The following is a 55856-nucleotide window of genomic DNA, read 5'->3' as shown; positions in this document are numbered from 1 at the left end:
CGTCGTCCGAGGGGTCGGTGAAGCGGTGCATGCCCTCGCCGGTGCGCGAATAACGCATGGTGGCTTCGACGCGCAGCTCGTGCTCGCCCGCGGTGAGGTCCTTCAGGGGCAGCCGGTTCTCGTCCAGCGTCCCGGGGTCGAGGGGCTGTCCGTCGAGGGTGACGGCGCGCAGTTCGACGGGCTTCATCTCGACGAACGTGTCGCCGTCGGACCGGGCCGTGAACCTGATCACGGTGCGGGAGTCGAAGGTCTCGTCCCCGGTGGTCAGGTCGAGGTCGATCGTGTAGCGGTGGACGTCGAGGAGCTCGGCGCGGCTCTGCGCTTCGTCGCGAGTCAGTACGGACATGCGGGCCATGCTGCCCGATGACACTGACATCGCACAGGGGCAGGAGCGGTACGCGGCTTATGTCCGGCCCGTGGTTGTGCGCCGGCACGTGACGGCGCTGATGGGAGCCGCGCGCCGGCGACCGGCCCGCTCCTTGAGCACCTGTTCGAGCGCCGCGTCACCGCCGGTGTCCGGCGGGGCCGGAGCGCTCTTCGAGGCGTCGTACGTGCCCTTCGGGACGGCGCCGGGTCAGTGCGTGTCCGACGGCCGCCCGTTGACGGTGTCCTCCGCGATGGACTCGTGGTGCCTGATCACCTCGGCGATGATGAAGTTCAGGAACTTCTCGGCGAAGGCGGGGTCGAGCTTGGCGTTCTCGGCGAGGGCGCGCAGCCGGGCGATCTGCCGGGCCTCGCGGGCCGGGTCGGCCGGGGGCAGCCGGTGGACCGCCTTGAGGCGGCCGACCTGCTGGGTGGCCTTGAAGCGCTCGGCGAGCATGTGGACGACGGCCGCGTCGATGTTGTCGATGCTGTCGCGCAGCCGGGCGAGCTCCGCGCGGACGGCGGGGTCGACGTCACCGGTACCGGTGTTGCTGGTGGTCATGGGCGTCAACCCTACGGGGGCGGCCCGGCCGATTCCCAAGGGCCGTCGACGGGTTCGGCCGGGCCGTCCTCCCGGAGGCCGTCGTCCGGAAATCCGGCGTTCCCGTCGCCGGGCACGGCGCGGCTCTGCTGGGTGCGGAAGCGCACGGGGGCCGTGCCGACCCGGCGGGTGAACAGGCGGGAGAAGTAGGCCGGATCGTCGTAGCCGACGCGGCGGGCGACGGCGGCGACGGACAGTTCGGTGGTGGCGAGGAGTTCCTGGGCGCGGCCGAGCCGGATGCCGATCAGGTAGTCCTTGGGGCTGCACCCGGCGACCCGGCGGACGGCGGTGCGCAGCTCGGCCGGGGTCATGCCGTGCCGGGCCGCGTGGTCGGCGACGGTCATCCCGGTGCAGGCGTCCCGGGCGAGCGCGTGCAGCACCGGGTCGCCGTCGGGGGCGAGGTCCGCACGCGCGCGACGCAGGGCGACGAGCAGCTCGTGCACGGCGGCGCCGGTCTCGACCTCCAGGAGGGGGTTGCCGCGGCGGGCGGCCCGGGCGATGCGGGCGATGACGTCGCGGGGTCCGGTGGCGTCCGAGAGGGGCACCACGGGCCGCTCGGGCTCGATGTAGCCGAGTTCCGTGTAGGTCGCGGTGTCGGGCCCGGCGAAGGTCACGAAGGCCTCGTCCCAGCCGCTGTCCGGGTCGGGTCCGTAGTGGTGCGGGACGCCGGGTGTGAGCCACACCAGCGCGGGCGCGGTGACGGTGGTGCGGCGCCCGTCGGGCGTGCGGTACCAGCCCCGGCCGGAGCTGATCACCACGGCGACGTGATGTTCGAGCAGGCGCGGGCCGACGGCGGGCACCGCGCCGTACTGGAGGCCGACGCCCCAGCAGACCAGACCGAGCCGGTGGTGGACGGCGCCGGGCGTGAAGAACCGCATCCAGGTGCGGAAGATCGGCGCTCCACCCGGCACTGCGCGCCCCTTCCGTGCGTTGCTTCCGTGCGCTTCTTCCGTGCGCTTCTTCCGTCCAAGTGCTGCTGATCTTTGTCCATGGTTTCGGTGCGCGCCAGCAGGCCATGGTGAGCCTATGAGCGACTTCACGGTGGGCGAAACGGATTTCCTGCTGGACGGCCGGCCGGTACGGCTGCTGTCCGGAGCGCTGCACTACTTCCGGGTGCACGAGGAACAGTGGGGCCACAGGCTGGCGATGCTGCGCGCCATGGGGCTGAACTGTGTGGAGACGTACGTCCCGTGGAACCTGCACGAGCCGCACCCCGGCGCCTTCCGGGACGTCGGGGCCCTCGGCCGCTTCCTGGACGCGGCACGGGCGGCGGGCCTGTGGGCGATCGTGCGGCCGGGACCGTACATCTGCGCGGAGTGGGAGAACGGCGGCCTGCCGCACTGGGTGACGGGCGAGCTGGGCGCGCGGGCACGCACGCGTGACGAGCGCTTCCTCCACCACGTGGACCGCTGGTTCCGCCGGCTGCTGCCCGAGATCACGTCCCGGCAGCTGGACCGGGGCGGTCCGGTGATCATGGTGCAGGTCGAGAACGAGTACGGCAGCTACGGCTCCGACGCCGCCTACCTGGCCCACCTCACCGGCCTGCTGCGGGCCGAGGGTGTCACGGTGCCGCTGTTCACCTCGGACGGCCCCGAGGACCACATGCTCACCGGCGGCTCGGTCCCGGGGCTGCTCGCCACGGTCAACTTCGGCTCCCACGCGCGCGTGGCCTTCGAGACGCTGCGCCGCCACCAGCCGCGCGGCCCGCTGATGTGCATGGAGTTCTGGTGCGGCTGGTTCGACCACTGGGGCGGCGAGCACGTCGTACGGGAGGCCGGGGACGCGGCGGCGGCGCTGCGGGAGATCCTGGAGTGCGGGGCGTCGGTCAACGTCTACATGGCCCACGGCGGCACCAACTTCGCCGGCTGGGCGGGCGCCAACCGGCCCGGCGGCGAACTGCACGAGGGCCCGCTGGAGCCGGACGTGACGTCGTACGACTACGACGCGCCGATCGACGAGTACGGCCGCCCCACGGAGAAGTTCTGGCGCTTCCGCGAGGTGCTCGCCGAACACCACGACGAGCCGTTGCCCGAACCGCCCCCCGCGCCGGCGCCGTTGGCTTCGCCGACGGACGTGGAGCTCACCGCCTGGGCATCGCTGCCCGCCGTCCTGGAGTCCCTCGGCACCCCGGAGCGCGTCCACCCGGTCCCGCCCACCTTCGAGGAGCTGGACATCGCCCGGGGCCTGGTCCGCTACGAGGTGGACGTGCCGGGCCCGCGCGGGCCGTACCCGCTCACCGCGCGGGGTCTGCGGGACCTCGCGGTCGTGTACGTCGACGGCGAGCGGGCCGGGGTCCTCACCGAGGACGAGCCCCAGCTCAAGAAGCCGGTCGCCGGTCCCGCGCGCGTGGAGCTCTGGGTGGAGTCCCTGGGCCGCGTCAACTACGGCCCCCGCTCCGGCGAGCCGAAGGGCATCACCGGCGGCCTCCTGCACGAACGCCAGTTCCTGCACGGGGTACGCGCGCGTGGGCTCGACCTGGACGCGTTCGAGGGGGGCGTCGGTGAGGTGTCCTTCGGCCCGCGCCCGGAAGCAGGCGCGCCGGGCCTGTACCGGGGGACGGTCACGGTGCACGGCGCCGGGGACGCCCGCCTGGAACTCCCCGGCTGGACCCGGGGCTTCGCCTGGATCAACGGCTTCAACCTGGGCCGCTACTGGTCGACGGGCCCACAGGAGTCGCTGTACGTGCCCGGCCCGATCTTGAAGGAGGGCGAGAACGAGGTCTGGGTCCTGGAGCTCCAGGAGACGAACGAGGGCGTCGCAAGAGTGCGCCCCGTCTGACGCGCCCCGTCAGGGGCGCGGGGCTGTATCAATATGCGGCTCCGCCGCGTGCGCGCGATCAGCCCCCACGACCCGCAGACATCGAACAACCTTCCGCCCCCCAATTTCCCCCATCCCCCGCATACTGTGAAAGACAGCTCCAGCGGCGTCTGTGGGGGTAAGGGACGTGGCGAACGGCGGCCCGGTGGAACACGGCTACCCGCATCTGGACACGGTGCGGGCCGCCGTCACGGCGTTGTACCGGCGCCTGTCGTACGACACCGTCCAGACCTTCGCCACCAGCGTGCTCCCCGCCGACGTGGCGTTCGGTGACACCGACGACCTCCACCTCGGCGCCCAGCGCGTCGCCCGCGAGCTGGTCCGGCACTTCCGCCTGCCCGACGCCCGCATGATCGTCGGCTTCAAGGACATGACCCACGCGGCGAACGTCGAACTCACCGCGGGTCCGGAGTACTTCGTCGAGCTGAACGACCGCTTCCGCACCCACCGCAGGGACATCGGCGCGGCCCTCGCCCACGAGGTGACGCACGTGTACCTGCACCGCCTGGACCTGTCCTTCCGGAGCACCCGGGAGAACGAGATCCTCACGGACACGGCGACCACCTACCTCGGGGCCGGCTGGCTGCTCCTGGACGCCTACCGGGAGCACGGCGAGTCGTCGCAGAAGCTCGGCTATCTCACCCCGGAGGAGTTCGGCTACGTGCTGGCCAAGCGCTCCCTCGTCTTCCACGAGGACCCGTCGGTGTGGTTCACCAGCCCGCAGGCCTACACGGCGTACCAGAAGGGCATGGCCCGGGCCCGCCAGGACGAGGAGCAGCCGCCGCTCACCGCGGCCGGCTGGGCGGGCCGCCGCCGTTACGCCCGCGACCGCCGTCACGCCCCCACCGCACCGCCCCCGCAGCCCGGCGTCCCCTACGCCTTCACCCCGGACAGTGGCGGCCTGCTGCGGGTCTCGTTCCCCTGCCCGACCTGCCACCAGCGGATCAGGGTGCCGGTACGCGGCCGGGTCCGGGCCCGCTGCTCGCTGTGCCGGACGGTACTGGAGTGCGACACCTAGGGCCTGTCGCCGGTGACGCCCTGGTCACGCCCCGTAGACCGCTCCCGGTGCGCCCGCGGCGGCGAGCAGTTTCAGCGCCGTCTCGCCCGCCTCCGCCGGGGTCCACCGGGCCCCCTTGTCGGCGGTCGGACCGGGCCGCCACCCCTCCATGACGGTGATCCGGCCGCCCTCCGTCTCGAACACCCGCCCGGTGACTCCGGCGCTCGCGGCGGAGCCCAGCCAGACCACGAGCGGCGAGACGTTCTCGGGAGCCATGGCGTCGAAGCCGGCGTCGGGGGCGGCCATGGTCTCGGCGAAGGCGTGCTCGGTCATCCGGGTGCGGGCGGCCGGGGCGATGGCGTTGACCTGGACGCCGTAGCGGGCGAGTTCGGCCGCCGCGACCAGGGTGAGACCGATGATGCCGGCCTTGGCGGCACTGTAGTTGCCCTGCCCGACGGAGCCCAGCAGGCCCGCTCCGCTGCTGGTGTTGACGATGCGGGCGGCCGGGGTGCGGCCCGCCTTGGCCTCGGCCCGCCAGTGTGCGGCCGCGTGCCGCAGGGGCAGGAAGTGGCCCTTGAGATGCACCCGCATGACCGCGTCCCAGTCGTCCTCGGCGAGGTTGACGAGCATGCGGTCGCGCAGGAAGCCGGCGTTGTTGACGAGGGTGTCGAGGCGGCCGTAGGCGTCCAGGGCCGTCGCCACCAGGGACTCGGCACCGGCGTCCGTCGCGATGTCACCGCCGTGCGCCACCGCCTCACCGCCGGCCGCCCGGATCTCCTCCACCACGGCCCCGGCGGGACCGGCTGGAGCGACTGGACCGGCGAGGGCGTCCGAACCCGGTACGCCGTCGAGGCCGACGCCGAGGTCGTTGACGACGACCCGGGCGCCCTCCGCGGCGAAGGCGAGCGCGTGGGCCCGGCCGAGGCCGCGCCCGGCGCCGGTGACGACGACGACCCGGCCCGCGCAGATTCCGCTCATGTCATTCCTCCTTGCCGGATGGCTTGTTGGTGGTTGCCGCGTCCAGGAACGCCGGCCGTTCCCCGCCCCCGTGCACGAGCAGGCTGGCCCCGCTGATGTAGGCGGCCGCGTCGGAGGCGAGGAAGACGGCGGCGGCGCCGACGTCGGACGGGGCGGCGAGGCGGCCGAGCGGGACGGTGCGGGAGACGGCGTCGACGCCGTCCGGGCCGCCGTAGTGGAGGTGGGCCAGTTCGGTGCGGACCATGCCCACCACGAGGGTGTTGACGCGGACCTCCGGCGCCCACTCCACCGCCATGGACCGGGCGAGGTTCTCCAGCCCCGCCTTGGCCGCGCCGTAGGCGGCGGAGCCCGGCGAGGGGCGGCCGCCGCTGACGCTGCCGATCATCACCACCGCTCCCCGGGCCCGCCGGAGGTGGTCGTACGCGGCGAGGGAGGCGGTCAGCGGGGTGACGAGGTTCAGCTCGATCACCCGGGCGTGCCGCTCGGGGTCCGCGTCGGCGAGCCGCTGGTAGGGGGTGCCGCCCGCGTTGTTGACGAGCACGTCGACCCGGGGCAGGGCGTCGAAGAAGGCGCGCACGGCGGCGGGGTCGCGCAGGTCGAGGGGGGTGAATTCGACGCCGTCGAGGGGTTGTCCGGGCGGTCGGCGGGCACAGGCCAGGACATGGGCGCCGGTCTCGGCGAAGGCCCGGGCGATCCCGGCGCCCACGCCCCTGGTACCGCCGGTGACGACCACGGTCCGGCCGCGCAGCGAGTTGTCCACAGGGCCTCCCGCCGGGTTTTCCACAGGGCCTCCCGCTTGTCCGGAGCGGCTGCTAGCTTCGAAGCCTCACACCTAACAAATGTTTGGTGGAAAGGCAGCTGAGTGCGAAGGTAGCTGATGCGTCCATGGGTGTCTCCACCTCGTGTCCGGAAAAGGGAATCGCGCTCGTCACGGTCGACCACCCGCCGGTGAACGCACTGCCGGTGCGGGGCTGGTTCGCGCTGGCGGACGCGGTGCGTGCGGCGGGCCGCGATCCCCGGACCCGGTGTGTCGTGCTCGCCGCCCAGGGCCGGGGCTTCAACGCGGGCGTGGACATCAAGGAGATACAGGCGGACGGCCACGAGGGGCTGCTCGGCGCCAACCGGGGCTGCGCGGAGGCCTTCGCGGCGGTGTACGAGTGCGAGACCCCGGTGGTGGCCGCGGTGCACGGCTTCTGCCTGGGCGGCGGGATAGGCCTGGTGGGCAACGCGGACGCGATCGTGGCGAGCGAGGACGCCGTCTTCGGGCTGCCGGAGCTGGACCGGGGCGCCCTGGGCGCGGCCACCCACCTGGCCCGCCTGGTCCCACCGCATCTGATGCGGACGCTGTACTACACCTCGCGTACGGCGACCGCGGCCGAGCTGCACGCGCACGGCTCGGTGTGGCGGGTCGTGCCGCGCGGGGATCTGCTCTCCGCGGCACTGGAGCTGGCGCGGGAGATAGCCGCCAAGGACGGCCGGCTGCTGCGCCTCGCCAAGGCCGCCATCAACGGTATCGACCCCGTCGACGTGCGGCGGAGCTACCGCTTCGAACAGGGCTTCACCTTCGAGGCCGCCCTCAGCGGGGTGGCCGACCGGGTCCGTGACACCTTCGGGAAGGAGGGTGCCGGCAGTGACTGACAAGACGATGACCGCCGACGAGGCCGTGTCCCGGCTGGCCAGCGGCATGACCCTGGGCATCGGCGGCTGGGGTTCCCGACGCAAGCCGATGTCCCTGGTCAGAGCAGTGCTCCGGAGCGGTATCGACGATCTCACGCTGGTCTCGTACGGCGGCCCGGACGTCGGGATGCTGGTGGCGGCCGGCCGGGTGCGCAAGCTGGTGACGGCCTTCGTCACCCTCGACTCCGTCCCGCTGGAACCGCACTACCGCGCGGCACGCGAGCGGGGCGCGTTCGAGCTGGCGGAGGTCGACGAGGGCATGTTCATGTGGGGCCTGCACGCGGCCGCGAACCGGCTGCCCTTCCTGCCGGTGCGCGCCGGCATCGGCTCGGACGTCATGCGGGTCAACCCCGGTCTGCGGACGGTCACTTCGCCGTACGACGACGGGGAGACGTTCGTGGCGATGCCCGCCCTGCGCCTGGACGCGGCGCTGGTCCACGTCAACCGCGCCGACCGGCTGGGCAATGGGCAGTACCTGGGCCCGGACCCCTACTTCGACGACCTGTTCTGCGAGGCGGCGGACGCGGCCTACGTCTCCTGCGAACGGATCGTGGACACGGCCGAGCTGACGAAGGAGGCGGCCCCGCAGTCGCTGCTCGTCAAGCGGCTGAACGTGACGGGGGTCGTGGAGGCGCCGGGCGGCGCGCACTTCACGTCCTGCGCACCCGACTACGGGCGGGACGAGGCGTTCCAGCGGCTGTACGCGACGACGCCGTGGGCGGAGTTCGCCGAGCGGTTCCTGACCGGGGACGAGCAGGCGTACCGCTCGGCGGTGCGGAACTGGCAGGAGGGGCAGGGGTGACGGACACACCGCACGCGGAGGTACTGCGCTCCGACTACTGCGTCATCGCCTGCGCCGAGGCCTGGCGCGGCTCCGGTGAGATCCTGGCGAGCCCGATGGGTCTGATCCCCTCCCTGGGCGCCCGGCTGGCCCGGCTGACCTTCGCACCGGACCTGCTGCTGACCGACGGCGAGGCGATGCTGGTCCGCCCGGACGGGACGCCCGAGGGCTGGCTGCCCTACCGGCAGCACCTCGCCCTGGTGTCCGGCGGGCGGCGGCACGTGATGATGGGCGCGAGCCAGCTCGACCGGTACGGCAACCAGAACATCTCGTGCGTCGGCGACTGGGCACGGCCCCGCCGTCAGCTGCTCGGGGTGCGCGGGGCGCCCCTCAACACGCTGAACAACCCGACGAGTTACTGGGTCCCGAAGCACTCCCGGCGGGTGTTCGTGGCGAAGGTCGACATGGTGTGCGGGGTGGGGTACGACCGGGTGGCCCGGCACCCGGGCACGGAACGCTTCCACCGCATCCCCCGGGTCGTCACCGACCTCGGTGTCCTCGACTTCGCGACCCCGGACCACTCGATGCGGCTGGCCGCGCTGCATCCGGGGGTGAGCGTCGACCAGGTGCGGGAGGCGACGGACTTCGAGCTCGCCGTCCCGGACGAGGTGCCGTACACCCGAGAACCGAGCGCGGCGGAGCTGCGGCTGATCCGCGAGGTGCTGGATCCGGCCGGTACGCGGACGAAGGAGGTCGCCGGCTGATGGAGACCGCGCTGACCCGGCTGGTCGGGGTCCGGCACCCGATCGTGCAGACGGGCATGGGCTGGGTGGCGGGGCCCCGCCTGGTCTCGGCCACGGCCAACGCCGGAGCCCTCGGTGTCCTGGCCTCCGCGACGATGACCCTCGATCAGCTGCGCGCCGCGATAGCCGAGGTCCGGTGCCGTACGGACGCCCCGTTCGGGGTGAACCTCCGGGCGGACGCGGCCGACGCCGGCGACCGGGTCCGGCTGATCATCGACGGGGGTGTGCGGGTGGCGTCCTTCGCGCTCGCCCCCTCCCCCGAGCTGATCGCCGAGCTGAAGGCGGCGGGCGTGGTGGTGATCCCGTCCGTCGGGGCGCGGCGGCACGCCGAGAAGGTCGCGGCGTGGGGCGCGGACGCGGTGATCGTGCAGGGCGGGGAGGGCGGCGGGCACACCGGCGAGGTGGCGACGAGCGTGCTGCTGCCGCAGGTGGTGGACGCGGTGCCGATACCGGTGGTGGCCGCCGGGGGGTTCTTCGACGGCCGGGGGCTGGTGGCGGCGCTGGCCTACGGCGCGGCGGGGGTCGCGATGGGCACGCGGTTCCTGCTCACCTCGGACTCGACGGTGCCGGACGCGGTGAAGGCGCGGTATCTGGCGGCGACGGTCAAGGACGTCACCGTCACCAGGGCGGTGGACGGCCTGCCGCACCGGATGCTGCGGACCGATCTGGTGGCCGCGCTGGAGGGGTCGGGCCGGGCCCGGAGGCTGCTGCACGCGATCCGGCGTGCGGCGGGGTTCCGGAAGCTGTCCGGGCTCACCTGGCGGCAGCTGGTCCGGGACGGCCTGGCCCTGCGGCACGGCAAGGAGCTGTCCTGGAGTCAGGTGCTGCTGGCCGCGAACACGCCGATGCTGCTCAGGTCGGCGATGGTGGAAGGCCGTACGGACCTGGGGGTGATGGCCTCCGGGCAGGTCGCCGGGGTGATCGACGACCTGCCGTCGTGCGCGGAGCTGGTGGAGCGGATCATGAAGGAGGCGGAGGAGGTCAGGGCACGGCTCACAGCCGCTCGATGATCGTCACGTTCGCCTGGCCCCCGCCCTCGCACATCGTCTGGAGGCCGAACCGGCCGCCGGTGCGCTCCAGTTCGTGCAGGAGAGTCGTCATCAGCTTGACGCCGGTGGCGCCGAGGGGGTGGCCGAGGGCTATCGCGCCGCCGTTGACGTTGACCCTGGCGGGGTCGGCGCCGGTCTCCTTGAGCCAGGCGAGGACGACCGGGGCGAAGGCCTCGTTGATCTCGACGAGGTCGATCGCGTCGATGGTGAGGCCGGTCTTCTTCAGGGCGTGGGCGGTGGCCGGGATCGGCGCGGAGAGCATCCGGATGGGGTCCTCGCCGCGGACGGAGAGGTGGTGGACGCGGGCCCGGGGGCGCAGTCCGTGTTCGCGGACCGCCCGTTCGGAGGCGAGGAGCATGGCGGCGGCGCCGTCGGAGACCTGGGAGGAGCAGGCGGCGGTGATGGTGCCGCCGTCGAGGACCGGCTTGAGGGCGGCCATCTTCTCCAGCGAGGTGTCCCGGCGCGGGCCCTCGTCCACGGCGACCGGGCCGTAGGGCACGGTCTCCCGTTCGAAGCGGCCCTCGTCGATGGCGCGCAGCGCCCGCCGGTGGGAGTTGAGGGCGAACTCCTCCTGGTCCCGGCGGCTGATGCCCCACTTGGCGGCAATCATCTCGGCGCCGGCGAACTGGTTGACGGGCCGGCTGCCGTACCGGGCCCGCCAGCCCTCGCTGCCCAGGAAGGGGCCCTCGGTCAGCCCCAGGGGCTCGGCGGCCTGGCGGGAGGCGAAGGCGATGGGGATCTGGGACATGTTCTGGACGCCGCCGGCGACCACCAGGTCCTGGGTGCCGGAGAGGACGGCCTGGGCGGCGAAGTGCACGGCCTGCTGCGAGGAGCCGCACTGCCGGTCGACGGTGACACCGGGCACCTCCTCGGGCAGCCCGGCGGCCAGCCAGCAGGTCCTGGCGATGTCACCGGCCTGCGGACCCACCGCGTCGAGGCAGCCGAAGACGACGTCCTCGACGGCGGCCGGGTCCACGCCCGACCGCGCCACCAGGGCGGTCAGCACATGGGCGCCCAGATCGGCCGGGTGGACCCCGCTCAGTCCGCCCTTGCGCCGCCCGACCGGCGTGCGCACCGCTTCGACGATGTAGGCCTCGGCCATGTCAGCAACTCCCTCGGCAGAAAGGGGCTTTCAGGGAATGGGTGAGCTACTCGCGGACGGCGATCCCGTCCAGCACCATCGACAGGTACTGCCGGGCGATCTCCTCCGGGCTGTGCTGTCCGCCGGGCCGGTACCAGGAGGCGGCGACCCACACGGTGTCGCGCACGAACCGGTAGGTGAGGCGGACGTCGAGGTCGGCGCGGAAGACCTGTGCGGCGACCCCGCGCTCCAGCGTCGACAGCCATGCCTTCTCGAACCTGCGCTGCGACTCGGCGAGGAAGCCGAACCGCTCCTGGGCGACCAGCTGCTTGCTCTCCTTCTGGTAGATGGCGACGGCGGCGCGGTGCCGGTCGATCTCCCGGAAGGACTCGGTGACCAGGGCTTCGAGGGTCTCGCGGGGACCGAGTCCGGCGTCCAGGACGGTGTCGTAGCCGTCCCAGAGCTCGTCGAGGAAGGTCCGCAGGATCTCCTCCAGCATCGACTCCTTGGAGTCGAAGTGGTAGTAGAGACTGCCCGCGAGCATGCCCGCGTGGTCCGCGATCTTGCGTACGGTGGTGGCGTTGTAGCCCTGCTCGGCGAAGACCTCGGCGGCTGTCTCGAGGAGTTCGCGGCGCCGGGCGGGGGCCGCGGTCACCGGGGGCTTCTTCTTGGTCGGCACGGGCACATTCTCGTCCTACGGATGCTGGCTGCTGACGGAGAGGACCTCCCCGGTGAGGTAGGAGGAGTAGCCGGACGCCAGGAAGACGATGGCGTTGGCCACCTCCCACGGCTCGGCGTACCGCCCGAAGGCCTCGCGCGCGGTGAGTTCCGCCAGCAGCTCGGCCGACGTCACCTTCACCAGGTGCGGGTGCATGGCGAGGCTCGGTGCCACCGCGTTGACCCGTACCCCGTACTCGGCGGCCTCGATCGCCGCGCACCGGGTCAGCGCCATCACCCCGGCCTTGGCGGCGGCGTAGTGGGCCTGTCCGGCCTGGGCCCGCCAGCCGACGACGGAGGAGTTGTTGACGACCACCCCGCCGTGGCTGCCCTCGCGAAAGTGCCGCAGGGCGGCGCGCGTGCACCGGAAGGTGCCGCCCAGGGTGACGTCGAGCACCCGCGCCCACTGCTCGTCGCTCATGTCGACGAGCGTCGACGTCCCGCCGAGACCGGCGTTGTTGACGACGATGTCCAGCCGTCCGTGCGCCCGCACGGCGGTGTCGAAGAGCCCCTGCACCTGGGCCTCGTCGGTCACGTCGCACGGGACGGCGGTCACGGCGCCCGGATGCTCGCCGGCCAGTTCGGCCTCGTACTCCTTCAGCCGCCGCGCGTGCGCGTCGCTGATCAGTACGCGTGCGCCCTCCTCCAGGAAGCGGCGCGCGGTCGCCCCGCCGATCCCCGCCCCGGCCGCGGCCGTGATGACGGCGGTGCGCCCCTCGAGCAGCCCGTGCCCGGGCAGGTACTCCGGCCTCTCGACGCCTGTCATGGGCTCACGCTAACCTACCAAACACTTGTTAGGGAAGGACGGTGACGGCGACCGTGGACCTGAATCACAGCCCGGCGGACGAGGAGTTCCGCGCCGAGGCCCGCGCCTGGCTCCGGGCGCATGTGCCGCGCCGCCCGCTCCCCTCCCTGGAGACGGCGGAGGGCTTCGCGGCGCACCGCGCCTGGGAGGCCGAACTGGCCGCGGACCGCTGGTCGGTGGTGTCCTGGCCCGAGGAGTACGGCGGCCGGGCCGCGGGGCTGCTGCGGTGGCTGGTCTTCGAGGAGGAGTACTGGGCGGCGGGCGCGCCGGGCCGGGTCGGGCAGAACGGCGTCAGTCTGCTCGCGCCAACCCTGTTCGAGCACGGGACCGAGGAGCAGCGGGCGCGGGTGCTGCCGCCGATGGCCACCGGGGAGGTGGTCTGGGCGCAGGCGTGGTCCGAGCCCGGGGCCGGTTCCGACCTGGCCGCCCTCACCTCCAGGGCGGTGCGGACGGCCGGCGGCTGGCTGCTGACCGGCCAGAAGACCTGGTCGTCCCGGGCGGCCTTCGCCGACCGCGCGTTCGGCCTGTTCCGCAGTGAGCCGCACCCGTCCAAGCCGCATCAGGGGCTCACCTACCTGATGTTCGACCTGCGGGCGCCGGGGGTGACCGTGCGCCCGATCGGCCGCCTCGACGGGAAGCCGGCGTTCGCGGAGCTGTTCCTGGACGAGGTGTTCGTGCCCGACGAGGACGTGATCGGCGAGCCGGGCCAGGGCTGGCGGATCGCGATGTCCACGGCGGGGAACGAGCGGGGGCTGACCCTGCGGTCGCCGGGCCGTTTCCTGGCCGCCGCCGACCGGTTGCGGGACCTCTGGCAGGCCCGGGGCGGCCCGGAGTCCGCCGCGGACCGGGTGGCCGACGCCGTCGTCGGCGCCCGCGCGTATCAGCTGTTCACCTACGCGGCCGCCGCCCGCTTCCTGGACGGCGAGTCGCTCGGCCCCGAGTCCAGCCTGAACAAGGTGTTCTGGTCCGAGCTGGACCTGGCGCTGCACGAGACGGCGCTCGATCTGCTGGGCGCGGAGGGCGAGCTGACGGACACGACGTGGTCGGAGGGCTATGTCTTCTCCCTCGCCGGTCCGATCTACGCCGGCACCAACGAGATCCAGCGCGACATCATCGCCGAGCGGCTGCTCGGTCTGCCGAAGGGACGCCGCTGACATGCGTTTCCTCCTCGACACCGAGCAGCGGGACTTCGCCGACGCCCTGCGGGCGCTGCTGGCCGCAGCGGACACACCCGCGGTGGTGCGGGACTGGAGCCGCGGCGAGCAGGCGAGCGGGCGGGCGCTGTGGGGTCGTATCGGCGAGGCGGGGGTGTTCGGGCTGGCGGTACCGGAGGAGTACGGCGGGATGGGCCGCCTTTCTGTCGAACTCGCCGTCGCCTTCGTCGAGTTGGGGCGGTACGCGGTGCCGGGACCGTTGGCGGAGACGGTGGCGGCTGCGGTGCTGCTCAATGACGGCGAAGGCCTCGCCAAGCGGTTCCTGCCGGGGATCGCGTCGGGTGAGACGGTGGCGACGGTGGCGTTCGAGAAGCACGGGTACGGGTTCGCCCTGGACGGGGACGCGGCCGACGTACGGCTGGCGGCCACGCCGGAGGGGCTGCGGTTGTCCTCCGGTGCCGGGGCGGTACGCCGGTCCCTGGACCCCGCCCGCCGGCTCGCACCGCTCTTTCCGGTCGGCGAGCTGGTCGGCACGGAGCCGCCGTGGGCGGAGGCACTGACCTGGGCCCGGCTGGCCACGGCCGCGCAGGCGCTGGGGGTGGGGCTGGCCCTGCTCGACAGAACGGTGGCCTACGTCAAGCAGCGGACCCAGTTCGGCGTGCCCGTCGGGTCGTTCCAGGCGGTCAGGCATCGGCTGGCCGACGTGAAGATCGCGCTGGAGTTCGCGCGGCCGCTGGTGTTCGGGGCGGCGGTGACGATGACTCCGTCGGATGTGGCCGCGGCGAAGCTCGGCGCGTGCGAGGCGGCGTATGCCGGGGCGCGGGCCGCGCTGCAGTTGCATGGGGCGATCGGATATACGGCGGAGTACGACCTGTCGTTGTGGGTGACCAAGGCGCGTGCGCTGCGGGGTGCTTGGGGGGCTCCGGAGGAGTGCAGAAGGATGGTTCTGGAGCGTCGTTAGCCGCGGGTTGTGTCTGGCTGGTCGCGCAGTTCCCCGCGCCCCTAGAAGCAAACGACGGGGCGCTTCAGTGCTCCTTGTTCGACAGTTCCCGGTACTCCTCCTTCGTCGGCTTCGGGATGTGGGTGTCCGGGCCGAACATCCCCTTCGCCAGGCTCGCCCGTACCCGCTGGGCGACCGTGACCTTGCGCCGTACGCCGTTCGCGTCCTCCAGCGGGCCCAGTTCGTACGGCGGGTTCTGTTCGTGCTGGGTCAGGACGAACAGGCTGCCCTGGCCGAGGGGTTCGTGGACCTCGATGTACTCGCCGTGCGGGAGCAGTTTGATGAGGCCGGTCTCCCTGCCGTGCAGGACCTTGTCGCGGTCCCGGCGTTGCAGGCCGAGGCAGATGCGTTTGGTGGCGATGAAGGCGAGGACGGGGACGACGAAGACCGAGATCCGGACGAACCAGGTGATCGAGTTGATGGAGAGATGGAGATGGGTGGCGACGACGTCGTTGCCGCCGCCGATCAGGAGGACGAAGTAGAGGCTGAGCCAGGCGACGCCGAGGGCGGTGCGGACCGGGACGTTGCGCGGGCGGTCGAGGATGTGGTGCTCGCGTTTGTCGCCGGTGATCCACGCCTCGATGAACGGGTAGATCCCGATGGCCAGCAGGAAGAGCGGGAAGACCGAGAAGGGGATGAAGACGCCCAGTTCCAGGGTGTGGCCCCAGGCGTTGATCTCCCAGCCGGGCATCACGCGGATCAGGCCCTCGGAGAAGCCGAGGTACCAGTCGGGCTGGGCGCCGGTGGTCACCAGGTCGGGGCGGTAGGGGCCGAAGGCCCACACCGGGTTGACGGTGGCGATGCCGCCGATGATCGCGAGGATGCCGAAGACGAGGAAGAAGAAGCCGCCGGCCTTGGCCATGTAGACCGGCAGGAAGGGCATGCCGACGACGCTCTTCTGGTCGCGTCCGGGCCCCGGGTACTGGGTGTGCTTGTGGTAGAAGACCAGGATCAGGTGGGCGACGACCAGGCCCAGCATGATCCCGGGCAGCAGCAGGACGTGGATCGGGAAGAAGCGGGAGATGATGTCGTGGCCGGGGAACTCCCCGCCGAACAGGAACATCGAGATGTACGAGCCGACGATCGGGATCGACAGGATCGCGCCGTCGGCGAACCGGACGCCGGTGCCGGAGAGCAGGTCGTCGGGGAGCGAGTAGCCGGTCAGGCCGGTGAGGATGGCCAGGAACAGCAGCAGCCAGCCGAACAGCCAGTTGACCTCGCGGGGCTTGCGGAAGGCGCCGGTGAAGAACACCCGCATCATGTGGACGAGCATGCCGGCCACGAAGACCAGCGCCGCCCAGTGGTGGATCTGCCGGATCAGCAGGCCGCCGCGCACGTCGAAGCTGATGTGCAGCGTCGACTCGTACGCCTTGGTCATGATGATGCCGTTCAGCGGCTGGTAGGTGCCGTGGTAGACGACCTCGGCGCCGCTGGGCTCGAAGAACAGGGTGAGGTAGATGCCCGTGAGGATCAGGATGAGGAAGCTGTAGAGGCAGATCTCGCCCAGCATGAAGGACCAGTGGTCCGGGAACACCTTGCGCATGTTCGCCTTGGCCAGGGAGTAGATCCCCAGCCGGCCGTCGGCCCAGTCCGCGAGCTTCTCACCCTTGCCGGGCGGTTCCGCTCGATCCGCGGAACTTCCCACCCGTGCCTGTCCGTTCACCGTTCGTGCCGCGTCGTCCATACGTCGCGTCGCCTCCCCGCCGGATCACCCCTCAGGGTGGCATGACAGGACCCCGACAGCCAACGGTGCGACGTAAAGTCGGCCGGGGCGGCCGGGGTCAGCCGGCGCTTACGATGCCCGCCGCCCGCGCCGCCGCCAGCCACTGCGGGAACTCGCCGACGAGACGGTCGTACAGCTCGCCGTCCGGCACCCTCCCCGGGTCCGCACCGGCGTGGAAGAAGCCCGCGTTGTCCACCGCCCGCTTCCCCGGCACCGCCAGTTCGTCGAGCTTGCGCAGGAAGTCGAACTGTTTGCTGTGCGGGTCGCCGAAGCCGACGAACTGCCAGAACAGCGGCAGCCTGGCCGCCTTGCACAGGTAGCGTTCCGCGGCGAGCTTGTTGATCGGGCCGCCGTCGGTCTGGAAGACGACCAGGGCGGGGTCCGTGGCGCCGCTGTCGAGGTAGTGGTCGATCACGGCGTCCATGGCCAGGTGGTAGCTGGTCTTGCCCATGTGCCCGAGCCCGGCCGCGATCTTCTCGATCCGGCCCGTGTGTGCGGCCAGTTCGATGTCGGTGACCGCGTCGATGTCGGTGGAGAAGAAGACGACGGGGACCCGGCCGTCGTCGTCCAGGTGTGCGGAGAGGCCGAGGACCCGGTCGGCGAGTGCCTGCACGCTGCCGTCCGCGTAGTACGGCTTCATCGAGCCGGAGTAGTCGACCACCAGGTAGACGGCGGCCCGCAGCCCGTCGAGGCCGTGCTTGGTGAGGGAGATTCCAGCCGACTTGTAGGAGTCGACCAGCGCGGGCGCGGTCTGCTCCACCTTGCTGAGACTGATCGCGGCCATCCCCGGCTCCCCCTCGACTCGTGGTCAGGAGGCCGAGATTACTTGATCAGCGGACATGCGGCGGCGCCTGCCCAGTCGTCCGGTCGGGGACTGTGGGGCCGGCGCCGTCTCGGGGGGTCTGGGGGGGGATCCCCCCAGATATCCCGCCCGTACGCCTTTGTACGGGACGTTCTTCGGGGTGGGTCAGACCATCAGCGAGCGGTCCGTCGGGCGGATCGGGGCCGGGAGGTCGCTGGCGCCGGTGAGGAAGCGGTCGACGCCCTTGGCGGCCGAGCGGCCCTCGGCGATCGCCCAGACGATCAGGGACTGGCCGCGGCCCGCGTCACCGGCGACGAAGACGCCGGGGACGTTGGTCTGGAAGTCGGCGTCGCGGGCGACGTTGCCGCGCTCGTCGAGCTCAAGACCGAACTGGTCGACCACGCCGTTGACCCGGTCGGTGCCGGTGAAGCCCATGGCCAGGGTGACCAGCTGGGCCGGGATCTTGCGCTCGGTGCCCGGCTTCGGGGTCAGCCTGCCCTCGATGAACTCCACCTCGGTGAGGTGCAGCCACTGGACGTTGCCGTCCTCGTCGCCCTCGAAGTGGGTGGTGGAGACGGAGTAGACCCGCTCGCCGCCCTCCTCGTGCGCCGAGGTGACCTTGTAGAGCATCGGGAAGGTCGGCCACGGCTGGTTCGGCGCCCGGTCCTCGCCCGGACGGGGCATGATCTCCAGCTGGGTGACCGAGACCGCGCCCTGGCGGTGGGCGGTGCCCACGCAGTCCGCGCCGGTGTCGCCGCCGCCGATCACGACCACGTGCTTGCCCTCGGCCGAGATGGGCGACACCACGTAGTCGCCCTCCTGGACCTTGTTGGCCAGCGGCAGGTACTCCATCGCCTGGTAGACGCCCTTGAGCTCGCGGCCGGGGACCGGGAGGTCACGGGCGGTGGTGGCGCCGGCGGCGATGACGACCGCGTCGTACCGCTTCTTCAGGTCGGTCGCCTTGAGGTCGCGGCCGATCTCGATGCCGGTACGGAAGCGGGTGCCCTCCGCGCGCATCTGCTCGATACGGCGGTTGATGTGCCGCTTCTCCATCTTGAACTCGGGGATGCCGTAGCGGAGCAGGCCGCCGATGCGGTCGGCGCGCTCGTAGACGGCGACGGTGTGGCCGGCCCGGGTGAGCTGCTGGGCGGCGGCCAGGCCCGCGGGGCCCGAGCCGATGACGGCGACGGTCTTGCCGGACAGGCGCTCGGGGGCCTGCGGGGCGACGGTCCCGGCCTCCCACGCCTGGTCGATGATGGAGACCTCGACGTTCTTGATGGTGACGGCCGGCTGGTTGATGCCGAGCACGCACGCCGACTCGCACGGGGCCGGGCACAGGCGGCCCGTGAACTCCGGGAAGTTGTTCGTGGCGTGCAGGCGCTCCGACGCCGCCGGCCAGTCCTCGCGGTAGGCGAAGTCGTTCCACTCGGGGATGAGGTTCCCGAGCGGACAGCCGTTGTGGCAGAACGGGATGCCGCAGTCCATGCACCGGCTGGCCTGCTTGCTGATGATCGGCAGCAGCGAGCCCGGGACGTAGACCTCGTTCCAGTCCTTGACGCGCTCGGTGACGGGACGGGTCTTGGCGACCTCACGGCCGTGGTTCAGGAAGCCCTTCGGGTCAGCCATTGATCGCCGCCTCCATCATCTTCTCGTGGGTCTCGGTCTCGGAGAGACCCGCTCGCTCGGCGGCGTCCTTGGCGGCGAGCACTGCCTTGTAGGTACCGGGGATGATCTTGCTGAACCGCTGTACGGCCGTGTCCCAGTCGGCGAGCAGCTTCTCGGCGACCGTGGAGCCGGTGTCCTCGGCGTGCCGGCGCACCACGTCGTGCAGCCACTGCCTGTCGCTGTCGTCGAGGGCCTCGACGGCGTCCACATTGCCCACGTTGACGTTGTCGACGTTCAGGTCGATCACGTACGCGACGCCACCGGACATGCCGGCCGCGAAGTTGCGGCCCGTCTCGCCGAGGACCACCGCGTGGCCGCCGGTCATGTACTCGCAGCCGTGGTCGCCCACGCCCTCCGAGACCACCAGCGCGCCGGAGTTGCGGACGCAGAACCGCTCGCCGGTACGGCCGCGCAGGAACAGCTCGCCGCCGGTCGCGCCGTACGCGATGGTGTTGCCCGCGATGGTGGAGTACTCGGCGAGGTGGTCGGCCGCGCGGTCCGGGCGGACGATGACACGGCCGCCGGAGAGGCCCTTGCCGACGTAGTCGTTGGCGTCGCCCTCCAGGCGGAGCGTGACACCGCGGGGCAGGAAGGCGCCGAAGGACTGGCCGGCCGAGCCGGTGAAGGTGATGTCGATGGTGTCGTCGGGCAGACCCGCGCCGCCGAACTTCTTCGTCACCTCGTGGCCGAGCATGGTGCCGACCGTGCGGTTGATGTTGCGGACCTTGACCTGGGCGCGCACCGGCTGGGCGTCGGTGGCGCTGGAGGCGGCCAGGGCGTCGGAGGCGAGCTTGATCAGCTCGTTGTCCAGGGCCTTCTCCAGGCCGTGGTCCTGCGCGACGGTCCGGTGCAGGGCAGCACCCTCGGGCAGCTCGGGCACGTGGAAGAGCGGGGCCAGGTCCAGGCCCTGGGCCTTCCAGTGGTCGACGGCACGGGTGACGTCGAGCGTCTGCGCGTGGCCGACGGCCTCCTCGATGGAGCGGAAGCCCAGCTCGGCGAGGATCTCGCGGACCTCCTCGGCGATGAACCTGAAGAAGTTCACCACGTACTCGGCCTTGCCGGTGAAGCGGTCGCGCAGCACCGGGTTCTGGGTGGCGACGCCGACCGGGCAGGTGTCGAGGTGGCAGACGCGCATCATGATGCAGCCGGAGACGACGAGCGGCGCGGTCGCGAAACCGAACTCCTCGGCGCCGAGCAGCGCGGCGATGACCACGTCACGGCCGGTCTTCAGCTGGCCGTCGGTCTGCACGACGATCCGGTCGCGCAGGCCGTTGAGCAGCAGGGTCTGCTGGGTCTCGGCGAGGCCGAGCTCCCAGGGGCCGCCCGCGTGCTTCAGGCTCGTGAGAGGAGACGCACCCGTACCGCCGTCGTGGCCGGAGATGAGCACGACGTCCGCGTGGGCCTTGGACACACCGGCCGCGACCGTGCCGACGCCGACCTCGGAGACCAGCTTGACGTGAATCCGCGCCTGCGGGTTCGCGTTCTTGAGGTCGTGGATCAGCTGGGCGAGGTCCTCGATGGAGTAGATGTCGTGGTGCGGCGGCGGGGAGATCAGGCCGACACCGGGGGTGGAGTGCCGGGTCTTGGCGACCCACGGGTAGACCTTGTGGCCGGGCAGCTGGCCGCCCTCGCCGGGCTTGGCGCCCTGGGCCATCTTGATCTGGATGTCGTCCGCGTTGACCAGGTACTCGGAGGTCACGCCGAAGCGGCCGGAGGCGACCTGCTTGATGGCGCTGCGGCGCGCCGGGTCGTACAGGCGGTCCGGGTCCTCGCCGCCCTCACCGGTGTTGGACTTGCCGCCCAGCTGGTTCATGGCGATGGCGAGGGTCTCGTGGGCCTCGCGCGAGATGGAGCCGTAGGACATGGCGCCGGTGGAGAAGCGCTTGACGATCTCGGAGACCGGCTCGACCTCGTCGACGGAGATGGCTTCCCGGTCGCTCTTGAAGCCGAAGAGGCCGCGCAGCGTCATCAGGCGCTCGGACTGCTCGTTCACGCGGTCCGTGTACTTCTTGAAGATGTCGTAGCGGTTCGCGCGGGTCGAGTGCTGGAGGCGGAAGACCGTCTCCGGGTCGAACAGGTGCGGCTCGCCCTCGCGGCGCCACTGGTACTCGCCGCCTATGTCGAGGGCGCGGTGCGCCGGGGCGATGCCGGAGGCCGGGTAGGCCTTGGCGTGGCGGGCGGCGACCTCCTTGGCGATGACGTCGATGCCGACGCCGCCGATCTTGGAGGCGGTGCCGTTGAAGTACTTGTCGACGAAGCCCGCTTCGAGACCGACGGCCTCGAAGACCTGGGCGCCACGGTAGGAGGCGACGGTGGAGATGCCCATCTTGGACATGACCTTCAGGACGCCCTTGCCGAGGGCGTAGATCAGGTTGCGGATGGCCTGCTCGGCCTCCATGCCCGGCAGGAAGGTGCCCGCGCGGGTCAGGTCCTCGACGGACTCCATGGCCAGGTACGGGTTCACGGCGGCGGCGCCGAAGCCGATCAGCAGCGCGACGTGGTGGACCTCGCGGACGTCACCGGCCTCGACGAGCAGGCCCACCTGGGTGCGCTGCTTGGTGCGGATGAGGTGGTGGTGGACGGCCGCGGTGAGCAGCAGCGACGGGATCGGCGCGTGCTCGGCGTCCGAGTGCCGGTCCGACAGGACGATGAGGCGGGCGCCGTTCTCGATGGCCGCGTCGGCCTCGGCGCAGATCTCCTCGATCCGCGCGGCGAGGGAGTCGCCGCCGCCGGAGACCCGGTACAGGCCGGAGAGGGTCGCGGCCTTGAAGCCGGGCATGTCGCCGTCTGCGTTGATGTGGATGAGCTTGGCCAGCTCGTCGTTGTCGATCACCGGGAAGGGCAGCACGACCGAGCGGCAGGAGGCGGCGTTCGGGTCGAGCAGGTTGCCCGCGGGGCCGAGGGACGAGCGCAGCGAGGTGACGAGCTCCTCGCGGATCGCGTCCAGCGGCGGGTTGGTGACCTGCGCGAAGAGCTGGGTGAAGTAGTCGAAGAGCAGGCGCGGGCGCTCGCTCAGCGCGGCGATCGGCGAGTCGGTGCCCATGGAGCCGATCGGCTCGGCGCCGGCCTTGGCCATCGGCGCGAGGATGACGCGCAGCTCTTCCTCGGTGTAGCCGAAGGTCTGCTGGCGGCGGGTGACCGAGGCGTGGGTGTGCACGATGTGCTCGCGCTCGGGCAGGTCGGAGAGCTCGATCTCGCCGGCCTCCAGCCACTCGGCGTACGGCTGCGCGGCGGCGAGGCCGGCCTTGATCTCGTCGTCCTCGATGATGCGGTGCTCGACGGTGTCGACGAGGAACATCCTGCCCGGCTGGAGGCGGCCCTTGCGGACCACCTTGGCGGGGTCGATGTCGAGGACGCCGACCTCGGAGCCGAGGACGACCAGGCCCTCGTCGGTGACCCAGTAGCGGCCGGGGCGCAGACCGTTGCGGTCGAGAACGGCGCCGACCTGGGAGCCGTCGGTGAAGGTGACGCAGGCGGGGCCGTCCCAGGGCTCCATCATCGTGGCGTGGAAGCCGTAGAAGGCGCGCCGGGCGGCGTCCATGGAGTCGTGGTTCTCCCACGCCTCGGGGATCATCATCAGCACGGAGTGCGGCAGCGAACGCCCGCCCAGGTGCAGGAGCTCCAGCACCTCGTCGAAGGACGCCGAGTCGGAGGCGTCGGGCGTACAGATCGGGAAGACCCGGTCGAGCTTCTCCTGCGGACCGAACAGGTCGGAGACCAGCTGGGACTCGCGGGCGACCATCCAGTTCCGGTTGCCCTTGACGGTGTTGATCTCACCGTTGTGGGCGACGAAGCGGTAGGGGTGGGCGAGCGGCCACGACGGGAAGGTGTTCGTGGAGAACCGGGAGTGCACGAGCGCGATCGCGGATGCGAAGCGGCGGTCGGACAGGTCCGGGAAGAAGGGCTCCAGCTGGCCGGTGGTCAGCATGCCCTTGTAGACGATGGTCCGCGCGGACAGCGACGGGAAGTAGACGCCCGCCTCGCGCTCGGCGCGCTTGCGCAGCACGAACGCCTTGCGGTCCAGCACGATGCCCTCGCTGGCGCCGTCGGTCACGAAGACCTGCCGGAAGACCGGCATGGTGGAGCGAGCGGTGGCGCCCAGCAGCTGCGGGGCGACCGGGACCTCGCGCCAGCCGAGGACGGTCAGGCCCTCCTCGTCCGCGATCGTCTCGATCCGCGAGATGGCGTCCTGGGTGCCGTCCTCCGGGAGGAAGGCGATGCCGACGGCGTACGAACCGGCGGCCGGCAGCTCGAATCCGGCCACCTCGCGGAAGAAGGCGTCGGGCACCTGGGAGAGCAGGCCCGCGCCGTCGCCGGAGTCGGGCTCGGAGCCGGTCGCGCCGCGGTGCTCCAGGTTGCGCAGAACCGTGAGCGCCTGCTCGACCAGCGCATGGCTCGCCTCGCCGGTGAGGGTGGCCACGAAGCCGACGCCACAGGCGTCGCGCTCGTTGCGGGGGTCGTACATACCCTGCGCAGCAGGGCGAGCATCCATGAAGGACCAGTTTCGGCCGTTCGTGGAGTGCTGGGACGGCTGGCGCGGCGTACGCATCGGCTCTCCCGTCGTCGTCAGTGGCGTATAGCAGGTGCCGAGGGACGACGCTGGCCCTCTGCGTTTTTGTTGCGAAATTTCACGCAGGTTACATGATGGAGCGGTTCTCGGGAACCGGATACACCGTTCCAACATGCGGACGCCGCAGGGGTTTACGGCGAGTACCGCGCAGGGCGGTGAAGGTGGTGGGGGACCGATCCGGACAGATCCGTGTCCATCGGTCCGCAGGTGCGGGGGTGAGCGTCGCGCCACCCCACAGGTGCATGGCAGGCCTCATTGCCTGCGGCGCTTACGGCTCATGCCCAGTGGTTAAGCATTCGAAACCAGCGAGTAACGGGTACTTATGCGGCCCAACGCATAGCTACCAGTTTTCCTATCCTACGGCCGTCCCGATCAGGGTGCCCAGGGCGTACGTCACACCGGCCGCCGCACCGCCCAGCGCGAGCTGCCGCAGACCGCTGAACCACCAGCTCCGCGCGGTCACCTTGGCCACCACGGCACCACAGCCGAACAGCCCGACGAGCGCCAGCAGCAGGGCGGGCCAGAGCGCGGTGGCGCCGAGCAGGAACGGCAGCACGGGCAGCAGTGCGCCCAGCGCGAACGAGCCGAAGGACGAGACGGCGGCGACCAGCGGCGAGGGCAGGTCGCCGGGGTCGATCCCGAGCTCCTCCCGGGCGTGTATCTCCAGCGCCTGCTCCGGATCGGCGGAGAGCTGCCGGGCGACCTCCCGGGCCAGCCCCGCCTCGACGCCTCTCGCCTCGTACAGCGCGGCCAGCTCGGCCTCCTCGTCCTGCGGGTGCCTGCGCAGCTCCCGGCGCTCCACGTCCAGCTCGGCCTCGACGAGCTCGCGCTGCGAGGCGACGGAGGTGTACTCGCCGGCGGCCATCGAGAAGGCACCGGCGGCCAGTCCCGCGAGCCCGGTGATGACGATGGTCTGGTGGCCGACGGTCCCGCCCGCCACGCCGGTCATCAGGGCGAGGTTGGAGACCAGCCCGTCCATGGCCCCGAAGACGGCGGGCCGCAGCCAGCCCCCGTTCACATCCCGGTGGGTGTGGTTGTCACGGTGGGCTTCGTGGAGCGTCGCCTGAGTCTCGATGACGGCCATGAGGAATCCCCCAAAAGGTCTCGCGGTGTGCCCCGAATAAGCTGAGGCAAAGCTAACTTTGGACAAGTTCTATCTTTCGACAACGCTGACGTTACGCCGCGGCATTCCCCGCCGCCAGCAAGGAGAGGCTGGGCTAACCTGCGGTTTTACCCCGCCCCGCTCACACGTGCGAGACCCTGCACAGATGTCGACCGGGTGATGTAAAGCCCCTCCAGGCTGCGGTCAACCGCCGTTGGTGGGACACATCCGCAAACGGTTCCGCGCCCCGGCGCGCAGCCCCTCCCGGAGAGGCCCGCCCATGTCATCGAGCGTCTGCACACCGCCGGTCCCCGCTTCCGGGGAGCCCGCCTCCGAACTGCGCGACCGGGCTCGGGGCGCGCTGCTGGGCCTGGCCGTGGGCGACGCGCTCGGGGCACCGGCGGAGAACATGAAGCCGTCCGAGATCCGCGCCCGCTGGGGCCGCATCACGGGATACGTGGCCGACCGTCCCGCGGGCACGGACGACACCGAGTACGCGATCTTCTCCGGCCTGCTCCTCGCCCGGCACGGCTCGGCCCTCACCCCGGCCCACGCCGAGGCGGCCTGGCACGAGTGGATCGCCGACCGCGCCGAGGGCCCCTTCAAGGGCGCAGGCTTCAGCGAACGCGGCACCCTGGAGAACCTCCGCCGGGGCCTCGCCGCCCCCATCTCCGCCCAGCACCGGCATGCCTGGAGCGACGGTCTCGCCATGCGGGCGGCCCCCTTCGGCGTCTTCGCGGCGGGCCGCCCCGTCGAGGCGGCCCGGCTCGTCGCCATCGACGGCTCGGTCAGCCACGAGGGCGAGGGCATCTACGGCGGCCAGGCGGTGGCGGCGGGCGTGGCGGCGGCGATGGCGGGCGCCCCTCCTACGGCGGTGATCGCGGCGGCGCTGGCGGTGATCCCGGACGACTCCTGGACGGCCCGCTCCCTGCGCCGAGCCGTCTCGGTGGCCCACCGCGGCGAACGGGCGGTCCGCTCCGCGGTCGTCATCGGCGGCTACCCGTGGACCGACCTGGCCCCGGAGGCGGTGGCCCTCGCCTACGGCGCGTACGCGGCGGCGGACGGCGACTTCCGGGACGCGGTGCTGACGGCCGTGAACATGGGGCGCGACGCCGACACGACGGCCGCGGTGGCCGGCGCGCTGGCGGGCGCGACCCGGGGAGAGACCTCGATCCCACCGGACTGGGCGGCGGCGATCGGCCCGGCCCGAGGCAGCTGCCTGCCGTCGATGGCGGGACACCACGTGCTGGAGGTGGCGGACCTGCTGACGGGAGCGCCTCCGACACAGCCCGAGCCGGAGCCCTCGACACCAGCGCCGCTACCGACCGAGCTGCGGCCTTGGGCGTCAGCCGCCCCACCGACCGACCCGCCCGGCCTCATCCCGACCGAACCGCAGCCTTCCACCCCAGCCTTCCTGCCCACCGACCCACAACCCTCCACGCCAGCCTTCCTGCCCACCGACCCGCAACCCCCCACGCCGGCCTTTCTGCCTACCGAGTCGGGTGGTGGGTGGGCGAGGTCTTGGGGGTCCAGGGGGCGGAGCCCCCTGGGGGTCGGCTGCGGTGAGGGGCTCCGGTGAACCGGCGGCACATCGAGGGCCTCCTGCTGGGCCTCGCCGCAGGCGACGCCGCCGGGTGGCCTTCCGCGCGGCACCGTGCGGCCCGTATGCCGGAGTGGACCCGCCGTCTCACCCGTGAACTCGACACCTTCGCCGAGCAGAACGCGACCACCACCCTCCCCGTCCCCATCGCCCTCAACCAACCCCCCGAGCCCCTCCGCCTCGGCCCCTCCGACGACGCCGAGTGGGCGGCCTTCGCCGCGGAGGCCGTCCTGCGCGCCGGCGACGACACCGCCCTCGGCGACCTCAGCCGTGAGCTCCGTACCCGCGCCGCCATCGACCTCACCTGGACCGCGGTCGCCTCCGAGGTCGCCGCCGCGGCCGAACGCGCCCCGGAGATCGAGTCGGCCGTACTCCCCCTGCGCGCCCGCATCTCCGTCCGCGCCGGACTCGGCAACCTCGCCGCCGGCCTGCGCCCGCCCGCCACCGGCCACGACAACCCGCACTACTTCGACGACGCCGCCTGCGTCCGCGCCTGCGCCCTCGCCGTCGCCCACCCCGGCGACCCCCAACGCGCAGCCGACCTCGCCGAGTTCGACGCCCGCTACACCCAGGACGGCGACGGCGTGCACGGCGCCCGTGCCATGGCCGCGGCCCTCGCCCTCGCCCTGGTCGGCGCCGAGGCCGAGACCTGTGCGGCCGCGGCGCTCGCCGAACTCCCCGAGTCCACCGAGATCGGCCGCAACGCCCGGCACGCCCTCACCCTCGCCGGCACCGCGGACTCCGCGTTCGCCCTGGTCCCCCTCCTCGAACACCAAATCGTCGACCACGTCTACAGCTACGGCATCGCCGCCGCCGAGACCGTCCCGGTGGCCCTCGCCCTCGCCACCGCCGCGCGCGGCCGGATCGCCGAGGCCGTACCCGCCGCCGCCTGCCTGTCGAGGGTCGCCGACTCCGCCCCCGCCCTGGCCGGAGCGCTCACCGGCGCCCTCGGCGGCGCCGATTCGATCCCGCCGTCCTGGCGGGACGCCTGCCGCACCCTCTCCGGCTGCGCCCTCCCCCGCCTCACCGGCACCGATCTCGTGGAACTCGCCGAACTCCTGGAAGCCACACAACCGGACCGTCCAGGTGGATGATTCGGTGCATGACGCCCAAAGGAGAAGAAAGCGCCGGAGCTTCGCTCGACGACCGGATCACCGGAGCGCTGGTCGGGGCCGCCGTCGGCGACGCCCTCGGCGGTCCGGTCGAGGGCTACTCCCCCGACCAGATCCTCGAACGCCACGGCGGCCGCGTCCACGGCATCGTCGGCCCCTGGAACGGCGACGCCTGGCGCACCGCCCGCCCCATCGCGCCGTACCACAAGGGCGACGGACACGTCACCGACGACACCTTGATGACCCATGCGCTGGTACGGGTGTACGACCGGGTCCGCGACCACCTCGACGCGTACGCGATCGCCGACCACCTGGTCCCGGACCTGATGACCACCCCCCGCTGGATCCCGGAACTGGAGGCGGAGGCCCTCCCCCTGCACCGCGTCTTCCTCGCCGAGAAGTGGCTCGTGACCCGCCTCCACTACGGCCATGCCGACCCCCGCGAGGCCGGCGTCGGCAACATCGTCAACTGCGGTGCGGCGATGTACATGGCCCCGGTCGGCCTGGTCAACGCGGCGAACCCGCGGGCCGCGTACGCCGAGGCGCTGGACATCACGGGCGCCCACCAGTCGTCGTACGGCAGGGAGGCGGCGGGCGTCTTCGCGGCGGCGGTCGCGGCGGCGACGGCGCCCGGCGCGACACCGGACTCGGTGATCGGCGTCTGCCTGTCCCTGGCGAAGGACGGCACCCGCGAGGCGATCGAACGCGTCTGTGAAACGGCGGCACGGCACGCCGACTTCGAGTCGGCGCTCGTCCCGCTCCGCGCCGCCGTCGCCCCCTACGACACGGTCGGCCCGGACTACCGCGCCCCCTCCCTCGGCGCCCGCCGCCCCTCCCGTCTGCACGCCATCGAGGAACTCCCCGTCGCCCTGGGCATGTTGCTGGTGGCGGACGGCGACTACCGCCAGGCGGTGCTCGGTTCCGTCAACTACGGCCGGGACTGCGACTCCATCGCGACGATGGCGGGCGCGGTCGCCGGTGCGCTGGGCTCCGCCGTGCCGGAGGAGTGGTCGAAGCGGGTCGCGGAGGCCAGCCGCCTCGACCTCTGGGAACCGCCCCGTGTCCTGGCCGGCGTGGCCCGGGAGGTCTTCGCCCGCGACACCGGACGCCGCCGCACCCATGAGGAGTCCTTCGCCCGCCTCGGAGGCCAGAGTTGCTCCGACTGACCTGGGTCCAGCCGGAGGACCTGCTGGGCCATGAGCTGCGCCAGGCGCGGCAGGACGGCCGGGAGCCGGCCGCGATCGAGGCGAGGTGGCGGGCGGCGGGGGGCGCGGACGCGCCGAGCCGGGCCGGTGCGTCGGAGCGGCGGGCGTCACGCTATATCCGCCAGCTGGCGGAGGACCTCCTCGACGAACTCGCGGACCTTCCGAGTCGGTTGAACGAGCCGACGGATCTGGCCGAGATCAAGGCGCTGTGTCCGGAGTGGCCGTCGTACAGCTGCGGCCCGGTGGGGGTTGCTCGCGCAGTTCCCCGCGCCCCTAAAGGGGCGCTACAGTCGCCGCTTCTTTCCAGCTCAGCCGCGGGCAGTCGGGCCGCTGGGGCGGCACGGGTGGGCGCGGGCGGCACCCTGCCAGCGCAGGTGAGCGTCCCCACCCCCCGGCCCCCGCACCCCCGCACCTACCACGCCGCCTGGCTCGGCCGAGCCGTCGGCTGTCTGCTCGGCAAGCCCGTCGAGAAGCTTCCCCTGCACGCGATCCGCGAACTCGCCCGCGCCTCCGGCAACTGGCCCCTGAACCACTACTTCACCGCCCACGGCGTCCCCGCCGAACTCCTCTCCGCCCACCCCTGGAACCGCCGCTCGGCCGCCACCTCCCTCGCCGAGAACATCGACGGGATGCCCGAGGACGACGACCTCAACTACCCCCTCCTCAACCTCCTCCTGCTGCAACGCCACGCCAAGGGCTTCAGCACCACCGACGTGGCCGCCCTCTGGCTCGACGAACTCCCCGCCGGCCGTACCTTCACCGCCGAACGCATCGCCTACCGCAACCTCCTCACCGGCGTCGAACCCCCGTACACCGCCCGCCACCGCAACCCCTTCCGCGAGTGGATCGGCGCCCTGATCCGCGCCGATGTGCACGGCTGGACCAACCCCGGCGACCCGGCCGCCGCGGCCGAACAGGCGCACCGCGACGCCACCCTCACCCACACCGCCAACGGCGTCTACGCGGCGATGTTCACGGCGGCCGTCATCGCCACCGCCGCCACCGGCACCCACGACGTCCACGCCTGCCTGCGCACCGGCCGATCCGTCGTCCCGCCCCGCTCGCGCCTCGCCCACGCCGTCGACCACGCGATCCGTCTCGCCGGGGAACACGACGACTTCGACACCGTCGTGGACGAACTCCACGCCACCCACTCCCCCATCCACCACTGGGTGCACGCCATCCCCAACACCGCCCTGACCGCCGCCGCTCTCACCCACGCCGACGGCGACTTCACCGGCTCCGTCTGCCGCGCGGTGAGCGGCGGTTGGGACACCGACTCGAACGGCGCGACCGCCGGCTCCGTCGCCGGCCTGCTCGCGGGCGACCCCGACGCCCTCCCCGACCGCTGGACGACCCCGCTCAAGAACCGACTCGCCACCTCCGTCGCCGGTTTCGACGGCACCGGCTTCGACGCCCTCGCCCACCTCACCCACCTGGAGGCGACCCGCTCATGACCCATATCGCCGTACTCGGCAGCACGAACATGGACCTCGTCGCGTACGCCGAGAAGGCCCCGCAGCTCGGCGAGACCGTGACGGGACGGGCGTTCCGTACGATCCCCGGCGGCAAGGGCGCCAACCAGGCGATCGCCGCCGCCCGCGCCGGCGCCACCGTCTCGATGATCGGCGCGGTCGGCCATGACGCCTACGGCGTCCGGCTGCGCGAGACCCTGGAGCACTCCGGCGTGGACACCGACTCGCTCCGTACCATCGAGTGCGCCTCCGGCACCGCGCACATCGTCGTGGACGACGAGGGCGGCAACGCGATCGTCGTGGTCCCCGGCGCGAACGGCACCGTCGACCATCTCGCCCCGGGCGACGAGGGCGTCATCGCGTCCGCCGACACGCTCCTCCTCCAGCTGGAGATCCCCCTCGCGGCGGTCGTGGCGGGTGCGCAGGCCGCCCGCCGGCACGGCGTGCACACCATCCTCACCCCGTCCCCGGCCGGCCCCCTCCCGTCCGAACTCCTCGACAGCATCGACCTGTTGGTGGCCAACGAGCGGGAGGCCGTCGCACTCACCGAGCACACCGACCCGCGCGACGCGGCCGCCGCCCTGCTCGACCTGGTACCGCAGGTCGTGGTCACCCTGGGCGCGGCCGGCAGTCTCTACCTCACCCGCGACGCCCGGCCCCTCGTCATCCCCGCACCCCGGGTGACCGCCGTCGACTCGACGGGCGCGGGCGACACCTTCGTCGGCGCCCTCGCGGTCGCCCTGGCCGAGGAGAAACCGATCCGCGAGGCCCTGTCCTGGGCCGCCGCCGCGGCCGCGCTGGCCGTGCAGCGGGAGGGGGCGTCGACCTCGATGCCGTACCGCCCGGAGATCGAGGCCCAGTACACCGCATGAGTACGACACCCATGAGTACGACATCCATGAGTACGACGCCACAGCCCCCGCCCCTCACCGGTCTGCGCGTCCTCGATCTCGCGACCCTCTTCGCCGGTCCCCTCGCCGCCACCCTGCTCGGTGACTTCGGCGCCGAGGTCATCAAGGTCGAGCACCCCGCCAAGCCCGACCCCTCCCGGGGCCACGGCCCGGCCAAACAGGGCGTCGGCCTGTGGTGGAAGCTGCTCGGCCGCAACAAGCGCACCCTCACCCTCGACCTGTCCAAGCCGGGCGGCCGTGCCACCCTGCTCCGGCTCGCCGCCACCGCCGACGTGATCATCGAGAACTTCCGCCCCGGCACCCTGGAGAAGTGGGACCTGGGGTGGGAGGAGCTGTCCGCCGCCAACCCCCGGCTGGTCCTGACCCGGGTCACCGCCTTCGGCCAGTTCGGCCCCTACGCCCACCGACCCGGCTTCGGCACCCTCGCCGAGGCGATGAGCGGCTTCGCGGCGATCACCGGCGAACCGGACGCCCCGCCGACACTGCCCCCGTTCGGGCTCGCCGACTCGATCGCGGCGCTGGCCACCGCGTACGCCGTCATGACCGCGCTCGCGGCGCGGGACCGCACCGGCGAGGGCCAGGTCGTCGACATGGCGATCATCGAGCCGATCCTGGCCGTCCTCGGCCCCCAGGCCACCTGGTACGACCAGCTCGGCTACGTCCAGGCACGCACCGGCAACCGGTCCGCCAACAACGCCCCGCGCAACACCTACCGCACGGCGGACGGCAGCTGGGTCGCGGTGTCCACCTCGGCCCAGTCGATCGCCGAACGCGTGATGGGCCTGGTCGGGCGCCCGGAGCTGATCGACGAGCCGTGGTTCGCGACCGGTGCCGGACGGGCCGCGCACGCCGATGTCCTCGACGCGGCCGTCGGCGGCTGGGTCGCCACCCGCTCCCGCGCCGAGGTGCTGGCCGAGTTCGAGAAGGCGGAGGCGGCGGTGGCGCCGATCCAGGACGTACGGGACGTCATGGAGGACCCCCAGTACCAGGCCCTCGACACGATCACCACCGTCCCCGACCCCGAGCTGGGCCCGCTGCGCATGCAGAACGTCCTCTTCCGGCTCTCGGCCACCCCCGGCGCGATCCGCTGGACCGGCCGCCCGCACGGCGCCGACACCGACGAGGTCCTGACCGAGCTGGGGCTGACCCCGGCCGAGGTGCGGGCCCTGCGCGCGGAGGGCGCCGTATGACCTCCGTGCCGTTCCCGCTGACCTGGCTGTACGTCCCCGGCGACCGGCCGCACGTGGTCACCAAGGCGCTGGTCTCCGGAACCGACGTGGTGGTGATCGACCTGGAGGACGCGGTCGCCCCCGACCGCAAGGACTACGCCCGCGCCGCCACCGCCGACCTGCTCACCCACCCCCAGCCGGTCCCGGTCCACGTCCGGATCAACGCCCTGGACACCCCCTGGGCCCAGACCGACCTCCAGGCCCTTCTCTCGCTCCCCGGCCTGGCCGGACTCCGCCTCCCGAAAGTCACGGGCCCGGAAGACATCCGCCGCCTCGCCGTCCGGACCACCGCCCTCCCCCTCTACGCCCTGCTCGAATCGGCCCTGGGCATCGAACACGCCTACGCCATCGCCGGCGCCCATCCCGCCCTGCGGGGCATCTCCCTGGGCGAGGCGGACCTACGGGCCGACCTGGGTGTACGGGACGACATCGGCCTCGACTGGTCCCGCTCCCGGATCGTGGTCGCCGCGCGGGCGGCGGGCCTGGCCCCACCGCCCCAGTCGGTCCACCCCGACACCCGCGACCTGAACGGCCTCGCCGCCTCCTGTGCCCACGGCCGCGCCCTGGGCTTCCTGGGCCGCGCCGCGATCCACCCCCGGCAGCTCCCGATCATCGAACGGGCCTACCTCCCCACCGAGGCCGAACTCGAACAGGCGGAAACGGTCATCAAGGCAGCCACCACAGAACAGGGCGCCCAGGCCCTCCCCGACGGCAGCTTCATCGACGCAGCGGTAGTAGCAGCAGCCCGCAGAACCCTGACCTTGGTAAACCGCCGCTGACCACTTCCAGCCGCCACCCCCTTTCCCCACACACCCCCTTCCGGCAGCGGCCCCTTCCGCCGTACCCCCGTCCGCAGGCGCTTCCCTCCGCCGGTGATCTTTTCCACCGGCGGTCCCGGCCACCGGTGATCGCCTCCCCCGGCAGACCCAACCGCCGGTGTTCTTCTTCCGCCGCAGCGGCGAGACCCACGACGGTGCTGTCCGGCGGTGCCGGGCTCGGCGCAACCCGTGGGGCCGCATGCGAAGAGGGCGCCCGGTTCGAGACCGGGCGCCCTCTTCGTCGTATCGCAGCAGGTCAGCTCTTCTTCGTCGCCGACCCGGCCTCGTCCTTGACCTCGTCGGCGGACTCGTCCTCCGCTTCGGCTTCGGTCTCGTCCCCGGAAGCCTCCGCCTCCGGAGCGTCCTTCGCCTCGGCGGCCTCGGCGGCCTGGACGCCCTCACCGGCATCGTCGGCCTCGGTGTCCCCGTCGGAGACGCCCGGCTCGACCACCGTCTCCCGGCCCGGCCGCTTCTTCGCGGAGAGCACCATGTACAGCACCGCGAGCAGGAACACGATCATCGCGGTCCAGTCGTTCAGCCGCAGGCCGAGAATGTGGTGGGCGTCGTCGACGCGCATGTACTCGATCCAGCCGCGGCCCACGCAGTACGCCGCCACGTACAGCGCGAAGGCCCGGCCGTGCCCCAGCTTGAAGCGGCGGTCGGCCCACATCACGAGGAAGGCGACGCCGATGCACCACAGCGACTCGTAGAGGAAGGTCGGGTGGTAGTAGCCCGGCACCCGGCCGCCCTCGGAGGAGGTGATGTGCAGGGCCCACGGAACATGCGTCTCGCGGCCGTACAGCTCCTGGTTGAACCAGTTGCCCCAGCGGCCGATCGCCTGGGCCAAGGCGATGCCGGGGGCGATGGCGTCGGCGTAGGCCGGCAGCGGGATGCCCCGGCGCCGGCAGCCGATCCAGGCGCCCACCGCACCGAGCGCGATCGCGCCCCAGATACCGAGGCCGCCCTGCCAGACCTTGAACGCGTCGACCCAGTCACGGCCCGCGCTGAAGTACAGCTCGTAGTCCGTGATCACGTGGTAGAGGCGCCCGCCGACGAGGCCGAACGGCACGGCCCAGACAGCGATGTCGGCCACGGTGCCGGCCCGCCCGCCCCGGGCGATCCAGCGCTTGTTGCCGAGCCAGACGGCTACGAAGACACCGATGATGATGCAGAACGCGTAGCCGCGCAGCGGAATGGGACCGAGGTGGATCACTCCGCGCGAAGGGCTGGGAATGTAGGCGATTGTTTCCATGGCAGGGTCGACGCTACCGTGCCGGACCGGGGCGACGGCAACCAGCCCGGCTACGGCTCCATAACGGGGACGTGAGAATCGCTTACCCTCACCTACCCCTTGTTCGCGTCCTCGACCAGCTGCTTCAGCTTGGCCGGGGTCATGGTCTGGTCCTGGTAGATGTTCTTGCCGTCGAGCAGGACGGTCGGCGTGCCGCCGAACTTGGCCGCCTGGAAGGCCTGGTTGGACTTCACCACCCAGGAATTGTGCGTGCCGTTCTTGACGCACTTCTGGAACGCCGGGGTGTTCAGCCCCTCGACCTTGCCGGCCAGCTCGATCAGCTTGTCGTTGTTCGAGAACGCGTCGTCGGTTTCCTCCGGCTGGTTCTCATACAGCACGTCGTGGAAGTCGCGGAACTTGCCGGCGTCCTGGGCGCAGGCCGCCGCGTTGGCCGCGTTCCGGGAGCCGGTGCCGCCGAGGTTGCCGTCGATCAGCGTGACCAGGTGGTACTCGATTCTGAGCTTGCCGGAGTCGACCAGCTCATGGAGCGTCGGACGGTACGCAGTCTCGAAGGCCTTGCAGGCCGGGCAGCGGAAGTCCTCCCAGATGGTGAGCGTGGACTTGGCGCCGTCCTTGCCGACCGGGACCGCCAGGCTGTCCTTGCCCTGGGCACCCGAGGGCGCCACGACCGGACCCGAGCTCGCGCTGCCCTTGTCCTTGCCCGCGTTCGCGGCGACCACGCCGACCACCGCCGCCAGGCCCAGGACGCAGACGACGCTCGCGCCCACGATCAGCGCGCGCCGCCGCTTGTCCGCGGCCCGCTGCTTCTCGCGCTCGGCCGCCAGCCGCTCACGGGCCATCCGCTTTCCGTCACGATTCTTCTCGCTCACACCACCAGAACGAACCGGGGAGGCGCAGCGCGCCTCCCCGGTCCCAGGTCCACTCGTTCGAGTGACCGAATGTCCTGTTAGTTCCTGCCGGTGTTCCTGCGGGTCACACCTGTCGGCGCACACCCTTCGCCAGCTCACCGGCGAGGTCGCGGACGGCCGCCACCCCGGCCGCGTGGTCCGGCGCGTCCAGCATCCGCTTCACGAACGCCGAACCGACGATCACACCGTCGGCGAAGCCGGCGACCTCGGCGGCCTGGGCCGCGTCGGAGACGCCGAGACCGACGCAGACGGGCAGCTCGGTGCGGGTGGCGCGGGTGCGCTCGACCAGGTCCTGGGCCTGCGCGCCGACCGATTCCCGGGTACCGGTGACGCCCATCAGCGAGGCCGCGTAGACGAAGCCGCTGCCCGCCGCCGTGATCTTCGCGAGCCGCTCGTCCTTGCTGCTCGGCGCCACGACGAAGACCGTCGCGAGGCCGTGCTTCTCGGCGTGCTCCCGCCAGAGGGCCGACTCCTGCACCGGCAGGTCGGGCAGGATGCAGCCCGCGCCGCCCGCCTCGGCCAGCTCGGCGGTGAACCGCTCGACGCCGTAGCGGTCGATGGGGTTCCAGTAGGTCATGACGAGGATCGGCTTGCCGGTGGCCTCGTAGGCCTCCTTGACCGTGCGCATGACGTCCGCGATCTTCACACCGCCGCGCAGGGCGATGTCGTCGGCGGTCTGGATGACGGGACCGTCGAGGACCGGGTCGCTGTGCGGCAGGCCCACCTCCACGACGTCCGCGCCGCCGTCCAGGACGGCCTTGATCGCCTCGATGCCGCCGTCCACGGTCGGGAACCCGGCCGGGAGGTAGGCGATGAGCGCGGACCGGCCTTCGGCCTTGGCACCGGCGAGGGTGTCCGACAGCAGCTGCATGTTCCCGCTCACTTGGCGTCCCCCTCGATCTCGGCGGTGGCGGTGGCGTCGGCGGCGACCTCGGCGTCGGTGTCGTAGAGGCCGAAGTAGCGCGCGGCGGTGTCCATGTCCTTGTCGCCGCGCCCGGACAGGTTGACGACGATCAGCCCGTCCTTGCCGAGTTCCCTGCCGACCTCCAGGGCGCCGGCGAGGGCGTGGGCGCTCTCGATGGCCGGGATGATGCCCTCGGTGCGGGACAGCAGGCGCAGGGCCTGCATGGCCGCGTCGTCGGTGACCGCGCGGTACTCACCGCGGCCGGAGTCCTTGAGGTAGGAGTGCTCGGGGCCGATGCCCGGGTAGTCCAGACCGGCCGAGATCGAGTACGGCTCGGTGATCTGGCCCTCGTCGTCCTGGAGGACGTAGGACCGGGAGCCGTGCAGGATGCCGGGCTCGCCTGCGGTGAGGGTGGCCGCGTGCTCGCCGGTCTCGATGCCGTGCCCCGCGGGCTCGCAGCCGATGAGGCGGACGCCCTCGTCGGGGATGAAGGCGTGGAAGAGGCCGATGGCGTTGGAGCCGCCGCCGACGCAGGCGATCGCCGCGTCGGGGAGGCGGCCGGCCCGCTCCAGGAGCTGGCGGCGGGCTTCGACGCCGATGACCCGGTGGAAGTCGCGGACCATCGCCGGGAAGGGGCGCGGTCCTGCGACCGTGCCGAAGAGGTAGTGGGTGCGGTCGACGTTGGCCACCCAGTCGCGGAACGCCTCGTTGATGGCGTCCTTGAGGGTGCGGCTGCCGGACTTCACGGCGATGACCTCGGCGCCGAGCATGCGCATCCGGGCCACGTTGAGGGCCTGCCGCTGGGTGTCGATCTCGCCCATGTAGATGGTGCAGTCGAGGCCGAACAGCGCGCAGGCGGTGGCCGTCGCCACGCCGTGCTGGCCGGCGCCGGTCTCCGCGATCACGCGGGTCTTGCCCATGCGCTTGGTGAGCAGGGCCTGGCCGAGCACGTTGTTGATCTTGTGCGAGCCGGTGTGGTTGAGGTCCTCGCGCTTGAGGAACATCCGGACGCCGCCGGCGTGTTCCGCGAAGCGGGGCACCTCGGTGAGGGAGCTGGGGCGGCCGGTGTAGTTGACCAGCAGGTCGTCGAGTTCGCGGGCGAACTCGGGGTCGTGCTTGGCCTTGTCGTACTCGACGGCGACCTCGTCCACGGCGGCGACGAGGGCCTCCGGGATGAACTTGCCGCCGAAGGCGCCGAAGTAGCCCTCGGGAGAGGGCACCTGGCCTTCGGGGTCAGGGAAGAAGTAGTCGCTGGGCATGCGGAAACCTCACGGTGAGTGCGTGTGAAAAGACACTATTCGCCGTGGGGGCGGGGATATGTCCGATGGCTGCGAGCCGTCAGTGGTTGCTCGCGCCCGCGCGGCGGTAGCCGCACATCAAGTTCAGCCCCGCGCCCCTGACGGGGCGCTGCCATCGACGTCCGTTCACCTGCCCGGGTTCGTCACCGATGACGTACCGCACCCGGCGGCCGTGGACACGCCTCGCTGGGGCTCGGCAGCCCCTCGGGCGGCAGCCGCGCGCCAGGCGGGCGTACCGGTCCACGGTCGTCACGGTGAGAGTCATCGGGGTCAGCCTAGCGGGTGATCAGGGGCGGCCGTGCCGGAGTGCGGGGTGTTCGCCCGCCGCCACCAGGTCGGCCACCGCCGACTTGGGGTCGCGGCCGGTCACCAGGGACTCGCCGACCAGGACCGCGTCGGCGCCCGCGTTGGCGTACGCGATCAGGTCGTGCGGGCCGCGGACGCCGGACTCGGCGACCTTGACGATGTGGTCGGGGATCTCGGGGGCGACCCGCTCGAAGGTGGAGCGGTCGACCTCCAGGGTCTTCAGGTTGCGCGCGTTGACACCGATCACCTTGGCGCCCGCGTCCACCGCACGCTCGACCTCGTCCTCGTCGTGGACCTCGACGAGCGGGGTCAGGCCGATGGACTCGGCGCGCTCGATCAGCGACTCCAGGGCCGGCTGGTCGAGGGCCGCGACGATGAGCAGCGCGAGGTCGGCGCCGTACGCACGGGCCTCCCACAGCTGGTACGACGTGACGATGAAGTCCTTGCGCAGCACCGGGATGTCCACCCGGGCCCGGACCGCCTCCAGGTCGGCCAGCGAGCCGCCGAAGCGGCGCTGCTCGGTCAGGACGGAGATGACGGCCGCGCCGCCCGCCTCGTAGTCCGCGGCGAGCGCGGCCGGGTCGGCGATCGCGGCCAGCGCGCCCTTGGACGGGCTGGAGCGCTTGACCTCGCAGATGACCTTGACGCCCTCGCCGCGCAGTGCGGCCACGCCGTCCTTGGCGGCCCGCGCCTTCTCCGCGCGCTGCTTGAGCTCGTCGAGGCCGACGCGCGCCTGCCGTTCCGCGAGGTCGGCACGGACTCCGTCGATGATCTCGTCGAGCACACTCACGCGAGCGGTCCCCTTCCGGTTCCGGACGGTTCTTCCAGTCGGGTCAAAACCCATGGTCATATCGATGGTATCCGCAGGACGGCGCAGGCCTCGCATCCAGTTGACGCCAGGTCCCACTACCTGGACGTTCACCAGTTGATCAAGGATGCAGCCAGCCGCCGAAGGGCAGGTTCCGGACAACGGTGAAGACCAGCAGCAAAGCGCCGAGGCTCCACATCCCCACCGGCCTGAGCTCGATCCGGGCAGGTCGGCCGCGCACCGCGCGCGCCACCCAGACGGTCCACACCACGGCGAAGGCCAGATAGGCGACCACACCCGCCGCGTTGTCCCGCAGGGCGGCCAGGAAGTCCCCGTGGACGAACGCGTGCGCGCTGCGCAGGCCGCCGCAGCCGGGGCAGTACAGGCCGGTGAGCCGGTAGAGCGGGCAGACCGGGTAGTGGCCGGGCTGGTCGGGGTCGACGGTGCCGACGTAGGCGAAGGCTCCGACGACGGCGCCCAGCACCGAGACGGGCACGGCCAGCCGGCCCCGCAGGGAGGGCGTCACCGGTGGGGCGGCTGCGCTGCTGTCGGCGTTCACGCCTCGCATTGTGCCCCGTACGGTCGGCACACGCGCGCGAGGGGCGCCCCGGACCGGGTCCGGGGCGCCCCTCGAAAAGCGCGGGCGGTCAGCTCTCGGCGCCGACCGGCTCCCGGGTCGTGGTGGTGGCCGGGGCGCTGTGGGACGTCACCAGCGGGGCCCGCTTCGGCATGCCCAGACCCATGGCACTCATGATGGCGCCCACCACACCACCGAGGACCACGATCGCCATACCGGCCCAGAAACCCACCGGCTGCGCCATCACCATGAAGGCGCCCGCGACGCAGAAACCGATGATGGCGATGGTGACGCCGGTCCAGGCGGCCGGGGTGTGACCGTGGCTGTTGCCCGCCATGACTTGCTCCTCGTTGCTCGTACGTGTCCTTCCGGACGCTCACTCCCGATTGTCCCGCACCCACCCGGGTGCGATGAGCGGGGGTGGCGTCTGATTCGCCACATCGCCTGTAGCGCCCCGTAAGGGGCGCGGGGAACTGCGCGGCCAGCCACAACGGCGCCGCAGACAACCGACGACCCATAGCGGCGGCACTTACAGCGAAGCGTCACGCGCCGGTGGGATCCTCACCCCGGTCCAGCGCCTTCCAGATGTCCTCCGGCCGGTCCGGATCCACCGGCTTCGGCGCGCGGCGCGGCCGCTCCGCCCCCGTACCGCGCTCGTAGCGGCCGGACATGGCGGGCCACAGCCGGCCGTAGCGCAGCGCCAGCAGTCCGGCGACAAGGATCAGCGCCCCGCCTGCCGCGGCGACGTACGGCCAGCCGGTGTGGCTGAGGGCGTCGACCGTGGCGGACGTGTCACCGCTGGCCTCGGCGGCCTTCTCGTCGAGCGCGGAGCCGTCGGAGGCCCCCAGCAGGGCCGCGGCGGCGATGCCGGCGCCGGAGAGCGCGAGGAGCCCGGAGACCAGGAAGCGGCCCGCCCTGCGGACGGCGAAGACGGCGACGAGCGCGGCGAGGCCCACTATCGCGAGCGCCGCGGGGACGCCCGTGACGTCACTGCCCTTGGCGGTCAGCGGGAAGGCGCCACCGGCCACCGTCGCGGTGCCCTCCGCCCAGCGCTGCCGGCTGGACAGCAGGGCGACGGCCGCGCCGAGCGAGCCGAACAGCAGCGCGACGGCGAGGCTGCGGCGGCCGGACCGGGCGGGCTCGCCGGCTTCGGAACGGGGGTGAGGAACAGCAGTCACGTACTCCACTATCGCTTGAACCCCGGGCGAACGGTCACCCGGGGTCGGGTGAGAAGCGCCCCATTTACCCGGTCGGGGCGCCTACTTGCCCAGCCTGTTGGCCGTGTGCACCGCCCGCAGGACCGCCGCCGCCTTGTTGCGGCACTCCTGGTCCTCGGCGACCGGGTCGGAGTCGGCGACGATGCCGGCGCCCGCCTGGACGTACGCCGTGCCGTCGCGGAGCAGGGCGGTGCGGATGGCGATGGCCGTGTCGGAGTCGCCGGCGAAGTCGAGGTAGCCGACGCAGCCGCCGTACAGCCCCCGCCTCGACGGCTCCAGCTCGTCGATGATCTGCATCGCGCGGGGCTTGGGGGCGCCGGAGAGGGTGCCGGCCGGGAAGCAGGCGGTGAGGACGTCGAAGGCGGTGCGGCCCTCGGAGACCTTTCCGGTGACCGTCGAGACGATGTGCATGACGTGCGAGTACCGCTCGACGGACATGAAGTCGACGACCTCGACGGAGCCGGGCTCGCAGACCCGCCCCAGGTCGTTGCGCCCGAGGTCGACGAGCATCAGGTGCTCGGCGCGCTCCTTGGGGTCGGCCATCAGCTCGTCGGCGAGGGCCTGGTCCTCCTGCGGGGTGGCCCCGCGCGGCCGGGTGCCGGCGATGGGGTGCACCATGGCCCGCCCGTCCTCGACCTTGACCAGGGCCTCGGGGCTGGATCCCACGACGTCGAAGCCCTCGAAGCGGAAGAGGTACATGTACGGCGACGGGTTGGTGGCCCTGAGGACCCGGTACACGTCCAGTGCGCTCGCCGTGCACGGGGTCTCGAAGCGCTGGGAGGGGACGACCTGGAACGCCTCGCCCGCGCGGATGCGCTCCTTGATGTCCTCGACGGCCACCTGGAAGTCGGGGCCGCCCCACAGGGCGGTGTACTCGGGGAGTTCGGAGGGCGGCAGGACGGCGGGCGGCTGGGCGACCGGACGGGAGAGGTCCGCCTCCATGGCGTCCAGGCGGGCCACGGCGTCGGCGTGGGCCTCGTCGACGCCCGTGTCGAGGTCGTTGTGGTTGATCGCGTTGGCGATCAGCAGGACCGAGCCCTCCCAGTGGTCCATGACGGCGAGGTCGCTGGTGAGGAGCATGGTCAGCTCGGGGAGCCGGAGATCGTCGCGCTCCCCCGGGCCGATCTTCTCCAGGCGGCGCACGATGTCGTAGCCGAGGTAGCCGACCATGCCGCCGGTGAAGGGGGGCAGGTCCTGGTCGTGCGGGGTGTGCAGGGTCTCGATGGTGGCGCGCAGGGCGGCCAGCGGGTCGCCGTCGACGGGCACGCCGACGGGCGGGATGCCGAGCCAGTGGGCCTGGCCGTCGCGGGCGGTGAGGGTGGCGGCGGAGCGGACCCCCACGAAGGAGTACCGGGACCAGGAGCGGCCGTTCTCGGCGGACTCCAGCAGGAAGGTGCCGGGGCGCTCGGCGGCGAGCTTGCGGTAGAGCGCGACCGGGGTGTCGCCGTCGGCGAGGAGCTTGCGGGTGACCGGGATGACACGCCGGTCGGTCGCGAGCTTGCGGAAGGTCTCGAGGTCCATGGCGGCAGACCTTACTGATCGGAGGCGGGTACGCCGGAATCGGAGCCTTCATGGCCGTGCTCGGCGTCCTTCAGGAGCACGTCGGCGTCGAAGCAGGTGCGGTCGCCGGTGTGGCAGGCGGCGCCCACCTGGTCGACCTTGACCAGCACGGTGTCGGCGTCGCAGTCGAGGGCGACCGACTTCACCCACTGGAAGTGGCCGGAGGTGTCGCCCTTGACCCAGTACTCCCGGCGGCTGCGCGACCAGTAGGTGCAGCGGCCGGTGGTGAGGGTCCGGTGCAGCGCCTCGTCGTCCATCCAGCCGAGCATCAGCACCTCGCCGGTGTCGTACTGCTGGGCGATGGCGGGGATGAGTCCGTCGGCGCTGCGCTTGAGGCGGGCGGCGATCTCCGGGGCGAGGCCACTGGACGGGGGCGTACCCGTCGTACCGGTCGTACTGGTCATGGGTGCCATTGTGCCGCGCGCCACCGACAGTCACGGTCCGTGTCCACTGTCCGGACGGTGAGTGTGGTCGTAGGCTGGCGGTATGTCGACCTTCGCCAAGCGTGAACGGCTTCTGCTCGCCGACCTCTTGGAGACCGCCGGTCCCGAGGCACCGACCCTCTGCGAGGGCTGGGTGACCCGTGATCTGGCCGCGCACGTGGTGGTGCGCGAACGCCGGCCGGACGCGGCGGGGGGCACGGTGATCAAGCAGCTGGCGCCGCGCCTCGAGAAGGTGACGGCCGAGTTCGCGGCGAAGCCGTACGAGGAGCTGATCCAGCTGATCCGCACCGGTCCGCCGCGGTTCTCGCCCTTCCAGCTCAAACAGGTGGACGAGGCGGCCAACACGGTCGAGTTCTACGTGCACACCGAGGACGTCCGCCGGGCCCAGCCGGACTGGTCGACGCGGGAGCTGGACCCGGTCTTCCAGGACGCCCTGTGGTCCCGCCTGGAGCGCACCGCCCGGCTGCTCGGCAGGGGCGTGCCGACGGGCCTGGTGCTGCGCCGCCCGGACGGCCAGACGGCGGTCGCCCATCGCGGTGCCCCGGTGGTGACGGTGACCGGCGAGCCCTCCGAGCTGCTGATGTTCGCGTTCGGCCGGCAGAGCAAGGCGAAGGTCGAGGTGGACGGCGACGAGAACGCGATCGCCAAGCTGCACGAGTCCAGGGCGCTGGGCCTCTGAGGAGCCCGCGGTGATCAGGATCGCGATGACGAGCGTGTACGTGGACGACGTGCCGAAGGCGCACGCCTTCTACACGGACGTCCTCGGCTTCGAGACCCGCACCCGGCTGGACCTGGGCGACGGCACCTGGTTCGTCACGGTCGGCGCCCCGCAGGGCGCCCAGCCGGACCTGCAGCTCCTGCTGGAGCCCGGCCAGGGCCCCCTCGTGGACCCGTACCGCAGGGCCGTCTACGAGGCCGGCCTGCCGGCCATCGTCTTCTCGGTGGACGACATCCGTTCGGAGTACGACCGCCTGTGCGCCCTGGGCGTCCGCTTCCCGCACGAACCGCAGGACCAGGGCCCGGTCGTCGCCGCCGTCCTGGACGACACGGTCGGCAACCTGATCCAGCTGACCCAGCCGAAGGTCTGACCGCCCTCAGCGGGGCAGTTCGGCCCGGCGCAGCCCCGGTACGGCCAGCGCGACGACCCCGCCGAGCCCGCAGACGACGGCGCTGACGACGTAGACCGGGCCGAGCCCGAAGGCGCCGATCGCGGCGGCCGTGAACGGCATGCTCAGCGGGGTCAGGCCCAGGCTGATCAGACCGGAGACGGAGGTGACCCGGCCCAGGCAGGCGGGGTCGGCCTGGGTCTGCAGCAGCGCATTGCACATGGCGCCGCTGAGCCCGGCGAGCAGCCCGATCAGCAGGGCCACGCCGACGGCGCCGGCCAGGCCCGGTACGAAGGCGAGGGCACCGATCGCGACGGACCCGGCGAGGATCGAGACGCCGGCGACCAGACCCGCGCGCGGCAGCCGCCCCCGCACGGTCAGCAGCAGTGAGGCGGCCCCGGCGCCGACGCCGAACCCCGCGAGCACCCAGCCCACCCCGGCCGCACCCCAGCCGCGCCGGTCGGCGAGCAGCGTCAGCCCGACGTTGAGGGGGGTGACGAAGCCCAGGTCGCCGAGGGCGATGGCCAGCATCAGCGGAGCCAGGACGCGGTGGCGGCGGATGTGGGCGAGACCGGCCCGCAGGTCCTGCCAGGGGGTGGCGGCGGCGACGCGGTCGTCGGCGGGGAGTTCCCGCACCCGCAGGGTCATCAGCAGCGGTACCGACACGGCGATGAGCAGCCCGGCGAGGCCGAAGGCGGCCGCGGCGCCGCCGACGGCCACGCCGAGGCCGCCGAGCGGGGCGCCGAGGATGCTCGCGACGCGGATGGCGATACCGCGCATGCCCTGCACGCGGGCGAGTTGGTCGCGGCTGGTCACGCGCGCGGGGAGGGCGCCGACGGCGGGCATGAACACGGCGTCGACGATGCCGAAGACCAGGGCGAGCGCCGCGAGCGGCCACAGGCCGGGGCTGGTCAGGAAGAGCAGCGCGGCCACGGCGAGGACGGCCGCGCAGCGCACCGCGTCGCTGCCGATCACGACCCGGCGCGGCCCCAGCCGGTCGGCGATCACCCCGCCGAAGAGCATCAGCACGGCCCTCGGCATCGCGCTGACGGACATCACGACCCCGGCCTGCGCGGGCGAGCCGCCCTGGACGGCGGCCCAGGACAGGGCGACGTAGTAGACGCTGTCACCCACCATGGAGGAGGTGTAGGCACCGAGCCAGCGCAGGACGTCGGGGTCGCGGTGGGCGGGGCGGGGCGCGGCGGTGGTCGAGGGTACGGCGGCGGTGACGGTCACTGCGGCGGTCCTCTCAGACGCGGAACGGGAAGCCGTACATGTACAGCGCGACGTGCTCGCGCCCTTCGGTGTCACCGTTCGCTTCGGCGGACCGGCCCTGCTCGTCGTACTTGTGGAGGAGAGCTTCCAACTCGGCTTGCAGAGCGGCGAGCTCCTCCGGGGTCAGCCGCATCCAGGACTCGCTGTCGACGGACGCGGTGTTCCAGTCGGGGCTCCAGGTGGGGCGCTCGTCCAGGTAGCGCCGGTAGCGGGCGGCACGCTGCTCGTGGAAGAGGCGGGTGGCGGCGAGGTGGGCGGCGGCCTTCTCCGGTTCACCGCGGAAGTCGGCGTCCCGGATGCTCACCCCGTCCGACGCGCGCTGCCACCACCGCTCCCGCCCGTCCCCGGACTGCGGCTCCGCCTCCTCGATCAGGCCGTGCTCGGCCAGCTTGCGCAGGTGATAGCTGACCAGGGACACGGCCTCGTCCACATGCTCGGCGAGCCGGGACGCCGTCGCGACCCCCTCGGCGGACAGCAGCCGGTACAGGTCCGCCCGCAGCGGGTGAGCGAGGGCCTTCAGCGTGCCCACATCGGTGATCCGGCGGTTCTCCTTGCTTGCCATGCCCACGACCCTAGATACGAAAGAGAAGTTGCGCAATTTATTTTGCGCAACTTCTCTTTCGTATCTGCGGGCGTCTCAGGACGGCAAAAAGCCCCGGCCCCCACCGAGGGCACCGGGGCCGAAACTCAGCGCGGCGTCACCGCACCGGGTGTCCCGCCTCGCGCAGGGTCTGCTTCACCTCGCCGATGCGCAGGTCGCCGAAGTGGAAGACGGAGGCGGCGAGGACCGCGTCGGCGCCCGCGGTGACGGCCGGGGGGAAGTGGGCCAGTGCGCCGGCGCCGCCGGAGGCGATGACCGGGACCGTGACGTGCTTGCGGACGGCGGCGATCATCTCCAGGTCGTAGCCGTCCTTGGTGCCGTCCGCGTCCATCGAGTTGAGCAGGATCTCGCCCGCGCCCAGTTCGGCGGCCCGGTGCGCCCATTCGACTGCGTCGATGCCGGTGCCGCGGCGGCCCCCGTGCGTGGTGACCTCGAAGGAGCCGGATGAGCTGGTGCGGGAAGGGGTGCGGCGGGCGTCGACGGACAGGACCAGGACCTGGCGGCCGAAGCGTTCCGCGATCTCGCGGATCAGGTCCGGGCGGGCGATGGCCGCCGTGTTGACGCCCACCTTGTCGGCGCCCGCGCGGAGGAGTTTGTCGACGTCCTCGGCGGTGCGGACGCCGCCGCCGACCGTCAGGGGGATGAACACCTGCTCGGCCGTGCGGCGCACCACGTCGTAGGTGGTCTCCCGGTTACCGGAGGAGGCGGTGATGTCCAGGAAGGTCAGCTCGTCGGCGCCCTCCGCGTCGTACACCTTGGCCATCTCGACCGGGTCGCCCGCGTCGCGCAGGTTCTGGAAGTTGACGCCCTTGACGACCCGGCCGTTGTCCACGTCCAGGCAGGGGATGACTCGGACCGCCAGGGTCATGAATCCACGGCTCCTCTGTATGCCTCTAGCTCTGCTTCGACCAGGATGCGCGGGTCGACGAAGCCGGTCACCACGACGAACGTGGTCACCGGGCGCACCGCGTCGAAGACCTCCTTGTGGGCGCGTCCCACCGCGTCCATGTCGCGCGCGTGCGCGAGGAACAGGCGGGTGCGGATCACGGACTCCGGTCCGAGACCGAACTCGGCGATCGCCTCCAGGGCGGCGGCGAAGGCCACCTTGGCCTGCTCGTAGGGGTCGCCCTCCCCGTACAGCACGGTGCCCTTGAAGGACGTCGTACCGCCCACCACCACACGGTCGCCCGCCGCGACGGCGCGGGCGAAACCGAAGGTCTCCTCCCAGGGGCTTCCGCTCTGCACGCGCCGTACGGCATCGGACGTCATGGTGTCACTGCCTCCAGTGCTTCTTCCAGGGTGAACGCCTTGGCGTACAGCGCCTTCCCGACGATGGCGCCCTCGACACCGAGGGGTACCAGGCCGGCCAGCGCGCGGAGGTCGTCCAGCGACGACACGCCGCCGGAGGCCACGACCGGCCGGTCCGTCGCGGCGCACACGTTGCGCAGCAGTTCCAGATTCGGGCCCTGGAGGGTGCCGTCCTTGGCGATGTCGGTGACGACGTAGCGGGCGCAGCCCTCCTTGTCGAGGCGGGCGAGCGTCTCGTAGAGGTCGCCGCCGTCGCGGGTCCAGCCGCGGCCCCTGAGGGTCGTACCGCGCACGTCCAGGCCGACCGCGATCTGGTCGCCGTGCTCGGCGATGACCTTGGCGACCCACTCGGGGGTCTCCAGGGCGGCCGTGCCAAGGTTCACCCGGGTGCAGCCGGTGGCGAGGGCCGCGGCGAGGGTGGCGTCGTCGCGGATGCCGCCGGAGAGCTCGACCTTGATGTCCATCGCCTTCGTGACCTCGGCGACCAGCGCACGGTTGTCGCCGGTGCCGAACGCCGCGTCCAGGTCGACCAGGTGCAGCCACTCGGCGCCCGAGCGCTGCCAGGCGAGGGCGGCCTCCAGAGGGGAGCCGTAGGAGGTCTCGGTCCCGGACTCGCCGTGCACGAGGCGGACGGCCTGGCCGTCGCGGACGTCGACGGCGGGGAGGAGTTCGAGCGTGCTCACAGTGTTCCGATCCAGTTGGTGAGGAGCTGGGCGCCGGCGTCGCCGGACTTCTCGGGGTGGAACTGGGTGGCCCACAGGGCGCCGTTCTCCACGGCCGCCACGAACGGCTTGCCGTGCGTCGACCAGGTCACCAGCGGGGCCCGCAGCGACGCGTTGTGGGCCTCCAGCGACCATTCGTGGACGGCGTAGGAGTGCACGAAGTAGAAACGCGCGTCGGCGTCCAGGCCGGCGAACAGCTGGGAGCCGGCCGGTGCGTCCACGGTGTTCCAGCCCATGTGCGGAACGATCTCGGCCTGGAGCGGCTCGACCGAGCCGGGCCACTCGTCGAGGCCGTCGGTCTCCACGCCGTGCTCGATGCCGCGCGCGAACAGGATCTGCATGCCGACGCAGATACCCATCACCGGCCGTCCGCCGGACAGCCGGCGGCCGATGATCCAGTCCCCGCGCGCCCCGCGCAGGCCCTCCATGCAGGCGGCGAAGGCGCCCACGCCGGGCACCAGCAGGCCGTCCGCGTTCATGGCCTTGTCGAAGTCACGGGTGATCTCGACGTCGGCCCCGGCACGGGCGAGAGCACGCTCGGCGGACCGGACGTTCCCGAAGCCGTAGTCGAAGACGACGACCTTTTTCGACGGTGCGGTCAATTCCACACCTCCAGCCTCATGACGCCCGCCACCAGGCACATCGCGGCGCCGATCGAGAGCAGCACGATCAGGCTGGTGGGCATCTTCTGCTTGACGAAGGAGACGATTCCGCCGACCAGGAAGAGGCCGACGACGATCAGCAGGGAGGACAGACTGTTCATGGCTTTACAGCGCGCCCTTCGTCGACGGGAGGATGCCGGCCGCGCGCGGGTCGCGCTCGGAGGCGTAGCGCAGCGCCCTCGCCAGCGCCTTGAACTGGCACTCCACGATGTGGTGCGCGTTGCGCCCGTAGGGCACGTGCACGTGCAGGGCGATCTGTGCCTGGGCGACGAAGGACTCCAGGATGTGCCGGGTCATGGTGGTGTCGTACTCGCCGATCATCGGCGCCATGTTCTCCGGCTCGGTGTGCACGAGGTACGGGCGGCCGGACAGGTCGACCGTGACCTGGGCGAGGGACTCGTCCAGCGGGACCGTGCAGTTGCCGAACCGGTAGATGCCGACCTTGTCGCCGAGGGCCTGCTTGAAGGCGGCGCCGAGGGCGAGGGCGGTGTCCTCGATGGTGTGGTGCGAGTCGATGTGCAGGTCGCCGTCGGTCTTCACGGTGAGGTCGAACAGACCGTGCCGGCCGAGCTGGTCGAGCATGTGGTCGTAGAAGCCGACGCCGGTGGCGATGTCGGTCTTGCCGGTGCCGTCGAGGTCGATCTCGACGAGGACCGAGGTCTCCTTGGTGGTGCGCTCCACGCGCCCTACGCGGGTCATGCGTCCAGCTCCTTCTTGACTTCACGTACCGCGTCGAGGAACGCGTCGTTCTCTTCGGGGGTTCCGGCGGACACCCGCAGGAATCCGGGCACGCCGTTGTCCCGGACGAGGACTCCCCGGTCGAGGATCTGCTGCCACACCGCGTGCGGGTCCTCGAACCGCCCGAACTGCACGAAGTTGGCGTCGGACTCGGTGACTTCGAGGCCCGCCGCGCGCAGCTCGGCGACCAGCCGGTCCCGTTCGGCCTTCAGCTGCTCGACGTACTTGAGCAGCGTGTCGGTGTGCTCCAGGGCGGCCAGCGCGGTCGCCTGGGTGATCGCCGACAGGTGGTACGGCAGCCGGACGAGCTGCACGGCGTCCACCACCGCGGGGTGCGCGGCGAGGTAGCCGAGGCGCAGGCCGGCCGCGCCGAAGGCCTTCGACATGGTCCGGGAGACGACGAGATTCGGCCGGCCTTCGAGCAGCGGCAGCAGCGAGGCGCCGTGGCTGAACTCGATGTAGGCCTCGTCGACCACCACCATCGAGGGCTTGGCGGCCTGGGCGGCCTCGTAGAGCGCGAGGACCGTCTCGGCCGGCACCGCGTTGCCGGTGGGGTTGTTGGGGGTGGTGATGAAGACGACGTCCGGCCGGTGCTCGGCGATGGCCGCCGAGGCCGCCGCCACGTCGAGGGTGAAGTCCTCGTTCCGGGGTCCGGAGATCCAGCGGGTGCCGGTGCCGCGCGAGATGAGCGAGTGCATCGAGTACGACGGCTCGAAGCCGATCGCCGTACGGCCGGGTCCGCCGAAGGTCTGCAGCAGCTGCTGGATGACCTCGTTGGAGCCGTTGGCCGCCCACACGTTCTCGACGGCGAGCGGGTGGTTGCCGGTCCTCGTCAGGTACCTGGCCAGCTCGGTGCGGAGCTGGACCGCGTCCCGGTCGGGGTAGCGGTTCAGGTCCCGGGCGGCCTCGCGCACCCGCTCCGTGATCCGCTCGACCAGCGGTTCGGGCAGCGGGTACGGGTTCTCGTTGGTGTTCAGCCGTACCGGGACGTCCAGTTGGGGCGCGCCGTAGGGGGACTTGCCGCGCAGCTCGTCCCGGACGGGGAGATCGTCGATGCCGAAGCTCACTTGCTCTCGGGTACCTTCCATCCGAACCTTGCCTTGATCGCCGCGCCGTGCGCGGGCAGGTCCTCCGCCTCCGCCAGCGTGACCACGTGGTGCGCGACGTCGGCCAGCGCGTCCTTCGTGTAGTCGACGATGTGGATGCCGCGCAGGAAGGACTGGACGGACAGCCCGGAGGAGTGGCACGCGCAGCCGCCGGTGGGCAGCACGTGGTTGGACCCGGCGGCGTAGTCGCCGAGGGAGACCGGTGCCCAGGGCCCGATGAAGATCGCGCCCGCGTTCCGCACCCGGTCGGCCACCGCGGCGGCGTCGGCCGTCTGGATCTCCAGGTGCTCGGCGCCGTACGCGTCGACGACCCGCAGGCCCTCGTCGATGCCGTCGACCAGGACGATCGCGGACTGCCGGCCCTGCAGGGCGGGGACGATCCGGTCGTCGACGTGCTTGGTGGCCGCGACCTGCGGCTCCAGTTCCTTCTCGACCGCGTCCGCCAGCTCGACGGAGTCGGTGACCAGGACGGCGGCGGCCAGCGGGTCGTGCTCGGCCTGGCTGATCAGGTCGGCGGCGACGTGCACCGGGTCGGCGGTGGCGTCCGCGAGGACCGCGATCTCGGTCGGGCCCGCCTCGGCGTCGATGCCGATCCTGCCGGTGAAGTAGCGCTTAGCGGCGGCCACCCAGATGTTGCCGGGGCCGGTGACCATGTTGGCGGGCGGGCAGGACTCGGTGCCGTGGGCGAACATCGCGACGGCGGTGGCGCCGCCGGCCGCGTACACCTCGTCGACGCCGAGCAGGGCGCAGGCGGCGAGGATCGTCGGGTGCGGCAGGCCCCCGAACTCGGCCTGCGGCGGCGAGGCGAGCGCGATGGACTCGACGCCGGCCTCCTGGGCGGGCACCGCGTTCATGATCACGGAGGACGGGTAGACCGACCGGCCGCCGGGCGCGTACAGCCCGACGCGCTCCACGGGCACCCACTTCTCGGTCACGGCCCCGCCCGGCACCACCTGGGTCGTGCGGTCCGTACGACGCTGCTCGCGGTGGACGAGACGGGCGCGCCGGATGGACTCCTCCAGGGCCGCGCGCACGGCCGGGTCGAGCTCGTCCAGCGCCTTGGCCAGGGCCTCGGCCGGAACCCGCACCTGCTCCAGCGTGACCCCGTCGAACTTCTCGGCGAAGTCGATCAGCGCCGCGTCGCCCCGATGATGCACGGCCTCGCAGATCGGACGCACCTTCTCCAGGGCGGCCGAGACGTCGAAGTCGGCTCGGGGCAGCAGGTCGCGCAGGGCGGGGCCCTCGGGGAGGGCGTCGCCACGCAGATCGATTCGGGAGATCACGGAATCAATTCTCTCAGACGGCACTCGGGGCCCGTCCGCGCGTATCAATGGCTGATACAGAATGCGGGGCGACGGCCGGTACGTAGCCTGGCCGGAACCCGGAAGATCACCTTCACGTGTTGATACGTCTTGTGTTCGAGGCGTGACGGAGCGGGCATCACCGCTTGGCGAACACATGACTGACGAGTAGTTGAGGAAGAAGGAAAAGCCGTGACCGAGGGGGACGGCGTCCGGGACGGGGACCTGCCGGACGATCTGACCGCGGCCGAGGCCGGTATGTGGCAGGCGTTCCGCAACGGCAGTGTGTACGACCTGAGCAGCGGCGACCTGCACGTGGACGATCCGCACGGCGGCCACCCGTGGGGGCCCGAGCGGACCGTGCGGGCGCGGATCGTCTGCTGGCTGCTGCTGGACGGCCCGCCGGCGCTGTCCGGCCGGGTGGCCTCGCTGAAGCTGGTCGGCGTCCGGATCGCCGGTCCGCTCGACCTGGCGGGCGGCACGGTCACGCCGTACGTGGAACTGCGCGGCTGCCGGTTCGACGAGGAGATCCTGCTGCCGGAGGCGCATTTCACGACCGTGCGGTTCGTGGACTGCGCGGCGCCGCGCCTGGAGGCGGCCCGGCTGCACACGGAGGGTGACCTGCATCTGCCGCGCTGCCGCTTCCTCGGCGGGGTCCGGCTGACCGACGCGCACATCGGCACCGATCTGCTGCTGAACCAGGCGGTGGTGTACCGGGACCGCAGCGGGCGGTCGATCGCCGCGGACGGCATGACCGTCGGCCAGGACCTCCAGGCCGAGCTCCTGGAGTCGCACGGCGAGCTGAGCCTGCGCAGCGCCAAGGTGGGCGTCTCGCTGAGCCTGCGCGGGGCGCGGCTGCGCAATCCCGACGGGCGGTTCGCGCTGAACGCGCCCCAGCTGACCGTCGGCCGGACCCTGTACCTGACCCCGGCGGGGGTGGGCGGCCCCTGGCAGAGCGGGACGACCCCGGCGCGCGGGACGCGGATCCAGCGGTTCGAGTGCCAGGGCGGGATCCGGCTGGACGACGGGCGGTTCGGGGACGCGGTGGACCTGGAGCGGGCGCGGCTGGCCTTCACGGACGACCAGAACCTGTCGCTGCGCCGGGTGCAGACGCCGGAACTGCGGTTCCTCGGCGAGGAGCCGCAGCGCGGCGGGGTGCTGCTGTCGGGCGCCCGGACCACCAACCTGGTCGACCGGGCGACCAGCTGGCCGGGTCCGGGCCGGCTGCACATGGGCGGCTTCGTCTACGAGAACCTGGTCCCGCAGGGCCCGTTCCCGCTGACCCGGCGCCTCGACTGGGTGGCCGCGGCGACCGCCGAGTACAACCCGGAGCCGTACGAGCGGCTCGCGACCGTGCTGCGGGCCGCCGGCGAGGACGAGGACGCGCGCGAGGTGCTGCTCGCCAAGCAGCGGCGGCGCCGCGAGACGCTGCCGCCGGCCGCCAAGCTCTGGGGGTACGCGCAGGACCTGACGGTGGCCTACGGCTACCGGCCGGGCCGGGCGGCGGTGTGGATGGCGGTGCTGTGGGCGGCGGGCACGCTCGGGTTCACGCACGCCCCGCATCCGCCGATGAACTCCGGCGGCCACCCGGCCTGGGATCCGGCGCTGTTCGTCCTGGACCTGCTGCTGCCGGTGATCGACCTGGGCCAGGTCGGCCAGTGGCGGCTCACCGGCGGCTGGCAGTGGGCGGCGGCGGTGATGATCCTGCTGGGCTGGATCCTGGCGACGACGGTGGCGGCGGGGGCGACGAGGCTGCTGAGGCGGGGGTGACGAGCGGTGCCACGGAGGCACCGGCGTCTCTGACAGGTACCGAACAGATGAGCACCCCTCACCTTTTACCCGCCCTTGACCGGCGGCCGTACAACTTTCGTGGAGTTCGCCATACCGTCTGGCGCAGCTCCGAGCTGCGGACTTTCAATGGTCAACACCATGGCTTCGCTGCGCACGCTCTTCCGTTCCCCACGGAGGGCAACGACCGCCTCGCCTCGCGCCGCCGGACCGCTCCCGGCCGACGACGAGGTGTTCCTCGACGCGCCCGACGAACGGCTCGCCCCCGCGCTGGTCGCGGCCGGCCGGGGCGAGCACGAACCCGCCGCGACACTGCTGGCCGGCACCCGGAGCGCGGCCGAGTGGGAGGAACGGGACCGGTACGTGCACCGGCTCGCGCTCTTCGCCCGCTCCCGTGCCGAGTGGCTCGACGAGTGGGCCGTGACCGCCCCGCAGGACCCGGACCTGCTGCTGGTCCAGGCCCAGCTCGCGGTGGACCACGCCTGGGACTCCCCCGCCCGCGCGGAACTCCTGCGCCCGCTCAGCCCCCTGATCACGGCGGCCGCCCGCGGCGACGACCGGGACCCGGTGCCGTGGCGGATCGCGCTCGACCACGCCCGCGGCACGAACGCCGGCCACAAGTACTTCGAGGAGCTGTGGGAGGCGGCGGTCCGGCGCGCCCCGCACCACTCCGGCTGCCATGTGGCGGCGCTGCGCTACCTGGCCACGTACTGGCACGGCTCGCACGGCGAGTGCTTCGACTTCGCCGACCTGGCCGCGCAGGACGCCCCGCCGGACTCGCTCGTCCAGGCCCTGCCGGCCCGCGCGGCCTTCGGCTACCTCACCGACGGCTGCGGCCCCGAGGTGCCGCGCGCCCGCCTGGACGCGGCGGCCGACCGGGCGATCGCCCTCTCCGCACGGTTCCCGGCGGCCGACCCCTGGCCGGCCGAGGTCCGCAACCAGCTGATGTACCTGCTGGTCCGGCTGAACCGCCCGGAGGCGGCCCGCACCCAGCTGCACCTGATCGGCCCGTACGTCACGTCCTTCCCCTGGGACCGCCTCTCCGACGACCCGCTGGGCCATTTCCTGCGGCTGCGCGACCACCTGCTGGCCGGTACCGAACCGCCGCCGGAGGCCGCGCCGATCCCCTCGCCGAGGGCGGCGGGGCGCCCACGGGCCGAGCACGGCGGACATGTCACCGCCGATGACCACTAGGCTGTGGCGCCGTGACCACCGTCCGTCTCCCCCTCTTCCCACTGAACTCGGTGCTGTTCCCGGGGCTGGTGCTGCCGCTGAACGTCTTCGAGGAGCGTTATCGCGCCATGATGCGCGACCTGCTGAAGACGCCCGAGGAAGAACCACGCCGGTTCGCCGTCGTGGCGATCCGCGACGGCCACGAGGTGGCGCCGAGCGCGCCGGGCATGCCGGACCCGACGGCCCAGCCCGACCGGGGCCCGGCGGCCGGCTTCGGGCCCGACCCGCTCAAGTCCTTCCACCGGGTGGGCTGTGTGGCGGACGCGGCGACGATCCGGGAGCGGGCGAACGGCACGTTCGAGGTGCTGGCGACGGGGACGACCCGGGTGCGGCTGCTCTCCGTCGACGCGTCGGGCCCGTTCCTGACGGCGGAGCTGGAGGAGCTGCCGGAGGAGCCGGGCGACGAGGCCGGCGCGCTGGCCGAGGGCGTCCTGCGGGCCTTCCGCCAGTACCAGAAGCGCCTGGCGGGCGCGCGGGAGCGCTCGCTCACCGCGGGCATGGACCTCCCCGACGAACCGGCCGTCGTCTCCTACCTGGTCGCGGCCGCGATGATGCACGACACCCCCACCAAGCAGCGGCTGCTCCAGGCCCCCGACACCGCCTCCCGCCTGCGCGACGAGCTGAAACTCCTTCGCTCCGAGACGGCGATCATCCGTAACCTGCCGTCACTGCCCGCGGCGGACCTGACGCGGTCGCCGACGAGTCTGAACTGAGCCGGGGTTTCCTGACATGCCGAAGAAGCCGAAGAAGAACCAGCCCGGGGGCGGCGGCACCCCGGCGACGGTGGCCCTGACCACGGCCGGCGTGGACTTCACGGTCCACTCCTACGACCACGACCCCGCCCACCCGTCCTACGGCGAGGAGGCGGCGGAGGCGATGGGCGTGTCCCCCGACCGTGTCTTCAAGACCCTGGTCGCGGACGTGGACGGCGCGCTCACGGTCGCTGTCGTCCCCGTGGCCGGCAGCCTGGACCTCAAGGCCCTGGCAACGGCGGTCGGCGGCAAACGCGCGGCGATGGCGGACCCGGCCCTGGCCGAGCGCACCACGGGCTACGTCCGCGGCGGCATCTCCCCGCTGGGCCAGCGCAAGAAACTCCCCACGGTCCTGGACGCCTCGGCATCGGCCCACGCCACGATCTGCGTCTCGGCGGGCCGCCGCGGCCTGGAGGTGGAACTCACCCCGACCGCCCTCGCCACCCTCACGAACGCGACCCTCGCGCCCATCGGACGTGCGTGACCCCTCGACGGAGTCTCCGTGCTCGGTTAAGTACGGAAGACATGTCGAAGAAGACACGGAAAAGGAAGTGGCGCCTGAAGAAGGCCCGCTCGAACCACGGTCGCCGTCCGGCATAGGGACACCCGGGACCCAGACCACGGAATAACCCGCCCGCACAGCCCCCGCACCCCTGCCGGCCCCCGCCACAACACCCACCAGGCAACACCCCACCCGCGGGCCGGCGGGGGCCTTTCGCGCAGTTCCCCGCGCCCCTGACTCTTCTGCCGCCGCCCCCGCTCGCCAGTCACCGACTCCGGCGTTTGAGAACGACACCCGGTCCGCGCCCCTTCCAGCCCGTCCGGCCTTCGGACGACAGCCGATCCGCGCCCCCTTCAGCCCCGTCCGGCCTTGAGACGACAGCCGGTCTGTGCCCTCTTCAGCCCGTCCGGCGTTTGAGGACGAGGCCGTTCAGGCCGAGCGGGGGTGCGGGGGC

General features: G+C 72.2%; 55 protein-coding genes (1 of these 55 running past the window's edge). 21 read left to right on the top strand and 34 right to left on the bottom strand.

The annotated features are described in order from the left end of the window. From pepN to ACWGKQ_RS34845, 3 genes are all read right to left on the bottom strand, one after another. Positions 1-346, bottom strand: partial view of an aminopeptidase N gene (gene pepN / locus ACWGKQ_RS34855; RefSeq protein ID WP_453296020.1) — the 5' portion only. 2138 nt of this gene lie to the left of the window's left edge; the window shows 346 of its 2484 coding nt (coding positions 1-346); the start codon lies at positions 344-346; the stop codon falls past the left edge of the window. A 228-nt stretch (positions 347-574) separates the two neighbouring features. Then, positions 575-925 carry a chorismate mutase gene (locus ACWGKQ_RS34850; RefSeq protein ID WP_453296019.1) on the bottom strand — a complete coding sequence of 117 codons (351 nt, stop codon included), beginning with the start codon at positions 923-925 and terminating at the stop codon, positions 575-577. An 11-nt stretch (positions 926-936) separates the two neighbouring features. Continuing rightward, positions 937-1857, bottom strand: coding sequence for a helix-turn-helix domain-containing protein (locus tag ACWGKQ_RS34845; RefSeq protein WP_453296035.1), 921 nt, complete (start codon positions 1855-1857; stop codon positions 937-939). 133 nt (positions 1858-1990) lie between these two features. Here ACWGKQ_RS34845 and ACWGKQ_RS34840 point away from each other — a divergent pair, with 133 nt between their 5' ends. Beyond that, positions 1991-3742, top strand: a complete 1752-nt coding sequence (locus ACWGKQ_RS34840; protein WP_453296018.1) for a glycoside hydrolase family 35 protein — start codon at positions 1991-1993, stop codon at positions 3740-3742. A gap of 166 nt (positions 3743-3908) precedes the next feature. After that, complete coding sequence (locus ACWGKQ_RS34835; protein WP_453296017.1) at positions 3909-4799, top strand: hypothetical protein; 891 nt, start codon at positions 3909-3911, stop codon at positions 4797-4799. 24 nt (positions 4800-4823) lie between these two features. Here ACWGKQ_RS34835 and ACWGKQ_RS34830 read toward each other — a convergent pair whose 3' ends face one another. Both ACWGKQ_RS34830 and ACWGKQ_RS34825 read right to left on the bottom strand, forming a co-directional pair. Then, positions 4824-5756, bottom strand: coding sequence for an SDR family oxidoreductase (locus ACWGKQ_RS34830; RefSeq protein ID WP_453296016.1), 933 nt, complete (start codon positions 5754-5756; stop codon positions 4824-4826). A gap of 1 nt (position 5757) precedes the next feature. Further along, on the bottom strand, positions 5758-6516 hold the full coding sequence (locus ACWGKQ_RS34825) for an SDR family oxidoreductase (protein WP_453296015.1): 759 nt from the start codon (positions 6514-6516) through the stop codon (positions 5758-5760). A gap of 125 nt (positions 6517-6641) precedes the next feature. Here ACWGKQ_RS34825 and ACWGKQ_RS34820 point away from each other — a divergent pair, with 125 nt between their 5' ends. From ACWGKQ_RS34820 to ACWGKQ_RS34805, 4 genes are read left to right on the top strand one after another with little or no spacing between them, the layout of a single operon-like run. Beyond that, positions 6642-7394, top strand: coding sequence for an enoyl-CoA hydratase family protein (locus tag ACWGKQ_RS34820; RefSeq protein WP_453296014.1), 753 nt, complete (start codon positions 6642-6644; stop codon positions 7392-7394). Continuing rightward, positions 7387-8235 carry a CoA transferase subunit A gene (locus tag ACWGKQ_RS34815; RefSeq protein ID WP_453296013.1) on the top strand — a complete coding sequence of 283 codons (849 nt, stop codon included), beginning with the start codon at positions 7387-7389 and terminating at the stop codon, positions 8233-8235. The genes ACWGKQ_RS34820 and ACWGKQ_RS34815 overlap by 8 nt, the downstream gene beginning before the upstream one ends. Continuing rightward, a complete protein-coding gene (locus ACWGKQ_RS34810; protein WP_453296012.1) occupies positions 8232-8978 on the top strand; it encodes a CoA-transferase subunit beta in 747 nt (248 codons plus the stop codon). Before ACWGKQ_RS34815 ends, ACWGKQ_RS34810 begins: the two co-directional genes overlap by 4 nt. Then, a complete protein-coding gene (locus ACWGKQ_RS34805) occupies positions 8978-10027 on the top strand; it encodes an NAD(P)H-dependent flavin oxidoreductase (protein ID WP_453296011.1) in 1050 nt (349 codons plus the stop codon). Before ACWGKQ_RS34810 ends, ACWGKQ_RS34805 begins: the two co-directional genes overlap by 1 nt. Here the strand turns inward: ACWGKQ_RS34805 and ACWGKQ_RS34800 are convergent. Genes ACWGKQ_RS34800 through ACWGKQ_RS34790 form a run of 3 tightly spaced genes read right to left on the bottom strand, consistent with a single transcriptional unit; the run spans position 10011 to position 12630 of the window. Then, positions 10011-11168, bottom strand: a complete 1158-nt coding sequence (locus ACWGKQ_RS34800) for an acetyl-CoA C-acetyltransferase (RefSeq protein WP_453296010.1) — start codon at positions 11166-11168, stop codon at positions 10011-10013. The genes ACWGKQ_RS34805 and ACWGKQ_RS34800 overlap by 17 nt on opposite strands. Before the next feature lie 46 nt (positions 11169-11214). Next, positions 11215-11826: a TetR/AcrR family transcriptional regulator gene (locus ACWGKQ_RS34795; RefSeq protein WP_453296009.1), complete on the bottom strand. Its 612-nt coding sequence runs from the start codon at positions 11824-11826 to the stop codon at positions 11215-11217. Between the two features lie 15 nt (positions 11827-11841). Further along, positions 11842-12630: an SDR family oxidoreductase gene (locus ACWGKQ_RS34790; RefSeq protein ID WP_453296008.1), complete on the bottom strand. Its 789-nt coding sequence runs from the start codon at positions 12628-12630 to the stop codon at positions 11842-11844. A gap of 53 nt (positions 12631-12683) precedes the next feature. Between ACWGKQ_RS34790 and ACWGKQ_RS34785 the strand changes: the two genes are divergently transcribed. Together ACWGKQ_RS34785 and ACWGKQ_RS34780 are read left to right on the top strand one after the other, a co-directional pair. Next, entirely contained in the window at positions 12684-13823 is a 1140-nt protein-coding gene (locus tag ACWGKQ_RS34785) for an acyl-CoA dehydrogenase family protein (RefSeq protein ID WP_453296034.1), read from the top strand. Between the two features lies 1 nt (position 13824). Next, a complete protein-coding gene (locus ACWGKQ_RS34780; protein WP_453296007.1) occupies positions 13825-14784 on the top strand; it encodes an acyl-CoA dehydrogenase family protein in 960 nt (319 codons plus the stop codon). Positions 14785-14848: 64 nt separating this feature from the next. On the opposite strand, the gene qcrB is transcribed toward ACWGKQ_RS34780, so the two are convergent. From qcrB to ACWGKQ_RS34755, 5 genes are all read right to left on the bottom strand, one after another. Continuing rightward, positions 14849-16507 (bottom strand): cytochrome bc1 complex cytochrome b subunit, encoded by a 1659-nt coding sequence (gene qcrB, locus ACWGKQ_RS34775; protein WP_453296006.1) that lies wholly within the window; start codon positions 16505-16507, stop codon positions 14849-14851. A 97-nt stretch (positions 16508-16604) separates the two neighbouring features. Then, the gene (locus ACWGKQ_RS34770; RefSeq protein ID WP_453296005.1) at positions 16605-17330 is read right to left on the bottom strand and encodes a vWA domain-containing protein; all 726 of its coding nucleotides are present in this window, start codon (positions 17328-17330) and stop codon (positions 16605-16607) included. A gap of 183 nt (positions 17331-17513) precedes the next feature. Beyond that, on the bottom strand, positions 17514-18974 hold the full coding sequence (locus ACWGKQ_RS34765; RefSeq protein WP_453296004.1) for a glutamate synthase subunit beta: 1461 nt from the start codon (positions 18972-18974) through the stop codon (positions 17514-17516). Continuing rightward, positions 18967-23505 (bottom strand): glutamate synthase large subunit, encoded by a 4539-nt coding sequence (gene gltB, locus ACWGKQ_RS34760; RefSeq protein ID WP_453296003.1) that lies wholly within the window; start codon positions 23503-23505, stop codon positions 18967-18969. The genes ACWGKQ_RS34765 and gltB overlap by 8 nt, the downstream gene beginning before the upstream one ends. 430 nt (positions 23506-23935) lie before the next feature. Beyond that, entirely contained in the window at positions 23936-24667 is a 732-nt protein-coding gene (locus tag ACWGKQ_RS34755; RefSeq protein WP_453296002.1) for a VIT1/CCC1 transporter family protein, read from the bottom strand. Positions 24668-24965: 298 nt separating this feature from the next. Here ACWGKQ_RS34755 and ACWGKQ_RS34750 point away from each other — a divergent pair, with 298 nt between their 5' ends. From ACWGKQ_RS34750 to ACWGKQ_RS34720, 7 genes are read left to right on the top strand one after another with little or no spacing between them, the layout of a single operon-like run. After that, positions 24966-26264 (top strand): ADP-ribosylglycohydrolase family protein, encoded by a 1299-nt coding sequence (locus tag ACWGKQ_RS34750; protein ID WP_453296001.1) that lies wholly within the window; start codon positions 24966-24968, stop codon positions 26262-26264. Continuing rightward, on the top strand, positions 26261-27379 hold the full coding sequence (locus ACWGKQ_RS34745) for an ADP-ribosylglycohydrolase family protein (RefSeq protein ID WP_453296000.1): 1119 nt from the start codon (positions 26261-26263) through the stop codon (positions 27377-27379). The genes ACWGKQ_RS34750 and ACWGKQ_RS34745 overlap by 4 nt, the downstream gene beginning before the upstream one ends. A gap of 8 nt (positions 27380-27387) precedes the next feature. Next, positions 27388-28563, top strand: coding sequence for an ADP-ribosylglycohydrolase family protein (locus tag ACWGKQ_RS34740; protein WP_453295999.1), 1176 nt, complete (start codon positions 27388-27390; stop codon positions 28561-28563). Beyond that, a complete protein-coding gene (locus ACWGKQ_RS34735) occupies positions 28551-30059 on the top strand; it encodes an ADP-ribosylglycohydrolase family protein (RefSeq protein WP_453295998.1) in 1509 nt (502 codons plus the stop codon). The genes ACWGKQ_RS34740 and ACWGKQ_RS34735 overlap by 13 nt, the downstream gene beginning before the upstream one ends. After that, complete coding sequence (rbsK, locus tag ACWGKQ_RS34730) at positions 30056-30949, top strand: ribokinase (protein ID WP_453295997.1); 894 nt, start codon at positions 30056-30058, stop codon at positions 30947-30949. Before ACWGKQ_RS34735 ends, rbsK begins: the two co-directional genes overlap by 4 nt. Next, on the top strand, positions 30946-32178 hold the full coding sequence (locus ACWGKQ_RS34725) for a CaiB/BaiF CoA transferase family protein (RefSeq protein ID WP_453295996.1): 1233 nt from the start codon (positions 30946-30948) through the stop codon (positions 32176-32178). Before rbsK ends, ACWGKQ_RS34725 begins: the two co-directional genes overlap by 4 nt. Then, positions 32175-32996, top strand: coding sequence for an HpcH/HpaI aldolase/citrate lyase family protein (locus tag ACWGKQ_RS34720; protein WP_453295995.1), 822 nt, complete (start codon positions 32175-32177; stop codon positions 32994-32996). The genes ACWGKQ_RS34725 and ACWGKQ_RS34720 overlap by 4 nt, the downstream gene beginning before the upstream one ends. A 295-nt stretch (positions 32997-33291) precedes the next feature. Here ACWGKQ_RS34720 and lgt read toward each other — a convergent pair whose 3' ends face one another. From lgt to hisI, 11 genes are all read right to left on the bottom strand, one after another. Beyond that, complete coding sequence (lgt, locus tag ACWGKQ_RS34715) at positions 33292-34287, bottom strand: prolipoprotein diacylglyceryl transferase (RefSeq protein ID WP_453295994.1); 996 nt, start codon at positions 34285-34287, stop codon at positions 33292-33294. 92 nt (positions 34288-34379) lie between these two features. Continuing rightward, positions 34380-35156 carry a DsbA family protein gene (locus tag ACWGKQ_RS34710; RefSeq protein ID WP_453295993.1) on the bottom strand — a complete coding sequence of 259 codons (777 nt, stop codon included), beginning with the start codon at positions 35154-35156 and terminating at the stop codon, positions 34380-34382. Positions 35157-35259: 103 nt separating this feature from the next. Next, on the bottom strand, positions 35260-36078 hold the full coding sequence (gene trpA / locus ACWGKQ_RS34705) for a tryptophan synthase subunit alpha (protein WP_453295992.1): 819 nt from the start codon (positions 36076-36078) through the stop codon (positions 35260-35262). Continuing rightward, positions 36075-37358 carry a tryptophan synthase subunit beta gene (gene trpB, locus ACWGKQ_RS34700; protein WP_453295991.1) on the bottom strand — a complete coding sequence of 428 codons (1284 nt, stop codon included), beginning with the start codon at positions 37356-37358 and terminating at the stop codon, positions 36075-36077. The genes trpA and trpB overlap by 4 nt, the downstream gene beginning before the upstream one ends. A 79-nt stretch (positions 37359-37437) precedes the next feature. Then, entirely contained in the window at positions 37438-37662 is a 225-nt protein-coding gene (gene trpM / locus ACWGKQ_RS34695; RefSeq protein WP_393841167.1) for a tryptophan biosynthesis modulator TrpM, read from the bottom strand. A gap of 21 nt (positions 37663-37683) precedes the next feature. Then, positions 37684-38493, bottom strand: coding sequence for an indole-3-glycerol phosphate synthase TrpC (gene trpC / locus ACWGKQ_RS34690; RefSeq protein WP_453295990.1), 810 nt, complete (start codon positions 38491-38493; stop codon positions 37684-37686). A 139-nt stretch (positions 38494-38632) separates the two neighbouring features. Continuing rightward, a complete protein-coding gene (locus ACWGKQ_RS34685) occupies positions 38633-39079 on the bottom strand; it encodes a DUF2752 domain-containing protein (protein WP_453295989.1) in 447 nt (148 codons plus the stop codon). A gap of 79 nt (positions 39080-39158) precedes the next feature. After that, the gene (locus tag ACWGKQ_RS34680) at positions 39159-39425 is read right to left on the bottom strand and encodes an HGxxPAAW family protein (RefSeq protein WP_453295988.1); all 267 of its coding nucleotides are present in this window, start codon (positions 39423-39425) and stop codon (positions 39159-39161) included. A 205-nt stretch (positions 39426-39630) separates the two neighbouring features. Beyond that, complete coding sequence (locus ACWGKQ_RS34675; RefSeq protein WP_453295987.1) at positions 39631-40275, bottom strand: TIGR02234 family membrane protein; 645 nt, start codon at positions 40273-40275, stop codon at positions 39631-39633. Positions 40276-40347: 72 nt separating this feature from the next. After that, positions 40348-41826, bottom strand: a complete 1479-nt coding sequence (locus ACWGKQ_RS34670) for an anthranilate synthase component I (protein ID WP_453295986.1) — start codon at positions 41824-41826, stop codon at positions 40348-40350. 11 nt (positions 41827-41837) lie between these two features. Beyond that, the gene (gene hisI, locus ACWGKQ_RS34665; protein ID WP_453295985.1) at positions 41838-42278 is read right to left on the bottom strand and encodes a phosphoribosyl-AMP cyclohydrolase; all 441 of its coding nucleotides are present in this window, start codon (positions 42276-42278) and stop codon (positions 41838-41840) included. A 73-nt stretch (positions 42279-42351) separates the two neighbouring features. On the opposite strand from hisI, the gene ACWGKQ_RS34660 reads away from it, so the two are divergent. After that, entirely contained in the window at positions 42352-42987 is a 636-nt protein-coding gene (locus tag ACWGKQ_RS34660; RefSeq protein WP_453295984.1) for a TIGR03085 family metal-binding protein, read from the top strand. A gap of 10 nt (positions 42988-42997) precedes the next feature. After that, positions 42998-43396: a VOC family protein gene (locus tag ACWGKQ_RS34655; protein WP_453295983.1), complete on the top strand. Its 399-nt coding sequence runs from the start codon at positions 42998-43000 to the stop codon at positions 43394-43396. A 6-nt stretch (positions 43397-43402) separates the two neighbouring features. On the opposite strand, the gene ACWGKQ_RS34650 is transcribed toward ACWGKQ_RS34655, so the two are convergent. The 10 genes from ACWGKQ_RS34650 to hisD all read right to left on the bottom strand — a co-directional run bounded on the left by ACWGKQ_RS34650 (position 43403) and on the right by hisD (position 51109). Next, a complete protein-coding gene (locus tag ACWGKQ_RS34650; RefSeq protein ID WP_453295982.1) occupies positions 43403-44650 on the bottom strand; it encodes an MFS transporter in 1248 nt (415 codons plus the stop codon). 13 nt (positions 44651-44663) lie between these two features. Continuing rightward, positions 44664-45251 (bottom strand): ArsR/SmtB family transcription factor, encoded by a 588-nt coding sequence (locus ACWGKQ_RS34645; protein WP_453295981.1) that lies wholly within the window; start codon positions 45249-45251, stop codon positions 44664-44666. Between the two features lie 136 nt (positions 45252-45387). After that, on the bottom strand, positions 45388-46158 hold the full coding sequence (gene hisF / locus ACWGKQ_RS34640) for an imidazole glycerol phosphate synthase subunit HisF (protein WP_453295980.1): 771 nt from the start codon (positions 46156-46158) through the stop codon (positions 45388-45390). After that, complete coding sequence (locus tag ACWGKQ_RS34635; protein WP_453295979.1) at positions 46155-46559, bottom strand: Rid family hydrolase; 405 nt, start codon at positions 46557-46559, stop codon at positions 46155-46157. The genes hisF and ACWGKQ_RS34635 overlap by 4 nt, the downstream gene beginning before the upstream one ends. After that, positions 46556-47281 carry a bifunctional 1-(5-phosphoribosyl)-5-((5-phosphoribosylamino)methylideneamino)imidazole-4-carboxamide isomerase/phosphoribosylanthranilate isomerase PriA gene (gene priA, locus ACWGKQ_RS34630; protein WP_453295978.1) on the bottom strand — a complete coding sequence of 242 codons (726 nt, stop codon included), beginning with the start codon at positions 47279-47281 and terminating at the stop codon, positions 46556-46558. The genes ACWGKQ_RS34635 and priA overlap by 4 nt, the downstream gene beginning before the upstream one ends. Next, entirely contained in the window at positions 47278-47922 is a 645-nt protein-coding gene (gene hisH, locus ACWGKQ_RS34625; protein ID WP_453295977.1) for an imidazole glycerol phosphate synthase subunit HisH, read from the bottom strand. The genes priA and hisH overlap by 4 nt, the downstream gene beginning before the upstream one ends. Beyond that, positions 47919-48083, bottom strand: a complete 165-nt coding sequence (locus tag ACWGKQ_RS34620; protein WP_167449919.1) for a hypothetical protein — start codon at positions 48081-48083, stop codon at positions 47919-47921. The genes hisH and ACWGKQ_RS34620 overlap by 4 nt, the downstream gene beginning before the upstream one ends. Before the next feature lie 4 nt (positions 48084-48087). Further along, positions 48088-48681: an imidazoleglycerol-phosphate dehydratase HisB gene (gene hisB, locus ACWGKQ_RS34615; RefSeq protein WP_453295976.1), complete on the bottom strand. Its 594-nt coding sequence runs from the start codon at positions 48679-48681 to the stop codon at positions 48088-48090. Next, entirely contained in the window at positions 48678-49787 is a 1110-nt protein-coding gene (locus ACWGKQ_RS34610) for a histidinol-phosphate transaminase (RefSeq protein WP_453295975.1), read from the bottom strand. Before ACWGKQ_RS34610 ends, hisB begins: the two co-directional genes overlap by 4 nt. Further along, the gene (gene hisD / locus ACWGKQ_RS34605; RefSeq protein ID WP_453295974.1) at positions 49784-51109 is read right to left on the bottom strand and encodes a histidinol dehydrogenase; all 1326 of its coding nucleotides are present in this window, start codon (positions 51107-51109) and stop codon (positions 49784-49786) included. The genes ACWGKQ_RS34610 and hisD overlap by 4 nt, the downstream gene beginning before the upstream one ends. Positions 51110-51319: 210 nt before the next feature. Between hisD and ACWGKQ_RS34600 the strand changes: the two genes are divergently transcribed. From ACWGKQ_RS34600 to ybaK, 4 genes are all read left to right on the top strand, one after another. Continuing rightward, complete coding sequence (locus ACWGKQ_RS34600) at positions 51320-52897, top strand: oxidoreductase (RefSeq protein WP_453295973.1); 1578 nt, start codon at positions 51320-51322, stop codon at positions 52895-52897. Positions 52898-53044: 147 nt separating this feature from the next. After that, positions 53045-54109: a hypothetical protein gene (locus tag ACWGKQ_RS34595; protein WP_453295972.1), complete on the top strand. Its 1065-nt coding sequence runs from the start codon at positions 53045-53047 to the stop codon at positions 54107-54109. An 11-nt stretch (positions 54110-54120) separates the two neighbouring features. Further along, complete coding sequence (locus tag ACWGKQ_RS34590; protein WP_453295971.1) at positions 54121-54861, top strand: LON peptidase substrate-binding domain-containing protein; 741 nt, start codon at positions 54121-54123, stop codon at positions 54859-54861. A gap of 16 nt (positions 54862-54877) precedes the next feature. Then, complete coding sequence (gene ybaK, locus ACWGKQ_RS34585) at positions 54878-55384, top strand: Cys-tRNA(Pro) deacylase (RefSeq protein WP_453295970.1); 507 nt, start codon at positions 54878-54880, stop codon at positions 55382-55384. The last annotated feature ends 472 nt before the right edge of the window (positions 55385-55856 follow it).

The organism is Streptomyces sp. NPDC054770, assembly GCF_053611985.1.
Note: the sequence above shows the minus strand (reverse complement) of the source record. Positions and strands in the feature narration are given on the sequence as shown.

Bases quoted from the DNA above. Each gene is read 5' to 3' on its own strand.
- ACWGKQ_RS34765 (WP_453296004.1), bottom strand. From the start codon at position 18,974: ATGGCTGACCCGAAGGGCTTCCTGAACCACGGCCGTGAGGTCGCCAAG.
- ACWGKQ_RS34595 (WP_453295972.1), top strand. From the start codon at position 53,045: ATGGTCAACACCATGGCTTCGCTGCGCACGCTCTTCCGTTCCCCACGG.
- ACWGKQ_RS34780 (WP_453296007.1), top strand. From the start codon at position 13,825: ATGCGTTTCCTCCTCGACACCGAGCAGCGGGACTTCGCCGACGCCCTG.
- ACWGKQ_RS34620 (WP_167449919.1), bottom strand. From the start codon at position 48,083: ATGAACAGTCTGTCCTCCCTGCTGATCGTCGTCGGCCTCTTCCTGGTC.
- trpB (WP_453295991.1), bottom strand. From the start codon at position 37,358: ATGCCCAGCGACTACTTCTTCCCTGACCCCGAAGGCCAGGTGCCCTCT.
- ACWGKQ_RS34660 (WP_453295984.1), top strand. From the start codon at position 42,352: ATGTCGACCTTCGCCAAGCGTGAACGGCTTCTGCTCGCCGACCTCTTG.
- ACWGKQ_RS34830 (WP_453296016.1), bottom strand. From the start codon at position 5,756: ATGAGCGGAATCTGCGCGGGCCGGGTCGTCGTCGTCACCGGCGCCGGG.
- ACWGKQ_RS34840 (WP_453296018.1), top strand. From the start codon at position 1,991: ATGAGCGACTTCACGGTGGGCGAAACGGATTTCCTGCTGGACGGCCGG.
- ACWGKQ_RS34740 (WP_453295999.1), top strand. From the start codon at position 27,388: ATGACGCCCAAAGGAGAAGAAAGCGCCGGAGCTTCGCTCGACGACCGG.
- qcrB (WP_453296006.1), bottom strand. From the start codon at position 16,507: ATGGACGACGCGGCACGAACGGTGAACGGACAGGCACGGGTGGGAAGT.
- ACWGKQ_RS34635 (WP_453295979.1), bottom strand. From the start codon at position 46,559: ATGACGTCCGATGCCGTACGGCGCGTGCAGAGCGGAAGCCCCTGGGAG.
- trpM (WP_393841167.1), bottom strand. From the start codon at position 37,662: ATGACTCTCACCGTGACGACCGTGGACCGGTACGCCCGCCTGGCGCGC.
- hisI (WP_453295985.1), bottom strand. From the start codon at position 42,278: ATGGCACCCATGACCAGTACGACCGGTACGACGGGTACGCCCCCGTCC.
- ACWGKQ_RS34720 (WP_453295995.1), top strand. From the start codon at position 32,175: ATGACCTCCGTGCCGTTCCCGCTGACCTGGCTGTACGTCCCCGGCGAC.
- hisF (WP_453295980.1), bottom strand. From the start codon at position 46,158: ATGACCCTGGCGGTCCGAGTCATCCCCTGCCTGGACGTGGACAACGGC.
- ACWGKQ_RS34790 (WP_453296008.1), bottom strand. From the start codon at position 12,630: ATGACAGGCGTCGAGAGGCCGGAGTACCTGCCCGGGCACGGGCTGCTC.
- ACWGKQ_RS34770 (WP_453296005.1), bottom strand. From the start codon at position 17,330: ATGGCCGCGATCAGTCTCAGCAAGGTGGAGCAGACCGCGCCCGCGCTG.
- ACWGKQ_RS34750 (WP_453296001.1), top strand. From the start codon at position 24,966: ATGTCATCGAGCGTCTGCACACCGCCGGTCCCCGCTTCCGGGGAGCCC.
- ACWGKQ_RS34800 (WP_453296010.1), bottom strand. From the start codon at position 11,168: ATGGCCGAGGCCTACATCGTCGAAGCGGTGCGCACGCCGGTCGGGCGG.
- ACWGKQ_RS34805 (WP_453296011.1), top strand. From the start codon at position 8,978: ATGGAGACCGCGCTGACCCGGCTGGTCGGGGTCCGGCACCCGATCGTG.
- ACWGKQ_RS34685 (WP_453295989.1), bottom strand. From the start codon at position 39,079: ATGCGAGGCGTGAACGCCGACAGCAGCGCAGCCGCCCCACCGGTGACG.
- rbsK (WP_453295997.1), top strand. From the start codon at position 30,056: ATGACCCATATCGCCGTACTCGGCAGCACGAACATGGACCTCGTCGCG.
- ACWGKQ_RS34645 (WP_453295981.1), bottom strand. From the start codon at position 45,251: ATGGCAAGCAAGGAGAACCGCCGGATCACCGATGTGGGCACGCTGAAG.
- ybaK (WP_453295970.1), top strand. From the start codon at position 54,878: ATGCCGAAGAAGCCGAAGAAGAACCAGCCCGGGGGCGGCGGCACCCCG.
- ACWGKQ_RS34755 (WP_453296002.1), bottom strand. From the start codon at position 24,667: ATGGCCGTCATCGAGACTCAGGCGACGCTCCACGAAGCCCACCGTGAC.
- ACWGKQ_RS34680 (WP_453295988.1), bottom strand. From the start codon at position 39,425: ATGGCGGGCAACAGCCACGGTCACACCCCGGCCGCCTGGACCGGCGTC.
- lgt (WP_453295994.1), bottom strand. From the start codon at position 34,287: ATGGAAACAATCGCCTACATTCCCAGCCCTTCGCGCGGAGTGATCCAC.
- ACWGKQ_RS34850 (WP_453296019.1), bottom strand. From the start codon at position 925: ATGACCACCAGCAACACCGGTACCGGTGACGTCGACCCCGCCGTCCGC.
- hisB (WP_453295976.1), bottom strand. From the start codon at position 48,681: ATGACCCGCGTAGGGCGCGTGGAGCGCACCACCAAGGAGACCTCGGTC.
- gltB (WP_453296003.1), bottom strand. From the start codon at position 23,505: ATGGATGCTCGCCCTGCTGCGCAGGGTATGTACGACCCCCGCAACGAG.
- ACWGKQ_RS34725 (WP_453295996.1), top strand. From the start codon at position 30,946: ATGAGTACGACACCCATGAGTACGACATCCATGAGTACGACGCCACAG.
- ACWGKQ_RS34820 (WP_453296014.1), top strand. From the start codon at position 6,642: ATGGGTGTCTCCACCTCGTGTCCGGAAAAGGGAATCGCGCTCGTCACG.
- ACWGKQ_RS34670 (WP_453295986.1), bottom strand. From the start codon at position 41,826: ATGGACCTCGAGACCTTCCGCAAGCTCGCGACCGACCGGCGTGTCATC.